Source organism: Bacillus sp. FSL K6-0042, from assembly GCF_038006685.1.
GTDB lineage: Bacteria > Bacillota > Bacilli > Bacillales > Bacillaceae_G > Bacillus_A > Bacillus_A pseudomycoides.
Window position 1 is genome coordinate 57672 of the sequence record NZ_JBBOVS010000001.1, and the last position, 57671, is coordinate 115342.

A 57671-nucleotide genomic window follows, 5' to 3' on the forward strand; every position below is an offset into this window, starting at 1 on the left:
TTCGCCTGATCTTACTTATATCGTAAACTTGGTAATTTATAAATATGAATTAGTGGGGGGGTATTATGAAAAATAGCAAACATTTTAATTTTCACAAGCTTTGGCTAGGACAGTCTATAAGTTTGTTAGGTACCCAGTTTACAATAGTAGCTTTGCCTCTTTTTGCATTAGAGGTGCTACAAACAAGTGAGGCAAATGCTGCCATGCTTCGTGGGATTATATTCATACCCTACCTAATTTTCGGATTAGTAGCCGGTGCTTTGATAGACATCCTTCATAGAAAAAATGTTTTGCTAATTTGTAGTATATGTCAAGGCGTTTTATTTTTATCAGTATTCATACTGACTGTAACAAATATAATAACGTTCCCTTTATTGGTGTTTCTCATGTTTTTAAATGGAATATTTACCACGTTTTACAACATTGCAATTCCTTCTTTCTTACCGGAAATATTAACAGATAAAGATAACTTAAAAAAAGGAAATGCACAACTAGCACTTTCAGAGTCTCTTTCTATAGTAATTGGTCCTATGCTAGCAGGAATCGTTATTACTCTAGTTGGATTAACAGGCTCTTTCACTGTTGACGCAGTAACGTATTTTGTTTGTTTTGTGTTTGTATTATTTATTTCAAAGTTTAAACCGCATACAGAGGGCTCTTTAAAAAACGTAAATATAAAATCCGTATACAAAGACATATATGAAGGTTTGATATATTTTAAAAAACACCCTGTATTGGAACCAATTGTAAGCTGTGGCGCTGTTTACGGTTTTTTTAAATACATACTAAATAGCATTTTAGTAATATTCCTTTATAAGGTAATGGGTCTATCTGAACTTGAAATAGGCTTTGTTGTAGGTTCAGCAGCGGTGGGATTTTTAATAGGCAATACGATACTCATGAAAAAAAGTCAACAAATTAATAATACAAAAATGCTTATTTATAGCGCTACTGTATCAGTTATCGGTCTGGCCTTTATACCGATAATGGGATATTTGGGAACCGTTTACGGTATAGTAGCTGCAAGTATCATACATGGTATGGGAGAAGGTGTATTTGGCCCTTACGCTGCAACCATACGACAACTTGCTTCACCAAGTCACATGCTAGGCAGAGTAAATGCTGTACAGCGTACGCTTAATTGGGGAGCTTGGGCATTGGGAAGTTTTGCTAGTGCATTTTTAGTTTCTATATCTGGGCTTCAAACTACGTTATTTATAGGGGGCTTCGGAACAACATTGTGTTTAATGGTGTTGTTAAGGCGAGGCGTATCAAAAGGAACCGACATTGAATATACGAGTTCATTTTAGAGGAGATGATTATGATGTATAAGGTATCAAAAGGAACTGACATAGAAAATACACCACACATTTTATTTATAGGGGGATGGACAAAACCTATACAAGATGCTTTAGACAGTGGGTATACTGTTTCGTATATAGGGTCTTACACTAAACACATATATTTTGATGGAACTATCTTAGAAAAGTGTTTCTATAAAAAAGAAATAGACACAACAAACATACCCTTGTCTGTATACTATGCTGAAGAATTATACAAAGAGAAACCATTTGATGTGGTTGTATCTTTCAACGAAACAGCCTTAGATACGGCTTGCATAATTGCAAAGATTTTTAATGTTAAAGGACCTTCTTACAATGCTAATATGATAACCCGCAATAAAGACATGATGCGTGAAATTCTAGCAGGCAAAGACTTTTCGATAGATTCGACAGTTTGCAATAACATTAAAGACATTGATGAATTTTTGAACAAAAAAGATAGTATTATAATAAAGCCCCCGATTGGCGCAGGTGGTAAAGGAGTGTCTAAGCTAGACACGGGAGATGACGTAGAGGTATTTATTAAAGATAATGGTATTCAACTACCTGTTTTAGTGGAAGATTACGTTGAAGGTGACGTAGTTTATACGGTCGAAACCGTTTCTTATAACAAAAAACACTCTATACTAGCTATATCAGCTGAAATATTTAAAGAAGATACGTTTATAATAAACTATACTATTATGCCGGCACCTATAGATGAATCTCAAAAAAAATTAATTATTGAGAAAGTAATGCTATTTTTGGACGACATGCAAATGGAAGACGGCATTACTCATACAGAAGTAAAGATAGACAAACAAAATAAGCCAATAATCATAGAGTCTCAAGTTAGGATAGGTGGTGGTAACATCTGGAAAATGGTAGAACTAACAACCGGCATATCTCAATTTGGATACTATTATGATGCGTTAGCTACTGAGACTATAGATGAATTTAGATGTATACCTTCAAAATGTCAAGCTATGTCTTTAAGCTTGATTCCAAAACCAGGTTGCTTAAAAGAAATCAAGTATAAAGGGTTAGCTAACATATCCGAGGTCATATTAATTGATCTATTAGTAAAAGAGGGCGACACCATACCAACTATTGTAGACAGTACTCAACGCAAAGGAAGTATATTATTTGCGGCTAATGATATAGAACATATGTATGAAGTTGCAGATAAAATATGTGACAATATAACGTTTGTTTATCAGGATTTGTCAGAATGGAAACCTTCTTTTAAAAAAAATATTTAAAAAGGAATGTGGCACATGACTGGTCTAGGGGTTTGTGTAGTAATGGAACAGAAACGGCAATAGGACTCCAAACCCCTGAAAATTTTTACCAATATAAATCTAATTCATCACAATAAGTGTCCGCTTCAATAAAACAATTTCTTCTGTCAGCATCACTTGCAATCTCACAAATAATATCTTCAACCTGTTTTGTTAAATCATCGACATTTTTGTAGGGAACGTAAAATACATATTCACCAGATGAATTCACTTCCATATTAAAATGATATCGGAGATGTTGCTCTACTTCTTTCCGTACCTTGCCTTTTCCTCTGACAAATTTGCTATTGTTTTCTACTCTAAGCCACATTCTAATTTCCGCATTTTTTTCTTCCTCAATACTCTGGTTTTCTGTACTATTCATTCCCCTTTCTCTTATGTATCGATATAACGTTGCTTGACTAATTCCAGACATAGAAACAATTTCACTAATACTATATTCTTTAGAAGCATATAGATTTAAGGCTTTTTCAATGTATTTTTCTTTTACCTTCGGGCGACCGCCTTTTCTTCCACTGGCTCTAGCACTTTCTATTCCTTCTTTCGTCCGTTGGACGATCAGACCTCGTTCAAACTGACTAAATGCTTGAAAGGCAGTTAACATGAGTTTTCCTTGTGGTGTATTCGTATCAAAATTTTCTTTTAAGGCCTCACCATACATGCCCATCAACTTAAGAACGGAAACAAAATGAACTTTCGTTCAAATAAACTGCAACACTCTTAAAACACTTTTTATTCATTAAAAATGAGGGTTCTAGTGCAAAGAAATCTCTTAAACTTGGATATACTGATCACGCACCTTTTTTAAAGTCATACTATTAATATGTTCGAGTTTAGAGGATTACTTGCAAGAGCCTTAGAATTTTTGCACCAGAACCAGAAATTGTAATGTTATTGTAGTAACGCATCCGTTAGTTTAATAAGAGTAGGTGATACCTTTCCGAGCATCACCTACTTAAAGGGGTACCGCATATATCAATAAATTTTAATATATACTATTTAATGTTTAAATACGTTTTAAATTCTCTTCTTTTTTTGTGTGTTCATAGATTTAGTGATACAGAAAAGCCTTGATACGTCTACAAAAACTTACCCAAGGATATACCTTTATAAACAAAAGAAAAAGAAGAATCTAGGTGATATGATCCCCTTATAGTAGACAGTAAAAAGAAAGCACATTAATCTGTTTACTATGGAGGGGATTTTTTCTATGGGTAAAATTAGAGTAACTTACGATATAGAATTTAAGAAAAAAGCAGTAGATTTATACCTTAAAGAAGGAATGGGATACAAAACGGTCGCGAAAGAACTAGGAATTGATCACTCAGTAGTAAGACGTTGGGTGAAACACTTTGAAGCTGAAGGTATCAAAGGACTAGAAGAAAAACGTGGTAAAGCGAAAGGGCCAGGTGTAGGTAGACCAAGAATCAAACCAGAAGATCCAGAAGCTAAAATCAGACGATTAGAAGCGGAAAATGAAATGTTAAAAAAGCTCTTAGGGATGTAAAAGGAGGAATGAAAGCTGTATCCAAAGCGAGAAAGTTTGAAGTCATCCACGAGATGTCGGAAAAAGGTTTTACGGTTACCGTTCTATGCGATATTGCCGGTGTAACCAGAAGTGGGTACTACAAATGGATAAAACGGCACTCGACGCCTTCTGAAAAACAATCGGAGGATGTCGAAATCAAGAAAAAGATATTGAAGTGCCATAAAAAACTTAGGGGGATTTATGGATACAGAAGAGTACAAGTTTGACTGAAAGTCACCTATAACCTTCACGTTAATCACAAACGTATACAGAGGTTGATGGGTGAACTAGGTATCAAAGCGATTATTAGGAGAAAACGACCTTATTATGGGAAAAAAGAAGCTTATGTGATTTCAGATAACCATCTGAACAGGGATTTCCAAGCTTCAAAACCGAATGAAAATGGGTAACAGATATTACTTACTTGATTTTCAATGGACAAAGATTATACTTATCCGCTATTAAAGACTTGTACAACAATGAAATTGTTGCCTATGAAATCAGTCGTAGAAACGACCTTAAATTAGTGCTAGATACACTTAAGAAGGCAAGGGAAAAGGGAAAAGCGAAATACGAAAGGGATTCTCCTACATAGTGATCAAGGGTTCCAATCCACATCTCGTCAATATAATCAACTACTAAAAAAATATCAGATGAAGGCTAGTATGTCTCGAAAGGGAAACTGTTGGGACAATGCTTGTATAGAAAACTTCTTCAGCCACTTTAAGTCAGAGTGTTTTCATTTATACTCTTTCCGCAAAGTTGATGAGGTTAAATTTGCTGTGCGCAAGTATATACACTTTTATAATCACCAAAGATTTCAAAAGAAATTAAATAACCTGAGTCCATATAAATATAGAACTCAGGTTACTTAGTTGTGCTTTTTGAATACTGTCTACTTGACAGGGGTCACTTCAGAGTGTAGGCTATTTTTTGTTATACATAGCTGTGGTTTGTTTATATGTCGAAAAATCAAAATGGATTTATATAGAAGAATAATGGCTTTTATGTTGATTAATGTCTTCTTCTAAAATTTTTAATTTATTATGTCTATTTTTTTGAAATTACAGTAAACATCCCCGTCATGTTGGGTGAGTAATCTTTAAAATCATATTTTTCATAGAATGATTTTTTACCTTGTGATGCAAATAAACCAATAAACGCTTTATCTGGGGCATTCCGATTTAAGTATTCAACCAAAATATTCATTATTTCCTTTCCAATACCATTCTTTTGATAATCTGGATGAACTACTATATCTTGAATATAGAAATAGATAGCCCCATCGCCAACAATTCTCCCCATACCCACAATTTGATCATTATCATTGACTGTGATGCAGTGAATAGAATTTTGAAGTGATGTTTCCACCACTTCAAAATTCATATAATTAGTCCATCCCACAGAGTCACACAAATATTTGTATTCTTCCAATGTTGGAATGTTATTTTTAATCTCATATTTCTTCAAAATGTATCCTCCCAGACCTCAACTTCACCAAATAAAGTATATTCGACACAGTTTTATCTAATCCTCTTACTAACTTAACCTGCCCCGTTAGGTTTTCCGTTTAACGTTGTAAATCCGCATAAACCTGACGCTACCCCATGCCCATCAAGCTAATATTTTGAAGTGTCCCCAAAACGAAAATTTTATTATTTTACAGTTATTTATGGGAATTCAACTCATTTTCTTCGTTTTGGGGAACTACCAATTTCTTAAGTTGATGGATGTGTGGGACAGCCCCATCGCTATCAAGCTAAGCTCATACAACGTTAATTATTATAGAGGTTGTTTCTTTTTTATAAAGATTATGTGTAGAGAATTTAAAGATTTGCATACGAAATAAACCCTATCGGGTTTCATTTTTTTGAATTAAGCCGCTTGATTATCAGACGTGGTACAATTGTAAACGACACCTAATATATCAAAGACTGTTTTCTTCTCATATCGATGAGATTTTCGCCCATTTTGCTGTAGGAGGTTGAACAGGCGAATTAGAATCTTTGATAGCTCTTGGGTGTCTTTCTGTATAGCTTGGAATAGAAGAAAAAAATAGTCTTTAATCATATAAATAGCTTTATATTCACTCAATTCTTGTTTCTTCTTCATAAGAAGTAACTTCCGCATTTGAAACATAATAGAAGAACAGAGTAGAATGGCAATCAGTTGCCCATACAAATGGCATTCTAATCGTTCTTGTTTTATCTTTTTACAATGATGAATGCAAAAGAATGATTTCCACGTTTTAAATAAAATTTCGATTTGCCAACGTAAAGAATACCAATCATGTACTTGTTCCATTGGTACAACATCTGTAGAAGTGTTTGTCATATATACATTGATACCACTGAGTCGTTTACTACGAGGAGAATACTTCATTCCTTTCTTTTTTTCTCTTACGGTTTGATCTTGTAGTCGTTTTTCTTGTTGTTCTTTTGTTAGTCGATGAACAATCACACGAGTTTGTACCTTATCCTTCATTCCTACATAAGCGTTGGATATTTCACATGTTTGTCCTGGCAGAAGAGAGTTCATTAAATCCTCCATATCTATTTGTATATACTCTGTACCTTTCTTGATTCTTCCATCTTTAAAATAATCAGGATTGGGATTTTTTTGATAAATACGTGTATTCGACTTGATACGAGAGATATAGTAAGCCTTTTTATCCTGTATATGTTGAAGATCTTTCAGATGAAAATATCCTAAATCTCGGATACATAAATCATTCGCTGTCACAGTTGGGACACACAGAGAACCGTAGGTTCGATCATGTTGTTTACCTGGACCGGTATGAATATGCAGGAACCGTCCACTTAATAAATCATATTCAAGCTGAATTTTCACCCCCGCTGTATGGCTGCAGCCTCCTGCACCTGGATAAACGAATGAAAAGGAATCTGGGAGCTGAAATGCAGTTGAATCTAAAATACGAATACGCTTAAAAACAGAAGTATATGGAGAAGAAATCGGTATAGATGAGGCCAATTTTTGGTTTAGTAGTTCAGCTAATATGTGTTGCAAAAATTGGACGGCCGTTTTATTAAACCGTTGATTCAATCCCTCAGGACTGATGAGCACTTCTGTTGATGCTTCTAAACAGCTAGATAACTGAGTTAAAGAAGTCGTAGCGACATTTTGGCTCATCCATACACATAAAGCAACTAAATCTTTTGCTTGGTACTTACTGGTTCGTTGCACAAAACCAACGTCTTTAGCAAGGTCCCGTAAAGTATTTGGAGATAACAAGCTTTGAATCTCTTGAGCGAATAGCTGTAATTCATCGGATACAGAAATAGACATAAAAAACGCCATCCTTTCTTATGATTCTACAGAAAGAATAGCGTATTTTTTTATTTTAGGGGGGATTTTGTTTTATTAGCTTGATAGCGATGTGGGACAGCCCCTCTAATCCTTTAACTGATAGAAAACCTGTTCAATTTTGCCTCAGTACCAAGCATGACAGTGTTAAGCTCATTCCCTCGGCTATCTTGTCCCCTTCTGAAATAGAGACTGCGTAAAAAATTCTTGCTGTTCACGCGAGCAATCACCTGACTGCGACTTCTCGGCAAATTGCAGCATTGCGCTAAGCCGCTAATCCAATCAGCGATTTCTTGATGTGGAAGTAACTCTTTGTCAATCATCGTATCCACGATGTTGACCAACCGCTCATCATCCTCATCGCTAAAAATGTGTCTACCATTATGAAGCATGCCAGAAATAGCGACAAGAACCTCACGCAGCATTGCGACGCTGCTCTCCTCGCACTGCACCAGCTCGACAAAAACATCCGCACCGTGAGACGCGCTGTGAGCCCAGCCTCCTACTGAAAGGTAACCTCGCAGATCCTTCTCCTCTTTATAATAACGGAGCATTGCATGCATTAATTGCTCAATTTCCGCTTGATTGAAAAATGGATTCTGTCTGTGGCGTTGCACAATCAAAGCGATAGGCAAGGCAGAGAACGTCCTTGTAAAAACTGACTGGTCATCCTCGCTGCCAATATTATAGAACAAATGGTTCTCATCAGTCAGAACAGTTAAGAGGCTACGCAACTCCTCTCCACTGAACCTATTCTCTTCCTTAATCCACATATAAAACATCGGATAAATCAGGTTATCCCGTAATTCTGGCTGAGGATCGCCAATATATTGAAGTAACAAAGGTAAGAAATCTTGATGCTGCTCACCTTCGCGTAACTGATACTCATCCTGCTCAATTCTTTGCAAATCCAGCATCAATTTGGTCCTTGTATCACTCATTTTCCCATCCCTCTCATCATTCGTTCTATTCGGTCGATTGTTTTTTCAAATACTCTTAAACCTACGTTGTTATATTTTAAAATTTTTTGCAATCTTATTTTTACTCCCGATTCATGAGCTGTAATTAACCTTTGACTCTGCTTTAAGTCATCAATAAGAATTATTTCCGATAATATCCAAAGTGAAATCATATAAATTATCATAGTGTAATAGTTCAATTGCTTTATCTCTTTTGATTTCACGCCTTACTGCATATGTAGTTTCTCTATTTTTTCGAAATCTGTTCTGCGGCCAGCAATAATATAATTCGAATACTCAGTTAAATAAAAATAATTGCGTTCTAAATCCGACAGAAATTCATGCTGTCTGTTTGTTTTTATTCCTTTTAAACGAGTTGAACGACCCTTTGAAGATACATCTTGAATCTTTAACCAAGGTTTATAATCTACTCCAATACCGGTCCCTCGACCTTGTTTAATCCACTGTCCAATCTCAGATTTTCTTTTTCTTTTCGACATAAAAACACCCCTTTAGACAATCATATCTAAAGGGGTAAAACGGTGCAACTTTATTTCAAATCTACATTATGTCCTTTTTTCTTTAACTTACTCTCCTGTTAACTTAATAAAATACCCATTAAATTTTTTCCAAAATTGTTCTAATGAAAGTAGTTTTCTCTTCTGCATATTTATGTTTATTATTTTTATTTAACTTTGCTAAATTAAGTTTGAGCCGTTCATATTCAATTCTTGCTTCATCATTATCTCTCAAGTAATCTCTGAACTTTAGCTGTTCAAGTAAATGTTTATTTCCACATTGATACATGTGGATTTGATGGGTTCTTGGTTCACCCTTACTAAAATAGTGTCTATCAGGCAAAATATTTGTTCCTTTATACGAATATCCCAACTTCTCTAAAGGTGAGGAAGTATTCGCACCATCTTTAAAATCTTTGATTTCTATGGCTATGTCAATAATTGGTTTTGCACTTGAATGTTTTACTGATGTACTTCCTATGTGGTGAATATTCATTATATATTCACCTATTTTATCTTGTATTTTTTCTTTCTCTGATAAAAATTTTTTATTCCATTCCTCTGTCCAAGGAACTAAGAATACCTCTCCTTTTGGCATGCCTAACATCTTATTCCCCCTTTTAACGTTAATACCGTTTTTTTAACCATTGGAACATTATACCATATTAAAAGACTCTTTTAATACTCTGCCCCGTTAGTTGAAGAAGAAATTGAGAACGTTGTTCTTGTAGCTTTGAAATAAAGTTTGATCAAAAATACCCCACAAGCCAGCATTTTACAATAAATAAAAAGCATCCATTTTGAAAAAAAATTGATCAAAATGGATGCTTTTCTAGTAGATTTAAGATTGGTTTTTATAAAAAAGATTGATCATTTTTTACTTATGTTGTTCAATAATAGCGCCCGTTTGTTGAAGATTAATTTTCATTATGCTTTTTGTGCCGAGTCCAATGCTTTTTTTAATTCGTCCGGTTTTTGAGTGCCGATTACCACTGTGTTATATTTCAACTTTAACTCTATACCTTTCTTTCCATTCATGTTATAGGCTTTTTCACCCTTAAGGTTAAAACGAATTCCCCATCCTCCAAATCGTTTTAGTGGACTGTAAGTAATGCTTTCATAGTGACGTATATTTTTGAAAAGGTACTGCTTATATTGAAAATGAAAAGGAACAAAACGAACATAAAGACCTTTTTCACGGACCTCAATGATCAGTTTCAATACCCCAAGCATTAATACAGGAAAGACAATCCCAAAAAACAACCACAAAACAATTAATACACCATTAGGAGCTGGTTTATCTCCAAACGGGGTATCAAAGATAATTTGTTGAATGAATCCATACCACATCAGTGTGGCGATCCCCAATATGAGTATCCATACCCAAATTTGTTGTGGTCGCTGAACCTCACGAAAGATAACCTGTTCTTGTTGTTTCATTAATGATTGTCACCTCCTAAATGGCTTATTTATTTGATTTAATTTCAAGATATTTTATTCAACAATCTGACCCTTTAACGGAATAACATGACTGGCGTTTTTAAACATTTTTATCGACTAACATATAGCGTATCTTTCCGTTCGACAAAATGACTTCTTCTACCCTCACAATAGGTCTCCACCCAACACTACAACAATTAATAATGTTCTTATAATCATTAGCTGTATCCAATGAAATTCATTAATACCACATCCTCACCTTAAAATACTTTAAATACTTTGAAAAATCAATATAGTTATTCTTTATTTAAAGATAAATAAAAACCATAAACCTCACTTAAAGAACTATAAGGACTATGGTGTTATTTAGTATAGTTAATACACGTATCTCGGCTGTACCCCTATTAATTCGGATTAAATATAAAATATAAAATATAAAATATAAAAAAGAAGTTCCAAATTCGGAACTTCTTTTTTACATTGCTTGATATACAGTCAAGATGCTAAAATCAGGATAAAAATGTAAAGGTTGGTGCACTATGAAGTACGCCTTTGGATACATTCTACTGCTAATCAACATTTTGCTTGTAACTCCTATATTAAACAGAATGCTTACTAACCAAATTAGCCAGTGGGACGCCATTTCATACATATGTCCCTTGATCACAATTCTAGCTTTAATGCTTCTGCTCGGAAAGAATAAACCTAGAAATATTCACTGGCAAATCAATCTTATAGGACACATTGTTGTCGGTTTAATTCCAATTCTGTTTATGGTGTCCATATTCATCCGGCTTTAGAAGTAGCATTTTGTTTGGAAGAAGATAATAATTGCTGATGCTGTTGCCGGATCAGTTGCATAATTGATTCGGTTAGATGCACAAGAAACTAATGCCTTGTCACAGTTAGCACAACGATGATTGCTATATTTATCATAGCAATCATCGTGGATATAGAAACAACCATCAATTTTATTTTTAAGTGCTCCACCACCTGTTGCTTTACCGCAACCTTGTCCACACCATTTATATCCACCTGGTAAACAGAAGTCAAAGAATCCTTTTGCTTTATACATTTCTGGATCAGCTTTAAGGGTTCTGGTGCAAAAATAAAATAAAAGAGAATAAAGCGCATATATTGCTAACGGAATCGTATCTTATGCTGCAAGTCAAACAATTGATGAATGAATTCTATCTGATTTTGGACAGACTGGTCCCGTAAATCAATCTGTTCTTTTTTAATCATATGCATGGCTTCTACTCCAGAAAGAATGGATGTAGCTGTGTCAAAACATTTGAACCCTAGCATAGAACGGATTCGCTTCTTTATAAAGCGATGATCTTGTTCTACTATGTTATTCAAGTACTTTTGTTGTCTAAGTTGCATACTATCGGGTATGCTTTTTTCTTTTTTTAGCTGTTCAATTGCTATAGGATAAGATGGATTCTTATCCACTGTTATAACATGAGGTTTTGAAACATGAAAAGACCGCAAAGCTTTCTTGAAAAAGCGCTTTGCAGCCTTTTGGTCTCTTGTTTTGCTTAGGCAAAAATCGATTGTGTTTCCTTTCGAATCAACAGCACGATATAAATATATCCATTGTCCTTTTACTTTGATATATGTTTCATCGACTCTCCAAGAGTCATTTGTTTGAGGTGACGTCGAATTCGTTTGTCCAATTCAGGACCATACTGATGAACCCAACGCATAATCGTTGTATGAGCAACGATTATGCCCCGTTCCGCCATCATTTCCACCAAATTACGAAAGCTCAGGTTGTACCGTAGGTACCATCTTACTGTTTGCAAAATAATATCATGATGATAATGCTTCCACTTGAATATATTTCGCTTTTCTATACTGATCACGCACCTTTTTTAGAGTAATAGTATCAGTATGTCCAAGATTTAGAGATTACTTGCAATTATCTTGAAGTTTTTGCACCAGAACCGTCAACAATACATTTAAGTTTATTTCTCTTCGTGTATAAAAAAGTCATTGACAATAATACTCTAGCTATGATAAAAATATTAATCTATTTCTTAGTGTAAGGAAATTAGGGTTTTTCTCCCGGAAAATGTATTAGGATATAATTTCTGTGTTTTATCCGCGTGACTCCATCCCACAAATAAATACATTAAATCTGTTAGATTTATAGTTATTATAGAGGATAGGGAATTTAATACTATAGTACAATTGTAAATAGCTTATAGAAGAAAAGAGGTTTATTCACATATGATTCGTTACAACAATCAAGAAGGTTTAAAACAAATATTTACATTAAAGGGAACGATTATAAAAGAAATCTTTAAACAGATCATTTTTTATACATGTGTTTCTATTTGTATTGTTCTTATTAACTATTATTGGGGAATACATATAAATTCGACTCCGTGGGTTATTGTAGGGGGAGCTTTAGGCTTATTATTAGTATTTCGAACAAATACTGCATATGATCGATATTGGGAAGGAAGAAAATTATTTGGAGGAATCAGTAATTCAACCAGAAATTTGGCAGTAAGCTTTTTATGTTACTGGGATTCTAGCGGAAATACTATGGATAAAGAGAAATTAAAGTTTCTACATTTATTAATTGCTTTTCCAAAACTAGCTAAACAACATTTGAGAAATGAAAAAGATCTATCCGAAGTGAAAGATCTATTAGAACTATGTTCGGATAAAGAGAAGGGGATGTTGGCCAGATCCAATTATTTACCTCTTACCATTATTTTTATGTTGAAAGCTGTGATAACAAAGGGATTGAAATCAGGACAACTTTCTCCGAATACCTTAATTAATATGGAAGATGGATTAGATAACCTGTTAAAATCTATAGGTGGTTGTGATCGTATTAAAGCAACACCCATTCCTTTTGCGTATTTTGCTCATATTAAAAGTTTACTTATCCTTTTTTGTGGGACTTTATCAATTGGGCTTGTTGATAGCATGGGATGGTTTACGGTTATGGCGACTATGTTTATTAGTTTTGCATTTTTAGGAATTGAAGCAATAGGAATTGAAATTGAAGATCCATTTGGTCATGATTTAAATGATCTTCCATTAGAAGAAATTTGTATTGGAATAGAGAAACACTTACTAAACTTGTATGATCAAAGTGATTTACTGGAATTACCCGTTTCAAATTCCAATAAAAAAGCCATATAATTTTTAATTTATTACAAATAATCCATTCTGATTTTATAAAAGAAGAATCTATCCTTGATATGCTCCCCATTAGGTAGACAGATAAAAAATAAAAATCTGTTTATCTAAGGGGAGTATTTTTTATGGCTCGAATGAAATATTCTAAAGCTGAAAAATTAGCTATTTTAGCTCTTTATAAAGATGGTCATCATCCAATAGCTGACATTACTACTAAATTTTCGATTGATCCTGGGACGATTAGAGATTGGAAGAGAAGGTATGAAGTGAATGGTGAAGACGGCCTAGAAGAAGCACTAGAAGAAGCACTTTCTTGGAAGCATTATTCAAAAGAGCTAAAGTTAGCAGCCGTCAATGATTATCTATCAGGACACGATTCGTTAAGCAAGGTTATCCAAAAATACAATATATCCAGTACGGCGGTTTTGGGAAAATGGATTAAAAAGTATAATAGTCATAGAGAATTAAATGATACCGGTAAAGGAATGACAAACTCTATGACAAATAGAAGAAAAACAACATTAGAAGAACGAATTCAAATTGTAAATTACTGTCTACAACACCAGAAAAACTATCAGCTCGCAGCCGAAAGCTATGAAGTTTCTTACCAACAGGTATATCAATGGGTCAAGAAGTTTGAAGCAAATGGTGAAGAAGCACTACAAGATAAACGCGGTCGAAAGAAAGAGGAATATGAATTAACAGCTGAAGAAAAGTTTAAACTGGAAATGAAACGTTTAGAGCGAGAAAATGAACGATTGCGTGCAGAAAATGCTTTTTTAAAAAAGTTAGAGGAACTCGAAAGGAGGCGTCGTTAACAAGCGTTCGTCTACAAAATAAATATAGAGCGATTCAAGATTTACATGCGAATGAAAATCTACCAGTAATCCTTTTATGTGAAATTTCTGGTGTATCTCGTGCTGCTTATTACAAATGGCTACAGCGGACGCCAACAGCTAGAGAATTAGAGAATGAAGCAATTCTTCAGGATATTCAAGCTATTTATGCACGAGTAGGAGGCATTTATGGGTACCGAAGAATGAAATTAAATATGAATAGGTTATATCATAAAAAGTTTAATCACAAACGTATTTATCGCTTAATGCACATCACTGGATTACAGTCCGTGATTCGTCGGAAAAGAAAGCGCTATGTTCCCTCATCTGCGCAATATGTCGCTGAAAATCGACTCAATCGTAAATTTACTGCCAGCAGGCCCAATGAAAAATGGGTAACAGATGTCACGGAGTTCAAATTAGGAAACGGAAGGAAAACGTATTTAAGTGCCATTTTAGATCTTTACGATGGCTCCATTATTAGTTATGTATTGGGACATTCAAACAATAATAAATTGGTATTTCGAACATTGGATCAAGCTATCACTATATTAAAAGAGAATGAACATCCATTGATTCATAGTGATCGAGGGTATCAATATACATCACATGGGTTTAAGAGGAAAATAGAAAAAGCAAAAATGATTCATAGCATGTCACGTGTAGGAAAATGCATAGATAATGGACCAATGGAATCGTTTTGGGGAACGTTGAAGTGTGAAAAGTATTACCTACATAAGTATGAGACATTTGAATCGTTACAACAAGCGATAGATGATTATATTCAGTTTTACAATAACGAACGTTACCAAGAAAGATTAAACGGCTTAAGCCCATTAGAATACAGGGTTCAAGCCGCTTAAAGTGTTTTTATTATTTCCACTGTCTACTTGACAGGGAGCTGTTCATTTTGAAGTGCCCCCTAAATGAAAATTTCATTTCTATACAGTTAGTTATTTATGCAAAAAAATTCCCTATTCGTCCTTAACTAAAGCTTGTTGTTTTGTCTCTTGATGAGTCTATTTTCATTTCCGTTAGCTAGCCTTTGATCTGATTCTTGCATTTGTTCTTGATCCTTACTCGGAGTATTCAATGCATCTAAAGGCATGTTGTTGATTTGATGATTTCGTAGATCTTTTTTATCCATGATATATAGCTCCTTCTCTAGTTTAAATTTACATACAATGTAATTATTAATGGATATTTTACAACTTAAGATCAATTAATATACAAGAGATATATTGAAAAGCCACTTAACTATAGTGGGTCTTTAAACAGAATGAAAATCCTTCATTTGCCAAAAGTAAACAAATACGCAGTAACACACATGGCAAGTCAGTGAGAAGAAGTTTATTTTTCCCTTCAGTAAAGGCTTATAAGAATTTTGATGATGGCCGTGAAATTTTGGGTCATTCTGTTTTTAATATTCCGTGAAGGTGCAAGTCGAGAAGGGAATAATCCATTATATTTATCGTGAAGTAATGTTATTGGTCTATTCTTTAACAAAGATATATTATCCTCTAGGGAAATTTACTATCATTCGTTAAATAAATGTATAAAGGTTATATAAAATATGTCCAATCATTACAGGAATGATTGAATTCGTTTCTTTTGTGATGGTGTATACGAATACGAGTTCATTTAAACTAGATAGTAAACCCGCTGCTTTCTTTGCATAGAAAAAGGAACCGCATGCTCCTTAGTGTGATTCTGAAGTTTCGTAGTTTTTGTTGATGATATCTCGCATGTTGAAAATAAAGGATATTAGGAATACCATAGCTAGGAAACCATTTATCCAATAATATGTATTGTCTGTTGTGAATTTAGTATAGAAGGAATGGATATTAAAAAATAACAGGAGCGCTGAAAAGATAGTAGAGCTTACTAACATGCCAAAACTTTTCATGATGGTCACCTCTATTCGAAATGTGTATAAATTTCATGTAATTATACATTCGAATAAAGAGATTTATAAACAAATATTTTATATTACATGAACAAGAGGGTGTTGAAAGAATAAAAACGCAATAAAGTGATCTGCTTTCTTAATTAACATAATTTTCAGAATTATAATCTTCGAATGTTAATATTTGTTATATAATAAATCTATCAAGTATCATCCCTATGTTTTTCTAATATGCCTGTTAAGATAGTTTGTGTTACCCTTTTTGTCAGCTTACCTTAAAAAGAACTTGTAGTGATTCCTACAAGCTCTTTTTGTTTTTCCAATTCAGCATAAACGGAAACTTTTAAATATATTTTTACCATAAAAAGGAATAAATATTTTTCCATGATTCGTAGCATATTAAAAACGTAGGAGGTGATACATATGGCAAATAAAAATAACAGAAATAATAACAATGTATTGATTCAAGGTGCTGAGAATGCAATTGATCAAATGAAGTATGAGATTGCACAAGAATTTGGCGTACAGCTTGGTCCAGATACAACATCTCGTGCAAACGGTTCTGTTGGTGGTGAAATTACAAAACGTTTAGTAGCCATGGCTGAACAACAACTTGGTGGTGGATTCACTCATTAATTTTATACGAAGAAATAACAGATGACAGTAAGTAGTAATATATATTTTTTGTCTGTATTTAGTTTATGAATATGTTTAGACATTTACACTATAAGCATCCCAATAGGGTGCTTTTTTTATTAGATAAAAAATTACATAATAAACAGTGAGAGAAACAAAATATGGACGTAGCTTCTTTTTACTTCTTCTTTTAGAGTGTTCATACTGAAAGAATAGTACTTTATCCTATTTATGTCTCGTCCACATGTGTTAAACAAAAGTTTGATTAAAGTGCAAAAATTGAATTTTGATACGTGTATTTGGTGCTTTATTTAAGAATAAAAAAATATAGCTGTTTTTATAATTTTTTGATATAATTTCGTTACATTGATTTATAATGAAATTTAAATTTACTAGGTAGGTAATAGAGTTATATGCAAGATATTAAGGTAACAAAGACACATGAACAATTAACAATTGAATGGCAAACTGCAGAAATTAATATTCTGTTAGAGGACATTGTTGAGATTATTGAAGATAATGACTATGTTCCTGAAAAGAAAAGGTTAGTAAAGATAGGAACACAAAGTAGTGAATCAGATTGTATATTAATTAGAACTACAACTTTAGATTATGCATTATTTACAATTAATAAGATTTCACTTTCAAATAAAATTAGATTGTGAGCATCTCGTGAACTACTCACCTGCTATGCTAACGCTTAGAGAATGAACAAAAAAGAGCGGTTTCCGCTTCTTTTTTGCTATTAGTGATGTTAATTTTCTTTGTTAATTTTTAACGAATTCAGTTCTTATTTAATGCTTGTACCTACACCTACATCCCAACCGAACCAGTTAAAAGGATCTAGAAATATATTTATTTTATAAATATTTCACGAAATAAGTTCTTTATAGATTGATATATAAATATAAGAGGTGAAATTATAGAGTTTTTATTTTTTACATGTATTACTGTTTGCTTTTGTAATAATGTCACGTATTTCACTTTGCTTCATCATACGAATAATTAATTTATCTAGGTCTTGGCTAAATTTTAGCACCCTAGGATGACAAAAACCATAGTGTTTAACAAGCTCAATTAATTCTTCTTTTCTTTTTTCAATTAAATAATGTAACTTTCTCATCTCCATATTCTTGCATAAACTCCTCTATCCCATAATATTCCTTAGAAAATTATAGACTAATTTCTTGAATAAGGAAACAGTATAATTAAACATATTAAAACATTTTTATGAACTTTTAAAGGAAAGAGTTTGAAGCCTAACTTCTTAACTATAATTTGTAAAAAGAGAAAATATTGTTGGTTTGAAACATAGTTGAATTATTTGTAAAAAAGTTTCACCAAATGGCTACCAAGCAAGAGGAAAAACAGAATGTCTCATGCCTAAAGGCGGACTAAAGTCCTGCATGGGCTTTTCCGTATCGCGAAATCTGTGATGGAATTTATGTAAATACCTAATGAAACATCTTTATTTAAATGCCTTTCAAATTTCTTTTGTAAATGTTACAAAATGAATTCTTTATCGCTGATTACAAGAGCGCTGGTAACTGATCCTATCTATACTATATAGAGACAATCTGTAGTTGATATGGAGATGGAGTGGAGATTATCTAGATATATAGGTGAATATATATCTAAAAAAACGTACATTTAGATACAATTTAACTGTTTCTCTGCACGCTATACGCTAAGCATAAAACTATTTAAATAAGTTACTTACATTTAACGAGTAATATGAGCCTAAGAAAAGCGTTGCAAAAATTAGCATTTATGCAACGCTTCCCTATGACTTGATATTTACAGCGTCACAACGTTGCATATATTACGTTGCAAATTAACTTTTAAAAATGATATTGGAGTCATTGTTATTAATGATAATATTGATACCCGTAAGAAAGATGACATGACTACTAAAGTAAAGGTTACAATCTTATCGTTATTTGCTGATATTGAGCGAAACTATATACTGGAACGAACACATATATGATGAAACATCAAAACGCTTTAGTTATTATGTGATGTTTCATTTTGAAAATATTTTAGAATGAAAGTTATTGGTACAATCTTATTATTCCTTCTGGCCTCTCTTTATCTAATAAAATAGAGATCTAGATTTACCACTAGATATCATGAAAAAACAATCAATTGTATTTAGCGCTGAGAAAAGAGTAGTTGAACAAACTGTGTAGGCTCTATATCTATATTAAATGATTTTGCACTAGAACCGAAAAAATGCTACTCCATTAGGTAAAGGAGTAGCATTATGTTGTAAAAATAGTAAATCATGAGAAGGTGTTAACTTAATTCTTTCTCATGTACCACAAAAAGTTCGATAAGGGCGGGATGATGGCGCCGGTGGTGTGCAGTACTCAGACTGTTCAGGAGAGTGAGCATAAGGATTTGAAAGAACAACAAGCAGTTGTTCCATTACGCTGTAGTCCCCTTGTTTGACTGCGGCATCTAATGCTTCTTCCACGCGGTGATTTCGTGGAATTATCGCAGAATTGGTGTCTCGCATCAGCTGATGTGAAGAAGATTTCGATTCCTCCTGTCTGCTTACTCTTGCCTGCCATTTTTCATTCCACTTCGTAAACTCTTGACTTTTAAACAAATCGGTATCTTTATGTGTACCAAAAGTTAAAGCAAGGAAGGTATTAGTATAGTCTGCGCGATATTTCTCCATAATTTTAAGGAGCTCATCAATGAGGGCTTTATCTTCTGCTTCTTCGTTAAATATACCTAGTTTGGTCCGCATCCCAGCGAGCCAATGTTTTTCATACAGTGTGCCGAAATCTGAAATCGTATTTTGGGCTATTTGGGCAGCTTGTTCTAGGTCTGTATGTAGAAGTGGCAATAGAGATTCTGCAAATCGCGCGAGATTCCACACACCAATATACGGCTGGTTACCATAGGCGTATCGGCCTTGCGTGTCAATGGAACTAAATACCGTTGCTGGGTCATATTCATCCATGAAGGCGCAAGGACCATAATCGATGGTTTCTCCGCTAATGGTTATGTTATCGGTATTCATTACCCCGTGAATAAAGCCAACGAGTTGCCAATTTGCAATTAAGCTGGCCTGTTGCTTCATCACTTCTTGAAGTAACGCTAGGTATGGATTTTCCTGTGATTGAATAGCTGGAAAATGACGCTTAATCGTATAGTCAGCCAAAATTTTTAGCTCCTCAACTGAACCGCTTGCTGCTGCGTATTGAAATGTGCCAACGCGTATATGACTGCTAGCTACACGTGTCAAAATTGCACCTGGTAAAGCAGTTTCGCGTATGATTGACTCACCTGTTGATACTATAGCTAGACTACGGGTAGTAGGAATACCAAGCGCGTGCATTGCTTCACTGATAATATACTCGCGTAGCATTGGTCCAAGTGCGGCGCGGCCATCCCCTCGGCGGGAGTATGGTGTTCTACCAGAGCCTTTTAATTGAATATCAAATCGTTCACCTGAAGGAGTAATCTGTTCACCGATTAGCAGCGCACGGCCGTCTCCTAGCATGTTGAAATGCCTGAATTGATGCCCTGCATAAGCTTGAGCAAGAGGGATAGAACCTTCGGGAATTCGGTTTCCAGCAAGAACCGCTACTCCATCTTCGCTTTGTAGTTCCTCAATGTTTAGCCCTAGGGATGTTGCCACAGGATGATTGAGAATGATTAACTTTGGTAAGCCTACAGGGGTTGGGCTAAGGGTGGAAAAAAATGATTCCGGTAGACGGGCATAACTATTGTCTAAGTTCCATCCGGTTTCTTTTGTTTCTTTTTTATTTTTCATTGTATCTCCTTCTTTTACGTTTTTTTCTGTTATATAAAGCATAGATATAAATATTCAATGATATTCTCCATTTTATTGAGAATATAGAAGATTGGAATTTAATATTGATTAATTGGTGCGCATTGTTTTTATAATTCACTTGTAGTTATGTACATTATATCCTTAATCAATGAAAAAAACGTATTAGTACTTGTTTTTTATAAACTATAATATTTTATTCGAATAGTTCTGATATATAGTAACACTTTTAACATTGTATAACTGTTTTTTAACACTCTAAAAAAGTGGGGGGTGTCAAATGGAAGGAATACTTTTTTTAAAGGATCGTGTTCTTAATAACTTATTGCTTGTTAAGAGACAAAAAAAGAATGGATTCAACCAAAAATAAGTTGTACTTTATAAGTCTGATTTTCGCTATTGTCTTTGCCTTAATTCCTACAACAGGACTAAATAATGGGGAGTTTCTTTCCCATGGTATACCTGCAGAAAATTCCCTCTATAACGATGGAGAGATAGTGAGATTTAATCTATTAGGGTTTATCATTAACTTTTTTGTGTTTTATTGGGTTTTTAAGCTGATACTAAAGGTATGGAGATTTTTGGTGAATAAATCCGGGGATTAACAGGATATGTATTATAACGATGAGTAAGTTTGAAAAGACATGAAAGGAGCGAATTGGTTCTGCTAAATATCAATATAAATCTTTAACAGAACCAATTAATAAGAAGATAAAGCATATTAGTCATGTATTACATAGTGTTCTAAAAGAAAAATAAGGGTTAACTTGAAAGTAAACGAATTATGATTTTCTAAAAACCTAAGTCGAATTAAAATGACTTAGGTTTTTTGGTCTAGGAGATTTGTTATATGTAGTTGCATCTAACCTAAATAATCATGATGATGAATCTGTAATCCTATCAATAAACTTACGTAAAGCTCCTGAATGAAAAGTATCTTTTCGAACGATAAAAGTAGTGGACACCCTTGAAAAACTCTCGGGTAAAGGAGTTAGCGCTAAAGAATGCTGATGATCTTGTATAATAGATTTTATCATGATAGCAGTGCCCATACCTGATTTTACACAAGCAAGTATAGCTTCAATTGTTCCAAACTCTAATACTCGTTTTGGATAAATTCCTTCTTCATGAAGCCATTTTTCTAATAAGCTACGATAGTAACAGCCTTGGCTAAAAGCTAATAAATTCATTTTTCCTAAATCATCGAAAGAAGATAGAGGTAGTTTACTAATGAGTACTAATTCTTCCTCGTAAAACAAGATTGAATTGAGGTCAGGGTGATAAATATTGCCAGCAATAAATGCGCCTTCAAGCTTCCTTTCTAAAACGAGTTGAACTAAATTTTCTGTTGAATGAGTTTCTAAAATGAGTTCAACTTCAGGATACGCATCATAATACGATGTCAAAATAGAAGGAAGACGGACTGCAGTTGTAGATTCCGTAGATCCAATTTTTAATGTTCCGTTTGGATGTGATCTGTTATTTTGGACAGCTTTAATAGATGCTTCCATTAAGTATATGATTTGCTTTGCATAAGTTAATAAAATTTCCCCATTTGAAGTTAGAGAAACACCTTTCCCATTTCGGTAAAATAGTGGTGCCCCTAGTTCGATTTCTAATTGTTTAATCCGCATTGTCACGTTAGATTGTACATAATTTAAGTTTTGAGCCGCGCGAGAGATATTTCCTTCTTTAGCTACTTCATGAAAAACAGTTAGATCTTTTATATCCATCCGATTTCCTCCTAAAGATATCAAAGATTTTGATATCTTTTATCATTAATACTCATTTTACATGATATCTGAACCTTTTTACAATGAATGATATAGGGGGGATGAAATTGTTAAGCCAAGAAAAAAATATGAAGTGTAGCAGTTCGTATAAATGGATTGTACTAATGCTAGCAACAGTAACGCAGGCAACTGCCACATTAATAACATATGGAGTCGGACCTTTAGCATTTTTTTGGAAGGAGATATATCATCTTACTGATATGCAGATGGGAATGTTGTTAACTGCTGTTAATATTGGTCCTCTTTTTTGCATGCTTTTTATAGGGAGATTGCTTGATCAATATAATGAAAGATTACTTATTGGGATTAGTTCAATATTACTTGGTGGATCTATCTTACTTATTCAAATAGTAAGAGGTTTTACTGGATTGTTATTTGTTCTTACGGTGGTTGGAGTTTTTTATAGTACCGCACAACCAGGGGGGAGTAAAGTGATTTTGAAATGGTTTCCGAAAGAAAATCGCGGGTTGGCTACGGGGATTAGACAAGCAGGCATTCCTATAGGTGGCGCAGTGGCAGGAGCTATTGTTCCTATTCTCTCTCTAAAATTTAATTTGTCATATACGATATATATCCTTTCGAGTATATGTATTACCGGAGGAGCATTATTTTTAGTTTTTTATAGGGAACCTTTTACTCATAAAGAGCCTGTGTTAAATAACAAAGTAATGCCTTTTTCACAACAGTTAAAAGGAGTTATGAATAACAAGGCATTATATCCAATTTTCTTCACAGGAATTTGTATGATCTCATTACAAATGGTATTGATTGGGCACTTTATAAAATTTTTGATTACTGCTAAATCCATATCTCCAATTTTGGCAGGGCAAATATTTTCGATTACTTTGTTTTTTGGAATGCTAGGACGAATTGTGTTAGCGGTAGTTAGTGATTTTTTCTATAAAGGTAACCGTCAGAAACCATTATTTATTTCTGTAGTCGCTGCATTTATTTTAATCTTCATTTTGATACTGAACATACATAATCTTTCGGTATGGGGTTTGTTTTTATTTAGCGGCTTATTAGGGTTCTTCGGCATTGGGTGGTTTAGTCTTTTTATGGTTGAAGTTGTTGAAACATCGCGGCAGGATTCAGTAGGAATTACGGTTAGCTTTGCACTTACGCTAAATCAAATTGCTATTATTTTAGCTCCGCCTGTTTTTGGCTTCATAGTGGATATCAAAGGGTATACGTGGGCGTGGATGTGTATGGCTATATTGCTGTTTGTTTCAGCAATAAGTTTATTGAAAAATTGCAAAAAAAAGTCATGCGAATGACATTTTTTTTGCAATATGATGTATAATCAATTTTGATATGAATTTTTAAATGGTGATATTATGACATATAAATGAATTTGATTCTTATTAATATTTTCTTTTCGTTCATTTCCTCTTTTGAAATTCCCTGTTATTTTGGCCGTAATGAGCTTCCTCTCTTTTTTATTGTTTGCATGATTTATTTTACTTGAAAATTTTTCTGCATCTTTTCTTTTGACAATCATAATTTATTTTCCGTAATACTCGATAAATACCATGTTATTTTTGTTTGTTCGATAACTGAACATTTTATTATCTAGTTAATTTTGCTTATCGATGAATGCTAATAGATTACCTTTTTTGGCATTATTGTATATGTTGTTTGCAAGGAATGTTACATAAAAAAACAAAATTTTAGTGAGATGAATCGGATTGTTGGGTGGAAATTTTATAAGAAAGAAATAGAATAGTAAGTGATCAAAAATTTGAGTATGGAAAGCTTCTCTTGAATAACTTTCCAATAATACAAATTTTTTAGGAAGATATAGATAATCAAGAGACATGCTAATTTATAGTAGTAGAATTGAGGATGAAATAGTAATATGTAGTTTATTTCTCGAATATAGTTCTTCAATAAATTTAAGCAAAAATTAAAGTCTTCTTTTAAATGAATAGAGATAGAATAAAACAATGAAAAGAGTAACAAGTATAAATTGAATAAAAAGAGGGCTCCTGTATGTTTAAGAGATGTTTAATCGTTTGCTTTATTATCGCAATTTTTTGCTTAAGTGTATATATGTTCATGCAAACAAATAAAGGTAAAACGCAGAATTTAAAGGCATTTTCAGATTCTACTAGTAAACTAGAAACAGATACACCGAAAGTAGATAGAAATCAGCGAAATCGTTATGCTGGGGCAACACAAAAATTAGACCGATATTTAAAAGAAAAGGGGTTTAATGGAACGGTACTTGTGACGGATCAAAATAATGTGATTTTGCGAAAAGGGTATGGCTATGCAAATATGCAGGATAAAGTCTTAACAACGCCAAGAACAAAATATCGTATTGGTTCTATCACTAAGACAGTAGTGGCAGTGTCTATATTGCAGTTGCAGGAAAAAGGGGAATTGAATATAGAAGATAATGTAAATAAGTATATTCCTTCATTCCCAGCGGATAAAAATATTACTTTAAGACATTTATTGACACATACATCTGGATTACCTGAACAAGGGAAAGGGAAAGTTGATGCGGCATCACGTTTAAAATTAGTGACATGGATTGGTTCACAAAATCTTGAATTCCCTGCGGGAACAGGTTGGAGATATACGGATTATAATTATATGGTACTTGCCTATGTTGTAGAAAAAATCTCTAAACAACCATTAGCTGAATATGTAAAAGAACATATTTTCACTCCAGTTGGAATGTATGAATCTGGTATGGGGGCAAAATTCCCTGGAGATATATTTTTCGCAGAAGGTTATACAAAGAAAGATAATGAATTCATATCTACTCCTCGGCTAAGAATGAATTGGCTATACGGTTGTGGTGAAATGTATACAACTGTAGAAGATATGAAGAGATTAGATGAGGCGATTATGACGGGCAAACTTCTTTCCAAACAAAGTTTATCAGATATGTTTACTGTATCACCTGCAAGGAAATATGGATTTAGTTTTTACATTTATCCAGATTATTACCATAATCATGGTGTATTAGCTGGATGGAATACATTTAATAATTTCAATTGGGATAAACGAATTTTTGTTATTCTTTTCTCTAATGTTCAAAACGGTATGACCGATGAATTTAATCAGGAATTTCGGAAGATGGCAAAAGATTTATTAGAAGGAAAATGAATTTGAAAAAGCCTCTAGCGTGAGAGGCTTTTTTTATTACAGTGACGAAAATTCTTCGACTAGTTTACTGAAACGATCTAGTGCACTTTCGATTGGTTTTGGTGTTGTTAAATCTACACCAGTTTTCTTTAAAAGATTGAGCGGATAATCGGAACTTCCACCTTTTAAGAATTCGATATAATTTTGCTGAGCGATAGGATCGCCGTTTAACAGTTGTTCTGCAATTTGAATTGCGGAAGCAAATCCGGTAGCGTATTTATAAACATAAAATGGTCGGTAAAAATGAGGGATTCTAGCCCATCCATATTTTACTTCTTCATCGAATACGAGCGTATCCCCATTGTATTCTCTAAACAAGTTTTCATATACATCATTAAATGTTTGAACATTTAATGGTTTACCTTGATGTGCCATTGCATGCGTAATCTTTTCAAATTCAGCAAACATAACTTGTGTAAAGAAAGTTCCTTTAAATTGATCAATAAAGTGATTGATTAAATATTTGCGTACGTCTATATCTTTTGCTTCTTTTAATAGATAGTGAATTAAGAGTATCTCATTCACTGTAGAAGCGACTTCTGCTACAAAGATTGAATAATGAGCAGAGATTCTCGGCTGAAACTTATGTGAATAATATGTATGCATACCATGACCACATTCATGAGTAAGTGTAAAGAGACTATTTAAGTCATCATTATGATTTAACAGAATAAAAGGGTGAACACCATATACGCCGAAATTATAGGCACCAGAACGTTTACCAGGTAATTCTCTTACATCTATATAGCGTTGATCTTTAAAACCTCGAAGCGTTTGAAGATATTCTTCACCAAGTGGAGAAAGGGAAGTAAGCATGATTTCAAATGCTTCATCATATGGAATATCTTGTTTTACACCTTTTACTAAATCAACATGTAAGTCATATTGTCTTAATTCATCTAGCTGCAATTTTTCTTTTCGTAAATGATTATACGCATGTAGGGATTTAATATTTCTTTTAGTTGTATCAATTAAATTATTGTATACTTCCTTTGAAACCATATCGCCAAATAGAGACTTTTCTAATGCGGATGGGTAGTTTCTAATTTTTGAAATCGTAACATTGTTTTTTATAGCTGCTGTTAAAGTAGAAGCGATAGAGTTTTTTAGCTGAACATAAGGCTGATAGTAGGCTTTATAAGCTTCTTTCCTCGTATCTCTATTTTCATCTTTTATTAATTTTGAGTACATCCCACGAGTTAAGTTCACTTTATCCCCGTTATCAGTTGTAACTTCTCCAAATGTAATATCTGCGTTATTGAGCATTCCGTATGTACGTTGAGGAGAAGAGAGGGCCTCACCCATTTGAGATAAGATTTCTTCTTTATCCTTATTTAAAACATGTTTCTTATATCGATATAATTCAAATAAGTCTTCTTTATAATATTGTAAGCCTTCGTTTTCTTCCATGTAAGAATGTAATGTTTTCTCGTCGACACTAAGTAAGAACGGGGAAAAAAAGGAACGAGCAGCACTTATTTTAACATGTAACTGCGATGCTTTATCTACAAAGGACTGTGCTTCTGTATCGCGCGTATCAAGGTCGGATTGAAGTCTTGCATAAGCATAAACTAAATTAAACAAACTTGATATTTCTTCACTTTTCGTAAGATAAGCAAGTAGGCTTTGACCATCATGGATAGTCCCATTAAATTTTTTTAAATCCTCTGTTAATCCTTCGATTTTTTGATAATCGAGTTCCCAGTTTTCAATCGTTTTATAAATATCCGTTAAATCCCACTTTTCTTGATCGGATACATCCATTCTATTTTTAAATTCTGTCATAATCATTTCCTTCCTAGATCTATATTTTGTATATTCTCTATATAACTATGAAATACAACAAATTGCAAAAAATCCCTGCTGCATGATGAAAAGTCTTGTCGGAAACGACAAACTGAGGGGGTGTCCCAAAAGCGTCTTTTCTTTATAACTTTATTAAAAAGTTATGCTTTCGGTATAGGCAAGTTATTGTGTGAATAAGAGGGTGTAGTTCAAAAAAGAGGTGGCTTTTTTATTCTGTTGTACTCGCAATCTATCTTTATCAAATTTAAATAATAAATGAAATTTGATCTGGTAAATCAATATTTTTTAAATTCTTCATTCCGCTGCATTCTTCAACTTGATTTTGGACAGACTTGTCCAGTAAAACAAGTTGTCCTTTTTTCACCATATGCATAGCTTCTATTCCAGAAATAATGGATGTAGCTGTGCGAAAGGATTTCAATCCTAACATCGAATGAACTCGCTTTTTAATAAACCGATGATCTTGTTCCACTATGTTATTGAAATATTTCACTTGCTCATAATTTGCTTAAGTAATAGCAAATAGATCAAATCGAAAATGGTAGCGCGGGTGCTTATGCTTGCGCTACCATTTTTCGGATTAACCATGATTTTAGCTACAAGGGAGCTGTCTCATCCGTGAACTAGCCTACTTTTCGGACAGCCTCTTTTTGTGTGCTATTTTTTCGTACTAGCCAAATACATTAGCATGTGAAATTTTTCGTCTATTACATGATAATCAAAATAAGGTCCTGGATCTGTACAGTAACCGATATTTTCACTTTGCGTGATTTGAAATCCGTTGACTGATAAATTTTCTTCTAAGTATTTTGGATATAAAATATGTTCGTGGGAATTTGGATATAAGGCTGAAATATTTTTCAAGGATTTGGCCGAGCTATCATAATAGGAGTACCCGCCGACAATTGTTGAACTGCTATGGAAATAGTTTTTTAAAACATGAATTGGGAACTGCGGATTGAGCAGTGAAAAATCAGTTGCTGTAAAACTATCCACAAAAATATCGATGCTAAGCGGTTTCAATGGCAGATTTAAATCAGAATTCAAAATATAAAGGACGTTTGGCTTCGGATTCATACGCTCAATTCTTTTTCTAACCTTCTTGAGCATCGCGAGCGAATAGCCACTGAATACATAGGATGCGGTCGTTTCAAGAACATCGATATATTTGGGTAGTGACACAAAAGCGTCAACGTTTGTTTCCACGATTAATTTGTTTTTCAAATCTACATTTTGTAGAACTTTTTGAAACCAAAAATTACTTTTTTCAAATAAGTTAATCATTTTGGGATTGATCTCTTTAATCGTTTCTTTATCGTAAAAATAAGATGGATAAGGAGACGTCTCGTACAAGTTCGCGGTAATGATAATACCTTCCTCGATAGCTGCCTCGTATCCACAAGTACAAGTTAAACTCCCCGTTTGAATGTAGACTTTTTTAATCGTTACATCTTTCATTTCAAGTGGAATGTGGCACTTCGGACAATAGAGCAGATTTACAAAGGAAAGCGGGATCCCTGTAAGATTCTCTTCTTTGGATGAAGGCGAGCTGGTTTGAACCGCTTTTTCAATCAATTGGATAGCTTTTGATATGTCTTCTTTTTTCTTGGTCAGCTGGTTCTTTTTATCAATGAGTAAGTTGTTGTAGTAGTCGATATCTTCATGGTCCGAGAAGTTTGTGACACGCTGATACGATAAAATTTGTTGAATTTCTAGCAGTGAAAAATGAAATTTTTTCAGCTCAGTAATAAAAGCCATGTCGTCGAGACACAATTGGTTCATTTGATACTGGGTGTTTTTTTTGTCTGGTATTAATAATCCCAGTTCAATGTAATAACGAACGGTATCAGTCGTAACATGAAAAAGCTTTGCAAATGTACCAATTTTCATAGATGCCCCCCCAATGAAAAAAGTGGAGTTACTCCACTTTTTTCACAAAAATGAATTCAAAAAACTCTCAAATGGCTATTGACTTGGAGGAAACTCCAAGTCATATGATGGATCTAAGAAGTTTGAATATTATGAATAATTTTTGACTGTATTGTAACATACATGTCATAAAAGGAGAAGAATTAGCTATGGATAAGATGGATCGAATGGATACTCTCTCACTGTGGACAGCGACTGCAAACAGCTATGAAAAAGGAAAACTTCTTGAAGGAAATGAAGAGGCGGATGTTGTCATTATTGGCGCAGGTTTCACAGGTCTTTCTTCTGCATATCATTTGCAAAAATTAGGGAAGAGTGTCATTGTCCTTGAGCAAGAAACAATCGGATATGGTGCAAGTGGTCGTAACGGCGGGATGGTATTGCCAGGCTATAAGCCAACGATGCAGGAGCTTGCCAAAAAGTATAGTGCCGACGAGGCGAGACAGCTTAACGATCTCTCCCTGTTTAGTGTTGAACTGGTTAAAAACATCATCGACGAGCATCAAATCAACTGTAACTTTAGAAAGACAGGTCACATTGTGGCGGCTTACAAAGCCAAGCATTTTGAAGGATTGAAACATGAAAGCGAATACTTAAACAAAAATTTCGGGTACGAATCAAGCGTGCTTGATCGAAGTCAGTTGCATCAAGAGATCGATTCTCCACATTATTATGGCTGCTTAGTCGACAACTCGAGTTACTCGTTCCAGCCACTGAACTATGCAATTGGTTTGGGAGAAGCAGCTAAATCGATCGGTGCAAAAATCTTTGAACATTCGAAAGCACTATCTATTGAGTACGGTCGAAACAGTGTGAAAGTTGTAACAGAAAAAGGTGCTGTTACTGCGAAAGACATTATTGTGGCTACAGATGGTTACTCTGGAAAAATCATGAATGAACTGAACAAAGGCGTACTGCCAATTTCGGCACGTATTATTGCTACTGAACAGCTTCCAGAATCACTGGTGAGTACCGTCATTCCTAAGGATCGTATGGTTTTTGATACAAGCAGTTTCCTTTACTATTTCCGACGTACACCAGATAATCGGATCGTATTTGGCGGTGGCGATGTTCGTCCAAACTTAGGCGATACTGTTTATCAAAGTGTTTACGATGCCATGGTTAAAATAATGCCAAAACTAGCAGGAAGCAAGATTGATTTCCGTTGGGGTGGATTTATCGGGGTTACAATTGATACGTTCCCGGTTATCGGCAGATCCAAAGAAGGCGCATACTTCGCAACGGGTTATACGGGCCACGGTGCGTCTCTCTCGACATTGTTTGGTAAGTTATTGGCACAATGGATCGTTACGGGAAGTGCAGGTGGATATCGATTTGAAAAGGAGCGCCTCAAATCATTTCCGTTCTATAATCAGAAAACGATGCTGGTCAATCTAGCACATATTGGTTTCAAACTGTTAGATATTATTGCATAAAGGAGAGTTGTTTATGAAAATTAACATGTTCATTGACGGGAAATGGGTAGAAGCGTTATCCGGTGCTAGACGAAACATTATCAATCCTGCAACCGGAGAGGTGATCGCAACGTCTGCTTATGGATCAGCAGACGATGCGAAGATAGCAACCAAGGCAGCTCGTAAAGCGTTTGACAGCGGGATCTGGTCGGATTTATCGGCTGATGAAAGAGCTGACTATCTCTATAAAATTGCAGACCGTCTTGAAGAGAAGGCAGCTGAAATTGCACGTTTGGAAACTGCAAATAACGGTAAGGTTATTCGTGCAACCACTTATGTGGATATTCCGGTATCGATTCAATGCTTCCGCTATTATGCTGACTTGATCAAAGGTATGAAAAAGGAATCTTACACTCGTGCTGATTCTTCGGAAACAATTATTATTCATGAACCGATTGGTGTTTGTGGACTGATTGTACCTTGGAACTTCCCGCTTATGTTAGCTGTTTGGCAAATTGCTCCTGCACTCGCCGCAGGGAATACAATTGTAATTAAGCCTGCTGATGTCACTCCTGTAAGTGTATTCAAATTATTTGAAATTATCGAAGAGGTTGGACTTCCGGACGGAGTGGCAAACTTGGTATTGGGACCTGGCTCAAAGGTTGGGAATGAGCTTGCCGAGAGCCATGATGTTGACAAAATTGCCTTTACCGGTGGAACAAAAACAGGTCAAAGCATTATGCGCGCAGCTGCGGGCAATATGAAAAAAATCACACTTGAACTGGGTGGTAAATCTCCACTTATTGTGTTCGACGATGTGGATTTTGAAACTGCAGTCGAGAATGCGATGTTTGGTATTTTCCACAATGCTGGGCAAGTTTGTTCAGCTGCATCTCGTTTGCTTGTACAAGAGACCATTTACGATAAGTTTGTTGAAAGATTGGCCGAGTGTGCAAGCAAAATTGTAGTTGGCAACGGGGAAAGCGAGAACATTGAAATGGGAGCCCTCACAAACGAGCTTCATATGAATGAAGTTTTACATTACATCAAGAGCGGAATCGAAGAAGGTGCAAAATTAGTTTGTGGTGGTAAGCGCTTAACAGAAAATGGGCTTGATCGAGGATTTTTTATTGCGCCAACGATCTTTGCTGATGTAAATGCGAATATGCGTATTGTTAAGGAAGAGATTTTTGGTCCAGTCCTTGTTGTACAGAAATTTAAAGATGAGGAAGATGCCATCCAAAAAGCGAATGATTCCATTTATGGATTGGCAGGTGCTGTATTTACTGAAGATATGGATCGAGCAAAACGTGTCATTAGTAAATTGCGTGCGGGAATTACTTGGATTAATAGTTATCATCTCGCTTATGTTGAAGGTCCTTGGGGAGGATATAAGCAAAGTGGAATCGGCAGAGCGTTAGGTGCTGTTGGGCTGGAGCACTTTATGGAAACGAAGCAAATCAATATCCACCAGCATGCCCAGCCTGTAGGTTGGTATGCGAATTAATTGAGCTTAACTTGCTATATAAATTATTTATAAGGGGACATGCTCATGAAAATAGTAGACAACCGTCCGTCATCAAAGATAGAGCAACTAGAAGTAATGAATAAGCCGGCGCATGATTCAGTGCTGGGAACCAAAAGTATTCCGTTACTATATTTACGGTTTGCTTTGGCAGGAATTATGGCTAACGTGATTCTAGGAATTGTAGCGGTTGTCGATGGGTATTTCGTCAGTGGCTTTCAGGAGCTGGAAGTCGAAGGGATCGGAATTGGATTTACGGTCATGGTTATTACCCGTATGCTTGGCGTTCTTTTGGGTGTGGGAGCCGGAGCGGTCATTTCACTTCGACTTGGAAAAGGAAAGACCGAAGAAGCTAGAGGTATTATGGGACAAACTTTATGGTTTACTCTTTTCCTCTCCATTTTGTTAGCTGTACTTGGAGTGGTCTTTGAAAATAATATTATGACCTTATTCGGAGCAAGTGATGAAGCGCTTCCGTACGCGGTACAATATAGCCGTTTGCTATGGGTTTCATTGCCATTAACGATATCGGCCGTTGTATTAAGTATTTTAACCAATATCGATGAAAAACCTGTATTATCAATGAACAGTTGGTTAGTCGCAGCAGTTGTTGCGGGGATTACAGAATGGATTATGGTAACGAAGTATGACATGGGGATGATGGGTTCCTCATGGGCCAATACGATTTCGCAATCGATCCCTGTTCTCCTAATCTTTTATTTCTGGTTTGGTAAAACAAAACTTAAGCCAAAAATGAAAGATATGATGATTAATCTCAAGACGATCGGTGAAGTGGTGTGGACGGGCTTTGCATCTTTCTCGAGTCAGTTCATGATGTTTATTGCAATTATTTTCTTCAACAACTTACTGCTAAGCTACGGTGGTGGGGTGCACGTTGCCGCTTTCACGATTCAAAACGGTTACATTACAAATCTGCTTGCCTTAGCAGCGCTCGGTGGGATGACAGGACTTCAACCGATCATTAGTTATAATTACGGTGCGGGTAACCTTGATCGTGTTAAACAAGCAATTAAGGTGGGACTCATTTTTACGGTTGCCTTCTTTGTGATTGTGACAGCTATGCTAATCATTTTTGCAGATCCAATTGTGTCATTTTTTTCCGGTGGTAATCCTGAATTGCAGAAACTGGGTATTTGGACAACAGTTGTATTCAATTCTTTGTTTACGCTTAATGCAGTCAGCTTGCTTATCTCCGGTTATTTCGAATCTCAAGAGAGAAACTGGACCGCAACGTTTATTAATGTTAGCAAAATGCTGTTGTTCTCGTTCCCGTTTCTATTTATTTTCCCGAAATTCTGGGGGGTAGAAGGTATATGGTACGCAACTCCTGCTGCAGAAATTCCAGGCGTTCTCATTGCTATGTACTTTATGAAAAAAGAGTTCAAACGTTTAAAAGATTCGAATGTTAAGACAGTACGCTTATAGAACCTATTTCTTTAAAATTACCTGTAAGAAAGAGAGATGATTATCATGTTTTTTGCGAAAAAACTTACAGCAGAAGAAGCACAGCAATTAGGTGTTGATACTTGGGAAGCGTGGGTAGGTGAACCGAATAAAGGAACGTGGCATGTAGAAGAGCAGGAAGTTTTCTATGTGACAGACGGTGAAGTGTTTATTACTGTTGATAGAGAAAAATATCATATTACAAAGGATTGGGTCGTTTCCTTGGCTAAGGACCTTGTCTGTGAATGGGATTGTCCAGTATTTTTGAAAAAGAATTATAAAATGAACCATGAGATCAATCTGAAATAATGTGAAATGGGAAGTGGGCAAATGCTAAGCAGATGACTGCTCCTGCGTATTTAATGGATAAGAAATTCAGAATAGTAAAGCGAAATGGAGATAAAGCCTAATGAACCAAAAAGCCGACATTGTTCTCTCAAGTAATGTTGACGAAATGTAGTGAAATTTATGCAAATAAGTTTACATACCGTCATATGAATACGCTTCCTTTTACAGGTGCAATAAATATATAGGACGGTTATCTTAAAATAGGAGGTTTCACTATGGTAGTAACGAAAAATGTACAAACGTTGAAAAATTATATTGGCGGACAATGGATCGAATCCACAAGTAAACAGATTGAAGATGTACCAAATCCAGCAACAGGAGAGATCATTGCTCGTGTACCGCTTTCGACTAAAGAAGATTTAGATAGAGCTGTAGCAACTGCTAAAGAAGCAGGTCTTCCAGATGGAGTACTAAATGTTGTGCATGGTGCACATGACGTCGTTAATGGCATTCTTGACAATGAGGATGTGAAGGCTGTATCTTTCGTTGGTTCTCAACCTGTGGCTGAGTATATATATAAAACAGCAGCAGCTAACGGCAAACGTGTACAAGCTCTTGCAGGGGCAAAAAATCATTCGATCGTATTAAAAGATGCGGACCTTAGTTCTGCAGCGAAGGAAATTACAAATGCTGCCTTCGGTTCAGCCGGTGAACGATGCATGGCGGCGGCTGTTGTTGTCGTGGAAGAAGACGTTGCAGATGAGCTCGTTAATAGACTGCTTCAAGAGGCTAATGTTATTACTATTGGCAATGGCCTGGAAGAAGGTGTTTTCCTTGGTCCCGTTATTCGTGAAGGACATAAAGAGCGGACACTCGTCTACATTCAATCCGGTGTAGAGCAGGGAGCGACACTTATTCGTGACGGACGTGAAGACGATGCAGCAAACGGCCAAGGTTATTTTGTTGGCCCAACGATTTTTGACAATGTGACACAGGAAATGAAAATCTGGCAGGATGAAATCTTCGCACCGGTTCTTTCTGTTGTACGCGTAAAAGACTTGACGGAAGCGATTAATGTTGCTAATGCATCGCCATTCGCAAATGGTGCATGCCTGTACACCAATAGCGCTAAAGCCATTCGTGAATTCCGTGAAGAAATTGATGCAGGTATGCTTGGAGTCAATCTTGGAGTTCCTGCTCCAATGGCATTCTTCCCATTCTCAGGTTATAAGAAATCCTTCTATGGTGATCTCCATGCAAATGGAAAAGATGGCGTAGAATTCTATACTCGCAAGAAAATGCTTACGGCTCGTTATTGAAAGAGCGATGTAAAATCATAAAAGGATAGAATGGAGTTGGTGATTGTGCAAACGACAGAACAAACACAAAATTTGCAAAAAGTAGATGAAAAGTACCTTTGGCATGCAATGAGAGGAGCAGCCCCTAGTCCAACGAATTTAATTATCACAAAAGCAGAAGGGGCATGGGTGAAGGATATTGATGGAAACCGTTATTTAGACGGTATGTCCGGTCTTTGGTGCGTGAATGTTGGGTATGGTCGAAAAGAGCTTGCAAGAGCGGCTTTTGAACAGCTTGAAGAAATGCCGTACTTCCCTCTGACACAAAGTCATGTTCCTGCCATTAAATTAGCAGAAAAATTGAATGAATGGCTTGGTGACGAATACGTCATTTTCTTTTCTAACAGTGGATCGGAAGCGAATGAAACAGCGTTTAAAATTGCTCGTCAATATCATCAGCAAAAAGGTGATCATGGACGCTATAAGTTTATTTCACGCTATCGCGCTTACCACGGTAATTCAATGGGGGCTCTTGCAGCAACAGGTCAAGCGCAACGAAAGTACAAATATGAACCATTGGGGCAAGGATTTCTGCATGTAGCACCGCCTGATACGTATCGCAATCCAGATGATGTTCATACACTGGCAAGTGCTGATGAAATCGATCGTGTCATGACATGGGAGTTAAGCCAAACAGTAGCCGGCGTGATTATGGAGCCGATTATTACCGGGGGCGGAATTTTAATGCCTCCTGATGGATATATGGCAAAAGTAAAAGAAATTTGCGAGAAGCACGGTGCGTTGCTCATTTGTGATGAAGTTATATGTGGATTTGGCCGGACAGGGAAGCCGTTTGGGTTTATGAACTATGGCGTCAAACCAGATATCATTACAATGGCAAAAGGTATTACAAGTGCGTATCTTCCTTTGTCAGCAACAGCAGTCAGACGAGAGATTTATGAGGCATACATAGGCAGTGAAGATTATGATCGCTTCCGCCATGTGAATACGTTCGGAGGAAATCCTGCTGCTTGTGCCTTGGCTTTGAAGAATTTAGAAATTATGGAGAATGAGAAACTCATTGAACGTTCTCAAGAATTGGGTGAACGACTGTTATATGAACTAGAGGATGTAAAAGAGCATCCAAACGTAGGAGATGTTCGCGGAAAAGGCCTTCTTTTAGGTATTGAACTAGTGGAAGATAAGCAAATGAAAGAACCGGCTGCCATTGAAAAGGTGAACAAAGTCATCAATGCTTGTAAAGAAAAAGGTCTAATTATTGGTAAAAATGGTGACACTGTTGCAGGTTACAATAATATTTTGCAGCTTGCTCCTCCATTAAGCATCACAGAAGAAGACTTTACTTTTATTGTTAAAACAATAAAAGAATGTTTATCTCAACTTTAACTAATTATGGATAAATCTTGTTAAAAAGCAGAATAGCATATTGAGAGATATAGCTTTAAATACTAAACGAATCACTCTAAAAGAGTAATTCCGAAAGGGCTGAGTTTATGAAGGCTGATGTTGTATTGATAAATGGAGAAGTTATTACAGTAGACCAAAAGAATACAGTAGTCGAAGCTGTAGCAATAAAAGATAATCGTATCGCAGTTGTTGGTTCAAATCAGGAGGTTAAGAGTTTTATAGGAGAAAAAACGGATGTAATTGACCTGCAAGGAAAAACGCTTCTTCCTGGATTCATTGATTCTCATATTCACCTCATTTCTCATGGGCTGAATCAGTTGGCGGTAAGTTGTAAAGCTGAACATATCGATTCTATCGAGGCTTTGTTAGATGACCTGAAAAAGAAAGCCTTAGAAACTCCTAAAGGTGAATGGATACGTGCCTGGGGCTTTAATGAAACCGCTGTGAAGGAAAAGCGTTATCCAACAATCGCTGAGCTGGATGAAATTTCAGTTGAACACCCTATTATTGTATCCCGCACTTGCAGCCATATAAGCGTGGTGAATAGCAAAGCTTTAGAAATTGCGCAAATTAACGAGAACACACCGGATTCTAATGGGGGAGTTATTGAAAAGAATCAGGCAGGAAGGCTTACAGGAAAGTTAATTGAAGCAGCAAATATGGAGATGAGCGAGGTTGCAAGTTATACAGAAAGTGAACTGATGAAGGCTGTGAAAATTGCATCAGATCATTTCGTTACAGCGGGCATAACAAGTATACATGAGGCAGGTGGACATGGCCCTGAGAGTTACCGTTTACTGCAACAAGCTGTGAAGAGTAAGGATATTCGTGTCCGAATATATGCAATGATATGTCAGTTAAATAACTCCCATGAATTTGTTAATAAAATGGTCGAAGCTGGTGTGGTAACTGGTACCGGAGATGAGAGATTCAAAGTTGGACCAGCTAAATTGTTTACAGATGGAAGTAGCACCGGGCCTACAATTGCAACCCGTGAGTCGTACTCCAGTGACTCTAACAATTATGGTATTCTTTATTATAGTGAGGAAGAAATCTACCAAGTTCTAGGTGAAGCACATAAAAAAGGCTATCAAATCACTGTACATGCACAAGGTGATAAAGCCATTGAAATGTATTTAAATTGTGTAGAAAAGGCGTTGGAGGAATCACCAAGAAAAAACCACCGTCATCGGATTGAGCACGCGGGAATTTCTTCACCAGATTTACAAGAGAGAATGAAAAAACTCGAGGTGATTCCTATTCCAAATCCTCCATTTCCATATGAATTCGGAGAGATATATGTCCAACACTATGGTGATCGTGTTAATCACATGTACGCTGTTCGTGATTTTATTGATCGTGGCATCATGGCAGCAGGTGGATCGGACGCGCCAGTTACTGACTATAATCCTTTATTAGGAATTCATGTTGCTGTCAATAGAAAAAGCCAGTCTGGAATGGAGTTTGGTGCTAATCAATCTATAAGCGTAATGGAAGCTATTAAACTATACACCTGGAATGGCGCTTATGCGAGTTTTGAAGAAGAGATAAAAGGAAGCATAGAGGTCGGAAAGTTGGCGGATTTAGTTATACTAAATGACAGTATTTTAAGTGTCAACCCAAACCAAATTAAAGATTTAAAAGTAGAAACAACTATTATTGATGGTGAAATTATCTATCAAGAAGAACAATCAGTAAAAATTTAATATATCATAGTTTACATACCACGTAAACCTTGTAATGTTATGTGGTGTTTGTTGGAACTGTAGATGCAGGATTAGGATTTACAATCGATGCGAAGGTTATGATGGATGGTTCACCGCAATACAAAGTACGTAACAGCAAAGGTGCAACGTATTATGTAACTGCAAACGAAGCACATGTATATGCAAAGAATCTCTGTTGTACGATGAAAAGTCTTGCCGAAAACGACAAGACTTTTCAATTTGTAAACTATAATTTTATACCAAATGTTGCGTGTAATAGGTCTGAATATTGTTGTTTTGTAATCTCTTCTTTACTCTTTTTCCCTTGTTTTGTTACTGTAAAACTATCTTTTGTTAAAGCAGCATGCCCGTCAGAAGTTAGTTTTACAATAAGGGGTACTTTATTAAAAGGAGAGTCTTTATGCTCCACAATTATTCTTTGCGCTTCATTCAACTTTGTTTCGTCAATTTCTTCAATATAAAATGCATAACCTAATGTCCAGTCCTCAAGAGAGGCCATGTCTAGAAATTCATTATTCTTTTTCATCTCTAAAATATAGTTTCCTTTTGCAGTTGTTTCTTTTCGGATGCGATAGTCTCCGGTAACAGATTGAACAGCTGCCCCTGAGAAAGGAACGGGTGAAAGAGGAAGATATGAACCGAAACCGACTTCAATTAAATAAAGTTCATCATTATGTTTTAAAACGGTTGCCACATGTCCTGAATCAACAGCCCAAGTAGCAGAAGCGGCATTATAAACCGTCCCTGATACTAAATGAACAGCGAAACCGCAATCTTTAAGGAAGTAATACATCGTTGGATTCAATTCATAGCAAAGACCACCGCGATTATGAACTAAGATTTTTTCTTGGAGATGTTCTTTTGATATTTCTTTCACTGTTCCTTGAATAATATCCAAATTTTCAAATGGAACTGCTTGAGCCATTGCATGAAGGATTTCGTTTAAATCTTCAAATGAAATGGACTCTCTTTCTTGTATATTTAATCTGGAAAAGAATTGCTTTTGTAGTTCTGTCATGTAAATCGCTCCTTATCCATTTTCCTTATATATAATTGTATCGAATGTTGAATAAGAAAACATCCCTAATACGTTGAATAAACAATCCATATATATACTTACGACTAAAGTATAATAAGAAGAATATTGTAAAGTATGGAACCTTTACTTCTGTCGTAACATATAGTATGATAATTTCAATAAATTAGATTTCAATGAACATAATTATAAATTAATGAGAGGTGCTTTTTGTGAGTGCGGTAGGTTCTAAATAGGAAAAAATTGAATGAAATAAATCTAATGAGAACAGGGGATTTTTATATACTTCTAACCCCTAACTTTGTCATGGATTTATTTCAAATAACCTATGAAGATACCTACAATACTTTATAAAGCGTGTAATGATTATGGGATAGCCATATATTTTTTTGAGATGGTTTTATTTCCTTATATATTGCACAGGCCTTGTAAATGTAAAAAGCTGCGGTATCTCCGCAGCTTTTTTGTGTTTATTTTTATCACATGAAAATCATATTTATTTAAATCTTATTGAAATCTAATAGGTAGGTATCTTCATTTATGATGTGAGTAAACCATAGTGAGGAGAATAGAAATTGAATAAAATAACTTTTGAAAAGTTGCAATATAATGAGTTAAAGGAAATAGTTAAATCATATTGCGTAAGTGGATTAGGAAAACAGTTGTTAAATAAATTGGAGCCAAGTACAAGTATAAAAGTAGTGAAAAATCGTTTGAATGAAACAACGGAAGCACGAGCGATATTGGATGCAGAAGGGCATGTTCCTTTTTTCGGAATTTCTAATATCGATAGTACAATTCAAAAATTGGAAAAGGGAATGATTTTAGATCCAACCGAGCTAGTTAGTGTATCAGACTTTTTACGAGGGTGTCGAAAGGTTAAAAAGTTTATGCTGGATAAAGAATTTTTTGCACCAGTACTAGCATCATATGCGAATTCAATGTCTGAATTCAAAAGTGTGGAAGAAGAAATTGATTTTTCAATTAAAGGAAATAGTATTGATTCTGCTGCAAGCAAAGAATTAAAACGAATACGAAATAATATCGACTCCGTAGAGGGGAAAATTAAGGAACGTTTAAGCAAATTTTTAAATAGTAGTGCAAATAAGAAATATATTCAAGAGTTCTTCATTAGTAAAAAAGACGATCGATATACCATTCCAGTGAAAGCTTCCTATAAAAATCAAGTTGCTGGAACAATTGTTGAAGTTTCTTCTAAAGGCTCTACTGTTTTTATAGAGCCAAATACAGTTACAAAATTAAACGTGGAACTAGCAAGTTTAAAAGCTGAAGAAGCGATGGAAGAATATCAAATATTAGCCACTTTATCTGGAATGATCTTAGAGGACATTTATAACATTAAGATTAATATGGAGCTGATTAGTCAATATGATATGGTGTTTGCAAAAGCGAAATTTAGTAAACATATTGGCGGGATAGAACCGAAATTAAATGATTATGGGTATGTAAAGTTAGTTCATTGCAAACACCCATTATTAGCAGGTGAAGTTGTACCACTTCACTTTGAAATTGGCCGAAATTACCGAAGCTTAATTATTACAGGGCCAAATGCTGGAGGGAAAACGATTGTTTTGAAAACAATTGGATTATTAACATTGGCGACAATGTCAGGATTGCACATCGCTGGAGACAAGGAAACGGAAATTGCTGTTTTTGAAAATATCTTTGTAGACATTGGCGATAATCAAAGTATAGAAAATGCGCTAAGTACATTTTCATCTCATATGAAAAACCTTTCAGAAATCATGAGAGTATCAAATAATAATACGCTTCTACTATTTGATGAAATAGGCAGCGGTACGGAACCGAATGAAGGAGCGGCACTTGCAATTTCTATTTTAGAAGAATTTTATTATATGGGTTGTACGACTGTTGCAACTACTCATTATGGTGAAATTAAACGCTTTTCCGAAATGCACAGTGACTTTATGAATGCGGCGATGCAATTTAATAGTGAAACATTGGAACCAATGTATAAGTTAATGATAGGGAAATCAGGAGAGAGTAATGCGCTATGGATTTCTAGAAAAATGAACGTGCGAGAAAACGTACTGCAAAGAGCGAAAGGCTATATGGAAAATAAAGAGTACCGCTTAGAGCGAGTGAATGAAAGTAGACTGAGAAAGCCTAAGATTGTCAAAGAGAAAGCAGAAGAGAAGGATGAATATAAAAAAGGGGACCGTGTGAAATTATTAGACTATGATGACTTTGGAATTGTATATAAAGAAAAAGACAATTTTTTCAATATCGTTGTGTTTTATAATGCCCAATTCATTGAAGTAAACGTTAAGCGAATTTCTTTAGAAGTACAGGCAAAGGAATTATATCCAGAAGGGTATGATTTAGACACATTGTTTGTGGATTATAAAGAACGGAAAATGCAGCATGACATAGAGCGGGGATCGAAAAAAGCGCTGCGAAAAATTCAAAAAGAAATAAAAAAGAATAGAGGATAAGATGCTGTGAATATAAAGATTAGACAAGAACTTGAGAAAGATTATAACGGGGCAGAAGAGGTTGTAAAACAAGCATTTTTAAATGAAGCATTTAGCGATCAGAAAGAGCACGAACTTGTAAATCGTATCAGAAAATGTGATGCGTTTATTCCAGAGTTATCATTAGTGGCGGTAGATAAGGAAGTTGTTGGTCACGTTCTATTATCTAAAGTTAAAATAGTAGATGGTGATACATCTGTAGAGTCGTTAGCTCTTGCTCCAGTATCTGTTGCACCAGACTATCAGAAAAAGGGAATTGGAAGTCTGTTGATTTCTAATGTATTAAGAAAAGCAAAAGAGCTTGGGTATCATTCTGTAATTGTGCTGGGGCATAAAGATTATTATCCGAAATTCGGTTTTAAACCAGCTAGCATATGGAATATATGTGCGCCATTTGAGGTGCCAGACGAGGTGTTTATGGCAATGGAATTAACGGAGAATGCTCTTCAAAATATACAAGGAATAGTGCAATATTCGGAAGTTTTTTCTCAATAGAACGGATAAAAGATAGCTAGAAGAAACCTTCTAGCTATCTTTTATCCGTTCTGATTTTTAAGTGGGAATTATCATGGTATCAATAAAATTTTCCCAGTACTTTTTCGACTCTCCAATAATCGATGTGCTTCAGCACCGTTTTCTAAAGCGAAAGCTGTTGGAGTTTGGATATTTAATTTTCCAGCAGTAATCCAAGCAAATAGTTGGCTTGAACGGTTTTTGCGTTCTTCATACGTTGTGAGTACGTTCCAAAGATCTCCGCCAGTTAAAGTTTTTGAAGTATCCATCAGCATTCGCGGATCAACAGGAGCAGGATCACCACCGGCCATTCCGTAAAATACGACGGTACCACCGATTTTTGTGGCTTTAAAGCTTTCTTCTAATGTAGAACCTATTGATTCGTATACAACATCTACACCATGTCCTTTTGTGACTTGTAGTATTTCTTCATGCCATGATTCTGAATATAAAAATACACGGTCCGCTCCAGCTGAATAGGCTGCTTCTGCTTTTTCTTTAGATGAAGTAAGGCCAATTACTTGCGCATCTCTCATTTTTATCATTTGAATGAGAAGTTGACCAACTCCTCCAGCAGCCGCGTGAACTAAAACAAAATCACTAGCTTTTACTTTATAGCTGTCTTGTGTTAAGTAATGCGCTGTTAACCCTTGTAATAAAACGGAAGACGCTGTCTCAAAGGAAATAGAGTTTGGGAGTGGAATCGCTTTTTCTTTTGGAACAGCTACTAACTCTGCATTTGCGAATGGTACATCAGCAAATGCAATGCGGTCTCCGATAGTAACATCGGTAACTTCAGCACCAATTTGCTCTACAATTCCTGAACCTTCATATCCTAGTATATAAGGTGGTTTACCGGCAAGATGATAGTCACCTCTTCGTCTATATATATCAGCAAAATTTAAGCCAATCGCTTTTGTGCGGACAAGAATTTCATTCGGTTTTATAGTTGGGTCTGAAACTTCTCGATATTTTAATACATCAGCATTTCCGAATTCGTCGAAACAAAGTGCTTTCATATGAAATACCTCCAATTTGTAGCATGTGTCAATATTGTTTGTTAATGGTTCTTATCATACAATACATATATCAATAGGAAAAGGAGATTATTTAGATAGAATCAATCGAAAATATCGATTAGAGGGAGGGAAGTGTCTTGGAGATAAAACAATTAATCACATTTAAAACAGCAGCGGAAAATTTGAATTTTACGCAGACTGCGAAAATATTGAATTTTGCTCAATCAAGTGTGACGGCGCAAATAAAAGCATTGGAAGCGGAGCTAGGAACAGCATTGTTCGAACGATTAGGAAAACGCCTTTTCTTGACTGAAGCAGGACGGAAGTTTCAACTATATGCGAATAAGATGATAGCGTTAAGTTATGAAGCGAAAATGGTTGTACAAGATCAGGAAAAATCATCTGGTACACTAGTGATTGGCGCGCAAGAAAGTCAATGTACATATAGGCTTCCTTCAATTTTAAAGGAATTTAAGACAAAATTCCCGCAAATAAGACTTATATTCAAACCTGCTCATTCAAATGAAGCTGTAAAAGAGCAACTGATGGAAGGGAAGTTAGATTTAGCCTTTATTTTAGATACGTGTAAAATAGAAGATGTTTTACATGTAGAGTCCTTGATTCAAGAAGAATTAAAAATAGTTGTTTGTCCTAACCATCCTTTACTTAAGAATCCTATAATTTCTACAAAGGATTTAGAAAGTGAAACGCTTTTATTAACAGAACTTGGCTGTTCATATCGAACTATATTTGAAGAGTTATTTCGTGCAGAAGGTGTATATCCTGTAAATAAAATCGAGTTTGTTAGTGTGGAAGCAATTAAACAATGTGTCATTGCAGGACTGGGTATAGCGATTTTACCAGCGATGGTAGTAGAAAAAGAGATACAAGAAGGAACAATCGGAGAGTTGACTATGGAGAATACGATTGATCCTATCTTTACACAGATTGCTTGGCATAAAGATAAGTGGATTACAGCACCATTACAGCAATTTATAGATGTAACAAAAGCGTCATTTGTTCAAGTAGGTAAGTAAAGTTTATTGAATGGAGAAATATTTGCTGAAGACTGTGGAATAAAAGGACACGATATAAGCCTGTAATTATGCTGAGACGCTTTGGTATGAATAATTAGCATTTTTCTATAGGAAAGTAAAACGTAACAAGCCAACTTTTTATATGGAAGTTGGCTTGTTTTTGTTATCTTTAAAAATTTTAAGCTGTGCCACAATCATAATACTTATTACAACGAGTAAAAACCATGAACTAATTTTTCCGATATGAACAAGGCTCCATGTTTCTCGCTGATTTGGATATTGCCACGCTCCAAAGAAAGTAGCGATGTTTTCAGCAATCCAAATGAAAAATCCGATGAGGAAAAACGAGAGTATGAGCGGCATTTTATATGTAACTTCTTGCAAAGAAAATTGAACAAACGTACGAAAGAAGACAATAAATAAAAGAGCAGTTAAAGCCCAGCGAAAGTCATATAGAAAATGGTGTGTAAAAAAATTAAAATAAATCATGGCTCCTAGTGGTATAGTCCATATTGCCTTAGGCCATCTATGCATTTGTAAATGCAATCTTCTCCATGCTTGGCATATATAACTAGCCACACTTGCATACATAAACCCACTATAAAGCGGGACATCAAAAATTTTAAAATATGCTTCTTCAGGATAGCTCCATGAACCAAAATGAACTTTATAGATTTCTAGTAGGAGTCCGATAAGATGAAAAACAGCAATTACTTTCAGTTCATCTTTTGTTTCCATACCTGTTTTGTACATGATGTATTGCATAAGAAGGCATACGATAAGGATAAAATCATAACGATAAAGTCCTGGAATCGAGATGAATTTTGAAAGAGCGAGTGTTATAAAAATAACGACAGGGAAAATACAAGATAAAGCTTGTTGGTAAGTAAAGAAGAGAAGTTGCTTGAGATAAAACATAGTTTCTCCTTTCGTATGACGGCATGTTTTATATGGAATTTTGATAATAAATCACTATACTATAATTTTCATAAAAAGGAAAACTCTTATAATGTTGTAGATTCAGATAAATATATGTGCTCACTTTTAAGTTTCATTCTGAAAAATTAGATTGCCATTTCAAAAAAGTAAAGCTATAATACTAAATAAAAATGATAATTATTATCAATTATAATTATGATTATAAATTAGAAGTGATTCTAAAAAACAATTGAATATAGAGGATGAAATGAAACATGTTACATAGTTCTGCAGCACATGCTGTTAAAAATCGTTCTTTCGAAATCATTTCACAAGAAGTATTACCTGATTTTGATGCAGATGCAATCTTCGTTGTTGTAAATAGAGATGATAAAGCGAAAGAAGCTTTTAAACAATTACAAGACACATCAATTTGGAAAGATTTAAAAGCAGTTAAAGGGAAGCATGTATATATTATTCATGACCAACCGTGGCTTGATTATTCTGCTTTAGGAAATAAAATGGCAATGGATGAAGCAGAAAAAATGTTTACGAAATAACGAATTTTAAGAAAAGTGTTCCTATAGATGTAGGTATTTAAGAAAAGACTCTTCAATTTGGAGAGTCTTTTCTTATTAGTAGTATAAAAAGGGATTTAAAATAAATATTGTTTGAATAAATAGAAGATTCTATAATGAATGTAATCATATGAAAAGGAGCTGTGCCAATGTTATCGCTTATTGTAAATATCCCATCATTACTGAAGACTATGGAACAAGGGATAGATAGTCCTGATAAACTACAGAGCTATCCCCATAATTGAAAAGGGGGATTTTTGAAATGAACACGAAATTGAATAATCTTTTTTTAGGCGAAAATATTAAGTTATCAGCAATTAGAGCTGAAGATGTTGAACAAATGGCCATTTGGCAAGAGGACAGTGAATATTTAAGAAATGTAGATACGGATATAGCGATTCCACAATCTTCACATGAAATAAAGGAAAATGAGCTATTAATAGGGAGAAAGTCAAATAGTGTTTCTTTTATGCTAAGAACGATTCAAGGTGATAGTTTAATTGGCTTTGTGGCACTTCATAGCATAGAGTGGAATAATAGAGCTGGCTTGCTAGCAATTGGTATAGGTGATAAAAATTATAGAGGTAAGGGATATGGTACGGAAGGATTACGCCTTATTCTGAAATATGCTTTTTACGAATTAAACTTACATCGTGTAGGTCTCGATGTTATTTCATATAATAAATCGGCAATTGAAGTATATAAAAAGGTTGGATTTAAGGTGGAGGGATGTATGAGAGAAGCTGTTCAGCGAGATGGGAAGAGCTTTGATCGCATCATAATGGGGATATTGCGAAATGAATGGATAACAACGCAAAAATAATTTGAATAGACATAATAAAGTGAACTGCCCATTCATGTGAAATATAAAGAAAAACAAAAGGGAGATCTAGTAGCTATATAGCATGTTAGATTTCTTTTTATGGAATTGTATCGGCTATCACCATAAGGTTATTTGTAAAATTAACACATAGAGACTCGTTAAGAGTGAAAACTCTGCTATAAATATATTCAATAACATGCATATATTTTGCAGGATAAAGAATAATTGTTGTCGAAATTTTACAGCATATGGATTGAAATAAGGAGTCGTGTCAGATGAATTTAGAAAAAACAAAACCAGTAAATGACGAGATAGCCGAGTTAAAAGAACTTGTAAAAGAATTACATGGAAGTGTGCATCAACTACAAAGTGAGGTTCAACAGCTTAGACATGAAAAACCAGTTGTTGAAGTTAAAAAAGGGGTTCAATTGTCACCAACAATCGTTGGACAAATTGGTGGCATTATTTTGGGGGCACTTGCGATTATTGGAATATTTTTTTAGTAAAAAAAGGTTTGCAGCATATTGCTGCAAACCTTTTTACATTAAATAACGTAAATATATATAAACATGTGATAATAATAATGCAATGATTGTTAAGGGCAAGCCAATTTTCAAGAAATCAAGGTAAGAAAATCCGTGTCCTTCGCGGTTAGCAATACCCGCAACAACTACGTTTGCTGATGCTCCGATTAACGTTCCGTTTCCTCCTAAGCAAGCACCAAGTGATAATGCCCACCATAGTACTTCAATTTGAGGAGAATCAACAGAAAGCCCAAGTCCTGAAGCTAAATCTTGAATAAGCGGAATCATCGTTGCGACAAATGGAATATTATCAATAGTAGCTGATGCCACGCCTGATACCCATAAGATAAGAATCGCTGCAAAACCGATATCACCATTTGTTACATCGAGAACTTCTTTAGCAAGTGATGAAATCAGACCGATATCAATTAATCCGCCAACAAGAATAAACAATCCAGCGAAGAAGAAAATCGTTACCCATTCTACATGAGCAAAGACATCTTCTAATTCATGTTGTTTCACGCCAATTAGCATGAGGAGTGTTGCACCGGTCATCGCGATAACTGCCGCATCTACATGAATAATTGAGTGAAGAACAAAGCCGAGAATTGTCAAACCTAAAATGGAAAGGGATTTTAGGAGTAAGCTTCGATCACGAATATAGTCTTTTTCATTTAGTGCCATAAGCTTAGCAATTTGTTCAGATGTTGTTTTTAATTTTTTCCGGTACATCAGATAAATAATGCCTAATGTAACAATGGAAATAATAAGTACAATGGGTGTTAAATTGAGTAAAAAGGCATTAAAGTCTAAGTGCTTATTGGCGGATCCGATCATTATGTTTGGAGGATCACCAATTAGTGTTGCGGTACCACCAATATTTGAAAATAATACTTCAGAAATCAAATAAGGAACAGGTTGCACCTTTAAAATACGCGTGATCGATAGTGTAACAGGAACGATTAATAATACGGTTGTTACATTATCTAAAAATGCAGAGCCGACTGCGGTTAATAGGGATAAAAATAATAAAATTCGAATGGGCTTTCCGCCGGCTGCTTTTGCTGCTTTAATGGCTACATATTCAAATACACCAGATTGACTCGTAATATGTACGAGAATCATCATTCCAATTAAAAGGGTAATGGTTTCCCATTGGATATGCGATGTAAAGGCAGTATGTAAGTCTACAATACCAAAAATAATCATAATGGCAGCACCGAACAGTGCAATCACAGCACGGTTCAATTTCTCGGAAATAATAAATCCGTATGTCACTAAAAATACGGCGATTGCAAAATAATATTGCCAATTTGCTACTTCATGTGCTGAATGTTCCAACATGTCACCTTCTTTAAAAATATGTATTAAATTGTCGAAATATATCCCTCCGCATAAACTCTATTGTAGCAAATTCAAAAAAGAAAGAAAACTATTTACGGATAGTGAGGGAATAGTAAAATTTCATATACAATGCTAAAAATAAAAAAACAAAATGCAAATTATTATGCAAAGTGAACTTTGTCCTCTAATATAGAGATAGCAATTTACATTATTTTTGCGTAGAATGGTTTAAAGAGGTGAAATCCGATGGAAATAGTAAAAGATAGTGCTGTTATTCAACATGAAATCGAACGTTTTGTAAATAAAGATGTATATATTCATTTAGAAACGACAAATGGAGCATACGCTTCACATTTTAATGAAAAAATGATGACAGTCGGAGCGTTCATTCGAAATGCGATTATTCGTTTTGAACGTGGGAAAATAACAGGAACAAATCCATACCGAGTTGGTCTCAAAATGGATCACGGCTGGGTATATGCTGAAGGTATTACGCATTGGGAAGTAGACGAGCAAAATCGTCTGTTACTAGCGGGACATGATAATAAAGGGCGCTTAGCTGTAGCACTTGAGTTAAGCTTAACACCATTTAAATAAAAAGGAGGGGAAAGTATGGAAAGACATGTGCTTGTTGTATTCCCGCATCCAGATGATGAATCATTTGCGGCGGGAGGAACAATTAGTTTATTAAGAAAGCAAGGAGTACCTGTAACTTATGCGTGCGGAACGCTTGGACAAATGGGACGCAATATGGGTAAGAACGTTTTTGCTAATCGCGAAACGATTCCAAATATCCGTGAAAAGGAATTAAAAGATGCGTGCGAAGCAATGGGCATTGAAGATTTAAGAATGCTTGGTTTCCACGATAAAACATTAGAATTTGAAGATGTAGATTTTGTAGCAGATAAAATTGAAACAGTGATTCGCGATGTACAGCCATCACGAATTATTACATTCTATCCAGAACACGGAGTTCATCCAGACCATGATGCATTTGGTCGTGCTACAGTTCGTGCAGTATCACGTATGCCAAAAGAAACACGCCCGGTCATTCATGCAGTTGCGATTACAAAAAATCGTGAAGAAGTATTAGGGGAACCAGATGTGGTGAATAACATTAGTGAAGCGTTTGATCAAAAGTTAGCAGCTTTACGTGCGCATCGTTCTCAAACGGAAGCAATGCTTGAAGAAACAGAAGTGAAGTTGCAAAACAAAGATGCTGCAACATTAAAATGGTTACAACTTGAACAATTTTGGACTTATAAATGGGAGTAGGTTAGAAGATTTTCTTCTAGTCTTCCTTACATACAAAAGCGATGTCACATTGTGGCATCGCTTTTTCTGTTAGATAGGCACTTCTTACTTGAATAGCACATACACTACAGCAAATCTTGAAAAGAGGAGGCCTATATGTACTATTCATATGAAGATGTGTTCGGTTATTTTCGAGATGGTTATGAGATAAGTGGTGAAGTGGTTGCATTAGTCGATCCATACGTTGTACAAACATTGCAATCTATAGTTGGAAAAAGAATTGTGGTTGAAACAATTCGAGGGAGTGTAAGTGGTACATTGCGAAGTGTAAAACCAGATCATATTGTATTAGAGGAAACAGAAATACCTATGTTTGTTCGAGTGCAGCAAATTGTGTGGTTTGCACCTGAAAAATAAAAGTGGTTTGTAGATGAATTACGAGAGTGAAGCTAAGAACCTACTATGCTAATTAGTAGGTTTTTTATATACAAAATGGGGAGAGAAATACAAATCAAGAGTAATTGAGAAAGCCTAAATTTCAATGAAGAGGAAGTTTTAAAACATAGCCATCAAGTTTAAAAAAATGAGTCTGATGCCAAAAGGCATCAGACTCATTTTTTTAACAATAGGGAGTAGAATAACAACATTTTGTTTCGAATTGTTGCTGTTGTTGCTGTTTATTACACCCTACATTTTGAATGATTTTTTTAATAGAATCATAAACCAAACAAGGCTAAGACCAATGATAGAGTGAGAGATTCCGATGATATAGGTTAATCCTTTGAAATCATCTCCATTTAGTTGCAGAAGTCCTCGAGTTGCCAGTGAAGAAAGTGTTAAAATTAATCCAATATTATGGATGATGAACCACATATTAAAACCCTTCATTTTATGGAATGAAAATGCTTTTGCTAGCGCTAAGGCAATTAAAAAGAATAAAAATCCAAGTACGAGTGTATGTGTGTGTAAAAGATTTAACAGAGTAGAGCCTAGAATGCCCTTTGATTTTGCATATTCCCTAGCGAATACACCTGATAATAAACCGATAATTAAATATGTGAACGATGCATAATATAATTTTTTCATCTTATACCTCCTGATGTAGAATCTGTAATGTTGGTTTTTGATTCGTAAATTCCTATTGTATTTTCAAATCATGGTAGTTACATAACAAAGATTCCTAGTTTTCCAGGAGTCATGATATAACAGGTTTAAAATTATTTTATCATAATTATAGGGTATTCGATTATATGAAATAATTGAAATTTGTGTGAACAAAGAGGGAGTGTAAGAATCAGATTTAATGGGTTAATTGAAGGAATAACAATGAACATTCTATTCATATGAAGTTGATATAACATAATAATTCTAAGAATAAAAACAAACTTCCTAGAAAGTCTTCCTTTCTATCTATCTTTTGGAGTAAAATTATTCCTGTGCTTTAATTTTTTGGATAGGGAAGGATAATTCTATGAAATCTTTAATAAAAGTAACATGTACAGCATTTTTGCTTACAAGCTTAATGGCAGCTTGTAGTGAGGAAACTACAACAAAGCAAGAAGTGACTACTCAATCAAAGAAATCAGAAGAAATGTCTGAAGAAAAAAGAATGGAACAGAGTGCACTACTATATGGAGAAATTGCAAAAGGTGGATACTACAGAGCAACAGTTGAAAATGCAAAATATGAAAAAGTAGATGGAATAGGGCGCATTGTAGCTCGTGTTACGATCAATAACGCTCGGGCCGATGAAAAGGCAATTGATCTTTCAGAAATAAAGTATTTTGTTAAAGATGAAAAGACGGGAAAAAAATATGAAGGTCAAGTTATGCCTATGTACGAAGAGAAATTCAAAAGTGTTCCAGCTGGCTACTCTTTAACTTTTGACGCTTCATTTAAGACGGAAAATCCACCAAAAGATTTCAATAATATGTATCTATATATGGATAGTAAGCTTGATCCATTTGGAGATATCCATTGGAAACTTGATAATCTAGTATCTAAATGAAAAGATGTCTAATTTAGACATCTTTTCTTGTTTAGTGAGTTGTCTATACTATTTATTTCTAATTTGTATAATTTTATATGATAGCAAGTTATCGTGTTGTAAATAGATGTAGTATTTTTATACCATTGAGAAGTTTTAGCCCTTTGCTTCTTTGGTTATATTCATGACACTCACTATTCACTCGGTAGAGTTCATGTTGCAGAGATTTTGAAGAAAACTCACATTTTCCAGTTTATAGAAAACGTTTGTTGTGTTAAAATATCAGAAAAATCAAATAATAAAAGGTGGATAAGAAATATGTCTATATTAGAGAAAATTAAAGAAAATGTTTCGAAAGTCATTGTAGGCAAGGAAGAAGTAATTGACTTAGCGATGATCGCGCTAGTCGCAAACGGGCATGTTTTATTAGAAGATGTACCAGGAACGGGTAAAACAACATTAGCTAAAACACTTGCTAAAAGTATTGATGGAGCCTTTCAACGTATTCAGTTTACGTCTGATACATTGCCTGGTGATGTAGTAGGATTAGAGTATTTTGATATGAAAGAGAGTGATTTTAAAACGAGAAAGGGACCTATTTTTGCAAATCTAGTTTTAGTAGATGAAATTAACAGGGCGGTTCCGCGGACACAATCAGCATTGCTAGAGGTAATGGAAGAACGTACGGTAACGATTGCGGGCGTAACACATGTATTACCAAGCCCATTTATTGTATTGGCAACGCAGAATCCGTTAGAGTCGGCAGGAACGTTTGCGCTCCCAGATGCACAGTTAGATCGATTTTTATTAACGATTCGGCAAGGTTATCCAGATCGTACATATGAAAAAGAAATGTTAAAACGGTTTAAAGAAAATAATCCATTTAACCACTTAGAAAGTGTTGTATCTCTTGCAGACATATTGGAGTTACAGGAACAATCTAAAAAAATTCATATACATGATGAAGTGGAAGAATACTTGCTTGATATTGTAGAAGCGACGCGAAATCATGATTTAGTAGAAATTGGGGTTAGTCCGCGTGGATCTTTAGCTTTTATGAGAGCGGCTCAAGCAAGAGCTTTATTAAAAGGAAGAGATTATGTAACTCCTGATGATTTGAAAGCTTTAGCATCCCCGGTTTGTGCACATCGGTTAACGTTAACGATTGAAGGGGATATGAAAACAACTAAAGTAGATGTGCTGCAAGGGATTTTAGAAAAACTTGCAGTGCCAGTGGAAAGCGTATGAATGAGATTATAAAAAGGAAACATCCGTTGTTAGAGCCGCTCTTTATAGTGGGAATCGGCGTTTTTTGTCTTATACTCTTCGTGTTTACCAATCAATTTTTTATTGTGGCTATCTTTTTGTTTTATTTGTTGTTAGTTGGATTTTTGTATTTGTATATGAAGGCAGTTATGAAAGTGCAATGGGATATTTCCCAAAATCAAAAGAGGTTATTTATGAGTGAAAGAGGAGAATGTGTCGTGCAAATTATTAATGAAGCGCGTTTTCCAATCTTTAAAGCAGCTCTTCAGTTTCGGTCTGATGAACAAATAGAGTGGGAAACGGATCAGAAGATGCAGCGTTCACATCACTCTTATCAAATTCCTCTCCAAATAGAAGGAAGAGATATGATCACAATTACGTTAGAGGGAAATGCGAATGAAAGAGGAAAACAAGGCTGGCAAGCTGCGGAACTTATGATATCAGATCCATTTGGTCTTCTGACTTATTACTTGTCTATTGAAGAAAAGAAACTCCCTGAATTTCATATTCTTCCGCAAATGTCGAAAGTAACAATACCAGAAATGACAACATGGAAACACGGATTTCGAAGAGCGGCTGTTTCTCCTTTATATGATGAAACGAAAATAGTAGGTGTGAAAGAATATGAGGGGGAATCGTTTCGCTCGATCCATTGGGGAGCAACTGCGAAAACTGGGGTGATTAGTGCAAAAAAGTATGAATATACACAAGGTGATCGGTATGCGCTGTATGTAAATCTATTAGGTAAAACAGGATATACGCTTCGTACGGATATGGAATATTTAATTCAAGTCGCTGCTGGTATATGCCGGGAGTTAATCTCACAAGACTGCTCGTTCGAACTATGGATAAATGGCGTACGGGAACAAGGTGTTATTCATTTAAAAGGAGGAAAGCACCGAAAACAACTCTATAAAGCAATGGATTTGTTGTCCTCATTAACGGAAAAAGATACACCGCTGAATGCGCATTTCTTTTATCAAACAGGATTCAGAAGACAAGAAGCAGGGTGTATCCCATTAATTATTGGATATCCACCTGAAAAACAAAAAGGGTGGATACAAATTGTGAAGTAAAGGGAGGAACGGTGAATAAATTGAAATGGGGATCACGTATTATATTTTGTTTCCTAGCTATTGGTCTTTGCTTTATATTAGCGATTGGAATAACGAAAGGCGCTTTTTTCGCAAAGGAACAGGTAATAGATTCTTCTCAATCAAAGGTAGGAGAGGGTAGTGAACCTCTAACACCAAGAAAATCGAAAATTATAGAAGAAGGAACGCCGATGGAACCAGGGGAGGATTCAGGAGTATTATATGAAATTGAAGATCCACCAGATTTTAATAAAGATGGATATTATAAGAAAGGGGATTTCAAAGGAATTCCTCGAGATAGAAAGGTGCCAATTGGTGGCGAAGAGTTTCTAGGAGTTAGCACTGGAAATATATTTATACAAATTGGCATCCTTTTCTTAGTGATGTTAATCGTATTTTTCATCTTTCGCCGTATGCGGAATAAGAAGCAGCAGATTCATAATATATCTTTAAAACAAAAAGAAATACGAAAAGTTGAGGGGAATGCAGAACAAGAGGATCAAGATAGTTTCATACTTCCAATAGAAGAAGTAAGAGCAATGCTAATCAAATGGGAATTGACATTACCGAAGTTTGAAAAGAGAAGGTTTCAAGAAACGGTTCAACAATGGTTTTCCCGTATTCGCAAAAGCGATACTATTATTCCAATTTATGAGAAAGTAAGATATGGGGAAGGAACTGCTTCAAATGAGGAATTACAGATGATGCGGAGATGGATAAATGAAAATGTAAAGAAAAATTTATAGTGAAAAAAGAGATAGAAGGAGAAAGTTTGTTATTAGCGGAAGTATTACTGTATTGTTTCATCCAAAATGATATGAGAGGGTGGATAGAGAATGACCGTTAAAAAACTTTATTTTTTACCAGCCGGCCGCTGTATGTTAGATCATTCTTCTGTTAATAGTACGCTTACTCCTGGTAAACTTTTGAATTTGCCGGTATGGTGCTACCTTTTGGAAACGACAGAAGGTCCAATTTTAATAGATACAGGGATGCCAGAAAGCGCAGTAGATAATGAAAATCTATTTAAGGGAACGTTCGTTGAAGGGCAGATTCTTCCGGAAATGAAGCCGGATGATAGAATTGTAAATATTTTAAAACGAGTGGGCTATGCGCCAGGAGACCTTCTCTGTGTTATTAGCTCTCATTTGCATTTTGACCATGCTGGGGGGAATGGGAGCTTCATCCATACACCCATTATTGTACAACGAACTGAATATGATGCTGCTTTACATAGAGAAGAATATTTAAAGGAATGCATATTACCAGATTTGAACTATCAAATAATTGAGGGAGATTATGAAGTAATACCAGGTGTTCAATTGCTTTATACGCCAGGGCACTCTCCTGGTCATCAATCAATCCTCGTTAAAACGGAAAAGTCAGGTTCTGTTTTATTAACAATTGATGCAGCTTACACACAGGAAAACTTTGAACAAGGTGTCCCATTCGCAGGATTTAATTCAGAAATGGCCTCCCAATCTATCGAACGATTAAAAGAAATTGTTTTGGATGAAAAGCCTATTGTTTTCTTTGGACATGATATGGAACAAGAGAAAAGGTGTAAAACATTTCCTGAATTTTTATAATGTACTCATTTTACAGAAATAAAAATAATATAACTACACCTTTTTCTATATTGATTTATGGAGATACGATATTCTAATACAATCTAAAAAAGGTGGAAGGTATGAGGGGAATCATAATGCTGTTTAGTGTAATGATCTGTTTTTTGTCATTAATAAGTAGTTGTGATCGCACATCAATAAAGTGAAACTTTAATCAGTGGAGGGCATCCTCCACTTAAATTCTTTGCTTTTGCTGAATTTTGGGGTGGGAATCTTACTGCCCATAAATAGAGAGGTAAATTACTTTAGTTGTTGAGAAGGTGGAATCGCTGATTCTACCTATTTTTATATCTTTGTGGCATTTTTCAATGTCTGTAGAGTAGAAAATCAAGACATTTCTTTTACTTTTGTAAAAAAGGTTGACCAGGATAGCCAGCTGCTAATCATTACTGAAAGAAACGCTGCAACATATAAAGTATTTGCACGATCAAATAAACGCTACTGAAAATTTCTTTACCAGTATTTTTTTCTGATTTAGGTTTAGGCTTGTTCATCTCAAAATGGAATTTGATTTTGTTTCCAGAACCATCGTAGTAAAATTTCATATGTTCTCCTCCTTGTTTTTTACGTTTCGGAATACATAGGCGCAGTGGTTAATAAAACCTGGTACACATTCTGTAACATATTTTTCTTAGAAGTAATAAAATGCATTATATTCTTAGAGAACAAATATTTTAAACAAAACATGAATTACAGAACCAATTTTATCTATAACTTTAAATTTTGTAAGTTAATAAAACTAGGTGTAGATGTAAAATAAAGTCATGATGTTTGTAAAAAAGCTGTATGAATGGTGTTTTAAACCATACCGCTAGTTAAAGAAAATACATATGTGGTGGACCTTTTGAGATAGATATAATTATGTAAAAATGATAGTAAGGAGGGCGAGGAATTGTTTAATGATTTTAAGTTTGTAGACAATCGTCCGGTGTATATCCAATTAAAGGATCATTTGAAAAAAATGATTATGAAAGGCCAACTATTGGAGCATCAGAAGCTCCCATCTACCCGAGAATTAAGCAAATTATTATCGATTAGCAGAACGACTGCTCTCACTACTTACGCAGATTTAGAACAAGAAGGCCTAATCTATGCAATAAAGGGAAAAGGAAATTTTGTAGGGAAAGTCGATGCATCCAAAACACCATCTATCGAACTAAACTGGAAAGAAAAGCTTAATGAAGTTACCTTGCAAGCTGATGAATTAGATTTAATGAAGCACGGTGTTCGCTGGGAAAAGGGCATGATTTCATTCAATAGCATTGCTCCAGATGAAAAACTTTTTGATGTCGAAAATTTTAAAAGGGCTTTTTTGACGAGGTTATCCAATGAAGGAGATATCATTTTGAACTACGGATATGCTAAAGGTTATAGACCCCTAATTCATTACCTTCTTCACTATATGGAAATGAAAGGAGTAGACATTTCCAACAAAGATATTCTCATTACGAATGGCTTCACTGAGGGCCTGGATATTTTATTGTCTTCCTTAGCTAAAAAATCCGGGCGTATTATTTGTGAAAACCCTACCCACCATACTGCATTAAAGCTTTTTCGATTACATG

General features: G+C 35.1%; 51 protein-coding genes and 8 pseudogenes (1 of these 59 only partly in view). 36 read left to right on the forward strand and 23 right to left on the reverse strand.

Features of this window, described 5'->3' with window-relative positions; genetic code table 11:
- The first annotated feature begins 65 nt into the window (after positions 1-65).
- The gene (locus MHH45_RS00275; RefSeq protein WP_016115595.1) at positions 66-1310 is read left to right on the forward strand and encodes an MFS transporter; all 1245 of its coding nucleotides are present in this window, start codon (positions 66-68) and stop codon (positions 1308-1310) included.
- Between the two features lie 14 nt (positions 1311-1324).
- Positions 1325-2584, forward strand: a complete 1260-nt coding sequence (locus tag MHH45_RS00280) for an ATP-grasp domain-containing protein (protein ID WP_016115594.1) — start codon at positions 1325-1327, stop codon at positions 2582-2584.
- Between the two features lie 85 nt (positions 2585-2669).
- Here MHH45_RS00280 and MHH45_RS00285 read toward each other — a convergent pair.
- A pseudogene (locus tag MHH45_RS00285) lies at positions 2670-3272 on the reverse strand (recombinase family protein); the annotation flags it as partial.
- 561 nt (positions 3273-3833) lie between these two features.
- On the opposite strand from MHH45_RS00285, the gene MHH45_RS00290 reads away from it, so the two are divergent.
- The 5 genes and pseudogenes from MHH45_RS00290 to MHH45_RS27930 all read left to right on the forward strand — a co-directional run bounded on the left by MHH45_RS00290 (position 3834) and on the right by MHH45_RS27930 (position 5026).
- A complete protein-coding gene (locus MHH45_RS00290) occupies positions 3834-4130 on the forward strand; it encodes a transposase (RefSeq protein ID WP_033799504.1) in 297 nt (98 codons plus the stop codon).
- Between the two features lie 8 nt (positions 4131-4138).
- Positions 4139-4378, forward strand: a complete 240-nt coding sequence (locus tag MHH45_RS27915) for a transposase (RefSeq protein WP_140386116.1) — start codon at positions 4139-4141, stop codon at positions 4376-4378.
- Positions 4379-4561: an IS3 family transposase gene (locus MHH45_RS27920; protein WP_140386118.1), complete on the forward strand. Its 183-nt coding sequence runs from the start codon at positions 4379-4381 to the stop codon at positions 4559-4561. It begins immediately after the preceding gene.
- A 2-nt stretch (positions 4562-4563) separates the two neighbouring features.
- A pseudogene (locus MHH45_RS27925) lies at positions 4564-4746 on the forward strand (hypothetical protein); the annotation flags it as partial.
- Between the two features lie 58 nt (positions 4747-4804).
- Positions 4805-5026 carry an IS3 family transposase gene (locus tag MHH45_RS27930; RefSeq protein WP_353777849.1) on the forward strand — a complete coding sequence of 74 codons (222 nt, stop codon included), beginning with the start codon at positions 4805-4807 and terminating at the stop codon, positions 5024-5026.
- Positions 5027-5201: 175 nt separating this feature from the next.
- Here the strand turns inward: MHH45_RS27930 and MHH45_RS00295 are convergent, their stop codons facing one another.
- The 8 genes and pseudogenes from MHH45_RS00295 to MHH45_RS00330 form a co-directional block, all read right to left on the reverse strand.
- Complete coding sequence (locus MHH45_RS00295; protein ID WP_003210015.1) at positions 5202-5621, reverse strand: GNAT family N-acetyltransferase; 420 nt, start codon at positions 5619-5621, stop codon at positions 5202-5204.
- A gap of 405 nt (positions 5622-6026) precedes the next feature.
- On the reverse strand, positions 6027-7457 hold the full coding sequence (locus MHH45_RS00300; protein ID WP_016113305.1) for an IS4 family transposase: 1431 nt from the start codon (positions 7455-7457) through the stop codon (positions 6027-6029).
- A gap of 113 nt (positions 7458-7570) precedes the next feature.
- Complete coding sequence (locus tag MHH45_RS00305) at positions 7571-8416, reverse strand: DUF2785 domain-containing protein (protein ID WP_088094719.1); 846 nt, start codon at positions 8414-8416, stop codon at positions 7571-7573.
- A 296-nt stretch (positions 8417-8712) separates the two neighbouring features.
- A pseudogene (locus MHH45_RS00310) lies at positions 8713-8934 on the reverse strand (TnsA endonuclease N-terminal domain-containing protein); the annotation flags it as partial.
- A 118-nt stretch (positions 8935-9052) separates the two neighbouring features.
- Complete coding sequence (locus MHH45_RS00315; RefSeq protein ID WP_088094717.1) at positions 9053-9559, reverse strand: GrpB family protein; 507 nt, start codon at positions 9557-9559, stop codon at positions 9053-9055.
- Positions 9560-9879: 320 nt separating this feature from the next.
- Positions 9880-10392, reverse strand: a complete 513-nt coding sequence (locus tag MHH45_RS00320; protein WP_088094716.1) for a DUF6141 family protein — start codon at positions 10390-10392, stop codon at positions 9880-9882.
- A gap of 796 nt (positions 10393-11188) precedes the next feature.
- Positions 11189-11467 carry a hypothetical protein gene (locus MHH45_RS00325; RefSeq protein ID WP_249922749.1) on the reverse strand — a complete coding sequence of 93 codons (279 nt, stop codon included), beginning with the start codon at positions 11465-11467 and terminating at the stop codon, positions 11189-11191.
- A gap of 65 nt (positions 11468-11532) precedes the next feature.
- Positions 11533-12251, reverse strand: a pseudogene (locus MHH45_RS00330) (IS6 family transposase).
- A 376-nt stretch (positions 12252-12627) separates the two neighbouring features.
- Between MHH45_RS00330 and MHH45_RS00335 the strand changes: the two are divergent.
- Complete coding sequence (locus MHH45_RS00335) at positions 12628-13557, forward strand: bestrophin family protein (RefSeq protein ID WP_088094714.1); 930 nt, start codon at positions 12628-12630, stop codon at positions 13555-13557.
- 122 nt (positions 13558-13679) lie between these two features.
- Positions 13680-15253, forward strand: a protein-coding gene (locus MHH45_RS00340; protein WP_335357230.1) for an IS3 family transposase whose coding sequence is annotated in 2 segments (ribosomal slippage) — positions 13680-14325 and positions 14325-15253 — 1575 coding nt in all. Because the reading frame shifts where the segments join, the coding sequence is not laid out codon by codon here.
- 125 nt (positions 15254-15378) lie between these two features.
- Here the strand turns inward: MHH45_RS00340 and MHH45_RS00345 are convergent.
- The gene (locus MHH45_RS00345) at positions 15379-15537 is read right to left on the reverse strand and encodes a hypothetical protein (protein WP_016115582.1); all 159 of its coding nucleotides are present in this window, start codon (positions 15535-15537) and stop codon (positions 15379-15381) included.
- A 1182-nt stretch (positions 15538-16719) separates the two neighbouring features.
- On the opposite strand from MHH45_RS00345, the gene MHH45_RS00355 reads away from it, so the two are divergent.
- Both MHH45_RS00355 and MHH45_RS00360 read left to right on the forward strand, forming a co-directional pair.
- The gene (locus tag MHH45_RS00355) at positions 16720-16932 is read left to right on the forward strand and encodes an alpha/beta-type small acid-soluble spore protein (protein ID WP_016115581.1); all 213 of its coding nucleotides are present in this window, start codon (positions 16720-16722) and stop codon (positions 16930-16932) included.
- Positions 16933-17345: 413 nt separating this feature from the next.
- On the forward strand, positions 17346-17597 hold the full coding sequence (locus MHH45_RS00360; protein WP_088094262.1) for a SunI/YnzG family protein: 252 nt from the start codon (positions 17346-17348) through the stop codon (positions 17595-17597).
- Between the two features lie 266 nt (positions 17598-17863).
- Here the strand turns inward: MHH45_RS00360 and MHH45_RS00365 are convergent, their stop codons facing one another.
- From MHH45_RS00365 to MHH45_RS00375, 3 genes are all read right to left on the reverse strand, one after another.
- Complete coding sequence (locus tag MHH45_RS00365) at positions 17864-18061, reverse strand: aspartyl-phosphate phosphatase Spo0E family protein (protein WP_016115579.1); 198 nt, start codon at positions 18059-18061, stop codon at positions 17864-17866.
- A gap of 1182 nt (positions 18062-19243) precedes the next feature.
- On the reverse strand, positions 19244-20719 hold the full coding sequence (locus MHH45_RS00370) for a protein adenylyltransferase SelO (protein ID WP_170927952.1): 1476 nt from the start codon (positions 20717-20719) through the stop codon (positions 19244-19246).
- A gap of 893 nt (positions 20720-21612) precedes the next feature.
- Positions 21613-22470: a LysR family transcriptional regulator gene (locus MHH45_RS00375; RefSeq protein WP_088094260.1), complete on the reverse strand. Its 858-nt coding sequence runs from the start codon at positions 22468-22470 to the stop codon at positions 21613-21615.
- A gap of 107 nt (positions 22471-22577) precedes the next feature.
- Here MHH45_RS00375 and MHH45_RS00380 point away from each other — a divergent pair, with 107 nt between their 5' ends.
- On the forward strand, positions 22578-23807 hold the full coding sequence (locus MHH45_RS00380) for an MFS transporter (RefSeq protein WP_016115576.1): 1230 nt from the start codon (positions 22578-22580) through the stop codon (positions 23805-23807).
- A 101-nt stretch (positions 23808-23908) separates the two neighbouring features.
- On the opposite strand, the pseudogene MHH45_RS00385 reads toward MHH45_RS00380, so the two are convergent.
- A pseudogene (locus MHH45_RS00385) lies at positions 23909-24094 on the reverse strand (hypothetical protein); the annotation flags it as partial.
- Positions 24095-24522: 428 nt separating this feature from the next.
- Between MHH45_RS00385 and MHH45_RS00390 the strand changes: the two are divergent.
- Positions 24523-25650, forward strand: a complete 1128-nt coding sequence (locus tag MHH45_RS00390; RefSeq protein ID WP_016115574.1) for a serine hydrolase domain-containing protein — start codon at positions 24523-24525, stop codon at positions 25648-25650.
- 36 nt (positions 25651-25686) lie between these two features.
- Here the strand turns inward: MHH45_RS00390 and pepF are convergent, their stop codons facing one another.
- The 3 genes and pseudogenes from pepF to MHH45_RS00405 form a co-directional block, all read right to left on the reverse strand.
- On the reverse strand, positions 25687-27474 hold the full coding sequence (gene pepF / locus MHH45_RS00395; RefSeq protein WP_088094258.1) for an oligoendopeptidase F: 1788 nt from the start codon (positions 27472-27474) through the stop codon (positions 25687-25689).
- A 265-nt stretch (positions 27475-27739) separates the two neighbouring features.
- A pseudogene (locus MHH45_RS00400) lies at positions 27740-27991 on the reverse strand (DDE-type integrase/transposase/recombinase); the annotation flags it as partial.
- Between the two features lie 161 nt (positions 27992-28152).
- Positions 28153-29385, reverse strand: a complete 1233-nt coding sequence (locus MHH45_RS00405) for a MerR family transcriptional regulator (protein WP_088094257.1) — start codon at positions 29383-29385, stop codon at positions 28153-28155.
- A 188-nt stretch (positions 29386-29573) separates the two neighbouring features.
- Between MHH45_RS00405 and MHH45_RS00410 the strand changes: the two genes are divergently transcribed.
- The 8 genes and pseudogenes from MHH45_RS00410 to MHH45_RS00445 form a co-directional block, all read left to right on the forward strand.
- Entirely contained in the window at positions 29574-30860 is a 1287-nt protein-coding gene (locus MHH45_RS00410; RefSeq protein WP_016115570.1) for an NAD(P)/FAD-dependent oxidoreductase, read from the forward strand.
- A gap of 13 nt (positions 30861-30873) precedes the next feature.
- Positions 30874-32346 (forward strand): aldehyde dehydrogenase family protein, encoded by a 1473-nt coding sequence (locus MHH45_RS00415; RefSeq protein ID WP_016115569.1) that lies wholly within the window; start codon positions 30874-30876, stop codon positions 32344-32346.
- A gap of 45 nt (positions 32347-32391) precedes the next feature.
- Entirely contained in the window at positions 32392-33810 is a 1419-nt protein-coding gene (locus MHH45_RS00420) for an MATE family efflux transporter (RefSeq protein ID WP_088094256.1), read from the forward strand.
- A 45-nt stretch (positions 33811-33855) separates the two neighbouring features.
- Entirely contained in the window at positions 33856-34137 is a 282-nt protein-coding gene (locus tag MHH45_RS00425) for a cupin domain-containing protein (protein ID WP_016115567.1), read from the forward strand.
- Between the two features lie 254 nt (positions 34138-34391).
- On the forward strand, positions 34392-35435 hold the full coding sequence (locus MHH45_RS00430) for an aldehyde dehydrogenase family protein (protein WP_088094255.1): 1044 nt from the start codon (positions 34392-34394) through the stop codon (positions 35433-35435).
- A 30-nt stretch (positions 35436-35465) separates the two neighbouring features.
- Positions 35466-36821, forward strand: coding sequence for an aspartate aminotransferase family protein (locus tag MHH45_RS00435; protein WP_170927951.1), 1356 nt, complete (start codon positions 35466-35468; stop codon positions 36819-36821).
- Positions 36822-36928: 107 nt separating this feature from the next.
- Positions 36929-38548 (forward strand): amidohydrolase, encoded by a 1620-nt coding sequence (locus tag MHH45_RS00440; protein ID WP_088094253.1) that lies wholly within the window; start codon positions 36929-36931, stop codon positions 38546-38548.
- Positions 38549-38601: 53 nt separating this feature from the next.
- Positions 38602-38736: pseudogene (locus MHH45_RS00445) on the forward strand (N-acetylmuramoyl-L-alanine amidase); the annotation flags it as partial.
- 59 nt (positions 38737-38795) lie between these two features.
- On the opposite strand, the gene MHH45_RS00450 reads toward MHH45_RS00445, so the two are convergent.
- Positions 38796-39587, reverse strand: a complete 792-nt coding sequence (locus MHH45_RS00450) for an arylamine N-acetyltransferase family protein (protein WP_088094252.1) — start codon at positions 39585-39587, stop codon at positions 38796-38798.
- Between the two features lie 593 nt (positions 39588-40180).
- Between MHH45_RS00450 and MHH45_RS00455 the strand changes: the two genes are divergently transcribed.
- Both MHH45_RS00455 and MHH45_RS00460 read left to right on the forward strand, forming a co-directional pair.
- Entirely contained in the window at positions 40181-42082 is a 1902-nt protein-coding gene (locus tag MHH45_RS00455) for an endonuclease MutS2 (RefSeq protein WP_088094251.1), read from the forward strand.
- Positions 42083-42088: 6 nt separating this feature from the next.
- Positions 42089-42616, forward strand: coding sequence for a GNAT family N-acetyltransferase (locus MHH45_RS00460; RefSeq protein WP_088094250.1), 528 nt, complete (start codon positions 42089-42091; stop codon positions 42614-42616).
- A gap of 71 nt (positions 42617-42687) precedes the next feature.
- Here MHH45_RS00460 and MHH45_RS00465 read toward each other — a convergent pair whose 3' ends face one another.
- Positions 42688-43653, reverse strand: coding sequence for a quinone oxidoreductase family protein (locus tag MHH45_RS00465; protein ID WP_088094249.1), 966 nt, complete (start codon positions 43651-43653; stop codon positions 42688-42690).
- Between the two features lie 137 nt (positions 43654-43790).
- Between MHH45_RS00465 and MHH45_RS00470 the strand changes: the two genes are divergently transcribed.
- Entirely contained in the window at positions 43791-44690 is a 900-nt protein-coding gene (locus MHH45_RS00470; protein WP_088094248.1) for a LysR family transcriptional regulator, read from the forward strand.
- Positions 44691-44828: 138 nt separating this feature from the next.
- On the opposite strand, the gene MHH45_RS00475 is transcribed toward MHH45_RS00470, so the two are convergent.
- On the reverse strand, positions 44829-45608 hold the full coding sequence (locus tag MHH45_RS00475) for a DUF817 domain-containing protein (protein WP_016115556.1): 780 nt from the start codon (positions 45606-45608) through the stop codon (positions 44829-44831).
- A 308-nt stretch (positions 45609-45916) separates the two neighbouring features.
- On the opposite strand from MHH45_RS00475, the pseudogene MHH45_RS00480 reads away from it, so the two are divergent.
- The 3 genes and pseudogenes from MHH45_RS00480 to MHH45_RS00490 form a co-directional block, all read left to right on the forward strand.
- Positions 45917-46168: pseudogene (locus tag MHH45_RS00480) on the forward strand (hypothetical protein); the annotation flags it as partial.
- Between the two features lie 280 nt (positions 46169-46448).
- Positions 46449-47009, forward strand: a complete 561-nt coding sequence (locus MHH45_RS00485; RefSeq protein WP_016115553.1) for a GNAT family N-acetyltransferase — start codon at positions 46449-46451, stop codon at positions 47007-47009.
- A 275-nt stretch (positions 47010-47284) separates the two neighbouring features.
- Positions 47285-47512, forward strand: coding sequence for a hypothetical protein (locus tag MHH45_RS00490; RefSeq protein WP_016115552.1), 228 nt, complete (start codon positions 47285-47287; stop codon positions 47510-47512).
- A 36-nt stretch (positions 47513-47548) separates the two neighbouring features.
- Here the strand turns inward: MHH45_RS00490 and MHH45_RS00495 are convergent, their stop codons facing one another.
- Positions 47549-48874, reverse strand: a complete 1326-nt coding sequence (locus MHH45_RS00495; RefSeq protein WP_016115551.1) for an ArsB/NhaD family transporter — start codon at positions 48872-48874, stop codon at positions 47549-47551.
- 249 nt (positions 48875-49123) lie between these two features.
- On the opposite strand from MHH45_RS00495, the gene MHH45_RS00500 reads away from it, so the two are divergent.
- The 3 genes from MHH45_RS00500 to MHH45_RS00510 all read left to right on the forward strand — a co-directional run bounded on the left by MHH45_RS00500 (position 49124) and on the right by MHH45_RS00510 (position 50548).
- A complete protein-coding gene (locus tag MHH45_RS00500; RefSeq protein ID WP_016115550.1) occupies positions 49124-49474 on the forward strand; it encodes a YojF family protein in 351 nt (116 codons plus the stop codon).
- A gap of 15 nt (positions 49475-49489) precedes the next feature.
- Positions 49490-50152, forward strand: a complete 663-nt coding sequence (bshB2, locus tag MHH45_RS00505) for a bacillithiol biosynthesis deacetylase BshB2 (protein ID WP_016115549.1) — start codon at positions 49490-49492, stop codon at positions 50150-50152.
- Between the two features lie 135 nt (positions 50153-50287).
- The gene (locus MHH45_RS00510) at positions 50288-50548 is read left to right on the forward strand and encodes a YuzF family protein (RefSeq protein WP_016115548.1); all 261 of its coding nucleotides are present in this window, start codon (positions 50288-50290) and stop codon (positions 50546-50548) included.
- A gap of 270 nt (positions 50549-50818) precedes the next feature.
- Here MHH45_RS00510 and MHH45_RS00515 read toward each other — a convergent pair whose 3' ends face one another.
- Positions 50819-51217, reverse strand: a complete 399-nt coding sequence (locus tag MHH45_RS00515; protein ID WP_016131744.1) for a DUF2871 family protein — start codon at positions 51215-51217, stop codon at positions 50819-50821.
- 385 nt (positions 51218-51602) lie between these two features.
- Between MHH45_RS00515 and MHH45_RS00520 the strand changes: the two genes are divergently transcribed.
- The 5 genes from MHH45_RS00520 (at position 51603) to aiiA (ending at position 56067) form a co-directional block, all read left to right on the forward strand.
- Positions 51603-52139: a hypothetical protein gene (locus tag MHH45_RS00520; RefSeq protein ID WP_016131743.1), complete on the forward strand. Its 537-nt coding sequence runs from the start codon at positions 51603-51605 to the stop codon at positions 52137-52139.
- Positions 52140-52436: 297 nt separating this feature from the next.
- Positions 52437-53366, forward strand: coding sequence for an AAA family ATPase (locus tag MHH45_RS00525; RefSeq protein ID WP_016131742.1), 930 nt, complete (start codon positions 52437-52439; stop codon positions 53364-53366).
- Complete coding sequence (locus MHH45_RS00530) at positions 53363-54460, forward strand: DUF58 domain-containing protein (protein WP_016131741.1); 1098 nt, start codon at positions 53363-53365, stop codon at positions 54458-54460. Before MHH45_RS00525 ends, MHH45_RS00530 begins: the two co-directional genes overlap by 4 nt.
- Before the next feature lie 11 nt (positions 54461-54471).
- The gene (locus MHH45_RS00535) at positions 54472-55224 is read left to right on the forward strand and encodes a hypothetical protein (RefSeq protein ID WP_016115543.1); all 753 of its coding nucleotides are present in this window, start codon (positions 54472-54474) and stop codon (positions 55222-55224) included.
- A 90-nt stretch (positions 55225-55314) separates the two neighbouring features.
- Positions 55315-56067, forward strand: coding sequence for a quorum-quenching N-acyl homoserine lactonase AiiA (gene aiiA, locus MHH45_RS00540; protein WP_016115542.1), 753 nt, complete (start codon positions 55315-55317; stop codon positions 56065-56067).
- A gap of 425 nt (positions 56068-56492) precedes the next feature.
- On the opposite strand, the gene MHH45_RS00545 is transcribed toward aiiA, so the two are convergent.
- Positions 56493-56651: a hypothetical protein gene (locus tag MHH45_RS00545; protein WP_016115541.1), complete on the reverse strand. Its 159-nt coding sequence runs from the start codon at positions 56649-56651 to the stop codon at positions 56493-56495.
- A 347-nt stretch (positions 56652-56998) separates the two neighbouring features.
- Between MHH45_RS00545 and pdxR the strand changes: the two genes are divergently transcribed.
- A protein-coding gene (gene pdxR, locus MHH45_RS00550) for a MocR-like pyridoxine biosynthesis transcription factor PdxR (RefSeq protein WP_016115540.1) crosses the window boundary here: on the forward strand, positions 56999-57671 show its 5' portion. Its footprint extends 770 nt past the window's final position; only the first 673 of its 1443 coding nucleotides appear in the window; the start codon lies at positions 56999-57001; its stop codon lies beyond the right edge, outside the window.

What these genes read in the sequence shown, in the direction of transcription:
- MHH45_RS00275 (WP_016115595.1), top strand. Translation starts at nt 66, where the DNA reads ATGAAAAATAGCAAACATTTTAATTTTCACAAGCTTTGGCTAGGACAG.
- MHH45_RS00280 (WP_016115594.1), top strand. Translation starts at nt 1,325, where the DNA reads ATGTATAAGGTATCAAAAGGAACTGACATAGAAAATACACCACACATT.
- MHH45_RS00290 (WP_033799504.1), top strand. Translation starts at nt 3,834, where the DNA reads ATGGGTAAAATTAGAGTAACTTACGATATAGAATTTAAGAAAAAAGCA.
- MHH45_RS27915 (WP_140386116.1), top strand. Translation starts at nt 4,139, where the DNA reads ATGAAAGCTGTATCCAAAGCGAGAAAGTTTGAAGTCATCCACGAGATG.
- MHH45_RS27930 (WP_353777849.1), top strand. Translation starts at nt 4,805, where the DNA reads ATGAAGGCTAGTATGTCTCGAAAGGGAAACTGTTGGGACAATGCTTGT.
- MHH45_RS00300 (WP_016113305.1), bottom strand. Translation starts at nt 7,457, where the DNA reads ATGTCTATTTCTGTATCCGATGAATTACAGCTATTCGCTCAAGAGATT.
- MHH45_RS00305 (WP_088094719.1), bottom strand. Translation starts at nt 8,416, where the DNA reads ATGAGTGATACAAGGACCAAATTGATGCTGGATTTGCAAAGAATTGAG.
- MHH45_RS00315 (WP_088094717.1), bottom strand. Translation starts at nt 9,559, where the DNA reads ATGTTAGGCATGCCAAAAGGAGAGGTATTCTTAGTTCCTTGGACAGAG.
- MHH45_RS00320 (WP_088094716.1), bottom strand. Translation starts at nt 10,392, where the DNA reads ATGAAACAACAAGAACAGGTTATCTTTCGTGAGGTTCAGCGACCACAA.
- MHH45_RS00325 (WP_249922749.1), bottom strand. Translation starts at nt 11,467, where the DNA reads ATGTATAAAGCAAAAGGATTCTTTGACTTCTGTTTACCAGGTGGATAT.
- MHH45_RS00335 (WP_088094714.1), top strand. Translation starts at nt 12,628, where the DNA reads ATGATTCGTTACAACAATCAAGAAGGTTTAAAACAAATATTTACATTA.
- MHH45_RS00345 (WP_016115582.1), bottom strand. Translation starts at nt 15,537, where the DNA reads ATGGATAAAAAAGATCTACGAAATCATCAAATCAACAACATGCCTTTA.
- MHH45_RS00355 (WP_016115581.1), top strand. Translation starts at nt 16,720, where the DNA reads ATGGCAAATAAAAATAACAGAAATAATAACAATGTATTGATTCAAGGT.
- MHH45_RS00360 (WP_088094262.1), top strand. Translation starts at nt 17,346, where the DNA reads ATGCAAGATATTAAGGTAACAAAGACACATGAACAATTAACAATTGAA.
- MHH45_RS00365 (WP_016115579.1), bottom strand. Translation starts at nt 18,061, where the DNA reads ATGGAGATGAGAAAGTTACATTATTTAATTGAAAAAAGAAAAGAAGAA.
- MHH45_RS00370 (WP_170927952.1), bottom strand. Translation starts at nt 20,719, where the DNA reads ATGAAAAATAAAAAAGAAACAAAAGAAACCGGATGGAACTTAGACAAT.
- MHH45_RS00375 (WP_088094260.1), bottom strand. Translation starts at nt 22,470, where the DNA reads ATGGATATAAAAGATCTAACTGTTTTTCATGAAGTAGCTAAAGAAGGA.
- MHH45_RS00390 (WP_016115574.1), top strand. Translation starts at nt 24,523, where the DNA reads ATGTTTAAGAGATGTTTAATCGTTTGCTTTATTATCGCAATTTTTTGC.
- pepF (WP_088094258.1), bottom strand. Translation starts at nt 27,474, where the DNA reads ATGACAGAATTTAAAAATAGAATGGATGTATCCGATCAAGAAAAGTGG.
- MHH45_RS00405 (WP_088094257.1), bottom strand. Translation starts at nt 29,385, where the DNA reads ATGAAAATTGGTACATTTGCAAAGCTTTTTCATGTTACGACTGATACC.
- MHH45_RS00410 (WP_016115570.1), top strand. Translation starts at nt 29,574, where the DNA reads ATGGATAAGATGGATCGAATGGATACTCTCTCACTGTGGACAGCGACT.
- MHH45_RS00415 (WP_016115569.1), top strand. Translation starts at nt 30,874, where the DNA reads ATGAAAATTAACATGTTCATTGACGGGAAATGGGTAGAAGCGTTATCC.
- MHH45_RS00420 (WP_088094256.1), top strand. Translation starts at nt 32,392, where the DNA reads ATGAAAATAGTAGACAACCGTCCGTCATCAAAGATAGAGCAACTAGAA.
- MHH45_RS00425 (WP_016115567.1), top strand. Translation starts at nt 33,856, where the DNA reads ATGTTTTTTGCGAAAAAACTTACAGCAGAAGAAGCACAGCAATTAGGT.
- MHH45_RS00430 (WP_088094255.1), top strand. Translation starts at nt 34,392, where the DNA reads ATGGTAGTAACGAAAAATGTACAAACGTTGAAAAATTATATTGGCGGA.
- MHH45_RS00435 (WP_170927951.1), top strand. Translation starts at nt 35,466, where the DNA reads ATGGAGTTGGTGATTGTGCAAACGACAGAACAAACACAAAATTTGCAA.
- MHH45_RS00440 (WP_088094253.1), top strand. Translation starts at nt 36,929, where the DNA reads ATGAAGGCTGATGTTGTATTGATAAATGGAGAAGTTATTACAGTAGAC.
- MHH45_RS00450 (WP_088094252.1), bottom strand. Translation starts at nt 39,587, where the DNA reads ATGACAGAACTACAAAAGCAATTCTTTTCCAGATTAAATATACAAGAA.
- MHH45_RS00465 (WP_088094249.1), bottom strand. Translation starts at nt 43,653, where the DNA reads ATGAAAGCACTTTGTTTCGACGAATTCGGAAATGCTGATGTATTAAAA.
- MHH45_RS00475 (WP_016115556.1), bottom strand. Translation starts at nt 45,608, where the DNA reads ATGTTTTATCTCAAGCAACTTCTCTTCTTTACTTACCAACAAGCTTTA.
- MHH45_RS00485 (WP_016115553.1), top strand. Translation starts at nt 46,449, where the DNA reads ATGAACACGAAATTGAATAATCTTTTTTTAGGCGAAAATATTAAGTTA.
- MHH45_RS00490 (WP_016115552.1), top strand. Translation starts at nt 47,285, where the DNA reads ATGAATTTAGAAAAAACAAAACCAGTAAATGACGAGATAGCCGAGTTA.
- MHH45_RS00500 (WP_016115550.1), top strand. Translation starts at nt 49,124, where the DNA reads ATGGAAATAGTAAAAGATAGTGCTGTTATTCAACATGAAATCGAACGT.
- bshB2 (WP_016115549.1), top strand. Translation starts at nt 49,490, where the DNA reads ATGGAAAGACATGTGCTTGTTGTATTCCCGCATCCAGATGATGAATCA.
- MHH45_RS00510 (WP_016115548.1), top strand. Translation starts at nt 50,288, where the DNA reads ATGTACTATTCATATGAAGATGTGTTCGGTTATTTTCGAGATGGTTAT.
- MHH45_RS00515 (WP_016131744.1), bottom strand. Translation starts at nt 51,217, where the DNA reads ATGAAAAAATTATATTATGCATCGTTCACATATTTAATTATCGGTTTA.
- MHH45_RS00520 (WP_016131743.1), top strand. Translation starts at nt 51,603, where the DNA reads ATGAAATCTTTAATAAAAGTAACATGTACAGCATTTTTGCTTACAAGC.
- MHH45_RS00525 (WP_016131742.1), top strand. Translation starts at nt 52,437, where the DNA reads ATGTCTATATTAGAGAAAATTAAAGAAAATGTTTCGAAAGTCATTGTA.
- MHH45_RS00530 (WP_016131741.1), top strand. Translation starts at nt 53,363, where the DNA reads ATGAATGAGATTATAAAAAGGAAACATCCGTTGTTAGAGCCGCTCTTT.
- aiiA (WP_016115542.1), top strand. Translation starts at nt 55,315, where the DNA reads ATGACCGTTAAAAAACTTTATTTTTTACCAGCCGGCCGCTGTATGTTA.
- MHH45_RS00545 (WP_016115541.1), bottom strand. Translation starts at nt 56,651, where the DNA reads ATGAAATTTTACTACGATGGTTCTGGAAACAAAATCAAATTCCATTTT.